The sequence below is a fragment of the Neorhodopirellula pilleata genome (assembly GCF_007859915.1).
In the GTDB taxonomy this organism is placed as follows: domain Bacteria; phylum Planctomycetota; class Planctomycetia; order Pirellulales; family Pirellulaceae; genus Rhodopirellula; species Rhodopirellula pilleata.
Genome location: NZ_SJPM01000012.1, coordinates 35,778 through 93,448, shown reverse-complemented (window position 1 = coordinate 93,448; position 57,671 = coordinate 35,778). Strand labels below are relative to the sequence as shown.

The window sequence follows — 57,671 nt, the reverse complement described above, 5'->3', positions numbered from 1 at the left end:
GTCGCTCCGGGACACATGCCCGGCTTGGCGGACAACAACAGCGGCCCCACGCCGAAACCGAGTGCCGAGCCGACTGGTAGGACAATGGTTTCCTCGCTCGCCAACAGGGCCGCATGAAAACTCGCTTTGAGAACATCGAACCGACCGCCGAACAAACCTTGATTGAGTTCATCAATGTCGAGCAGATCGATTACGAATTGCAGCCCCCGTGTGTCGACCCGATTTTCCAACAAACCGGCGAAGGCGAACGTGTCATTCGGACAGGTTGAAATGCCCAAGTGGATACGTCGGCCCGAACCCACGACGACTTGATGCGATGCCGACATTACTCATCACTCATGCCAAGAACATCGAACATGTTGTAAAGTCCGGCGGGCTTGGCAGTGCCATCGCTCGGCCCACATAACCAACGTGCCGCTGCGAGCGCTCCTGAGGCGTAACAGTCTCGGTTACTGGCGGCGACATTCAACTCGATCCGTTCACCGAGCATCCCGAACACGATCGTGTGCTCCCCAGGATTGTCGCCGACACGAATGGCGTGGTAACCGATTTCGTTTCGTGTGCGTTGACCGGTATGGCCTTCGCGGCCGTGAATATGATCGACTTCTCCGCCCATCGCCGAGGCGATCAATTCTCCAAACTTCAACGCCGTACCACTGGGCGCGTCAGCCTTGAAGCGGTGATGACGTTCTAAAATTTCGATGTCGACTCCGCCGGCGACGTCCTTCAAAGCCGTAGTAATTTGGGCGGCGATGCGCATCGACAAGTTCACCGCCAACGACATGCTCGGCGCCCAAACGATGGGGAGACTCTTGCCGGCCTCCGCCAGTTTCTCCTTTTGAGCGTCGCTGAGTCCGGTCGTCGCAACGACGAGCGGGATACCGTGTTTCAAGCAAGCATCCACGCAACCATCGAGTGCTTCGGGCAACGAGAAATCAATGACCACGTCGGCTTCGCTCGGCCAAGTCGCTGACAAGGTCGTGTTCAATTCACCAATGCCGGCGACCAATCCGGCGTCCTGTCCCATTTTCGGATGATCGGGATGGTCGATCGCCGCAACGATTTGGAATCGAGATTGACGGGGGGCATGGTCCTCGGCCGCTGCCAGTGCGACGACACGTTGTCCCATTCGTCCGGCGGCCCCGTGGACCGCGAGTTTGATTGTTGAATTCATGCCGAAAGTTTAGCCGTTCGCGGCCGATCCGCCAGTATCGATCGATTCGCCGGTGATGTGAGTTGATGTGACTCGTTGGTGTATAATACCGGGCCTGCCGGGTCTTCGCCGAAGCGGCTTCGACCCAGCCTACGTTTCGACCCTGTCTACTTTGTCTCTGAAGCACTGATTCTCCAATCTGCTTGATGTTCTATGTTTGCACTCCGCATGTTTGTGACCGCCGCGTTCTTGGCGACGGTTCTCCCATCCAATTTGAGCGCGGAGCCGATCTCTCCATCGCGTCCGAATGTCGTCCTGATCCTCGTCGATGATCTCGGTTTGCACGACATCGGGATTGAAGGCAGTTCATATTACCGAACACCGAATATCGATCGCCTGGCCAAGAGTGGCATGAGGTTCACCGCGGGTTATGCGAATTGCCGAGTGTGCAGCCCCTCGCGGGCGAGCATCCAGTTGGGCACCTTCCCGGCCCGGCACGGCATCACCCAGTGGATCGGTGGCAAGTCGGGAATGGATTTCGATCGCGGGGAAGCCCTTTTGTCGGCCGAATACGAGCGTCAGCTTCCCGCCGAGGCGGTGACGTTGCCCGAAGCGCTCGGACAATCCGGTTACCGGACGTTCTTCGCCGGGAAATGGCACCTTGGCGGTGAGGGTTCGTTGCCGACCGACCACGGTTTTGACATCAACGTCGGCGGACATCATGCCGGCTCGCCTCCAGGTGGCTTCTTTGCACCGTATAAAAATCCCAAACTAGAGAACGGGCCCGACGGCGAATCGCTGACGATGCGATTGGCCCGCGAAACGGCAAACTTCATCGGTTCGGTCGACGATCAACCGTACTTCGCGATGTTGTCGTTTTATGCCGTCCACGCACCCTTGCAAACATCGCGAGAGCGTTGGCAAAAGTACCGCGACGCGGCTCCGCCGGCACCGGCCGATGGCAATCGTTTCAAAGTCGACCGAACGTTGCCGGTTCGGCAGATTCAAGACAATCCGGTCTACGCGGGCATGATGGAAACGCTCGACGACGCCGTGGGCCTGGTCTTGGACGCGTTGGAAACTCGAGGGGATCGCGACAATACGATCGTGATCTTTACCGGCGACAACGGGGGCGTCTCGTCGGGTGACGGGTTCGCGACGAGCAACCTACCACTGCGTGGCGGCAAAGGAAGGCAATGGGAAGGCGGCATCCGCGAACCTTATTACATTTGCTATCCCAAACAAGTTTCCGCCGGGGCCACTTCGGATGTTCCCGTTACCGGTTCGGACCTTTATCCAACCATCCTGGACTTGGCCGGATTGCCGTTGCGCCCCGAACAACACCTCGATGGCGTTTCGCTCGCCAAGGTCCTCCAAGGCGAGGTCGACGAATCAGTTCAAGATCGGGCTTTGATCTGGCACTACCCCCATTACGATAACCAAGGTGGTGAACCGTCCTCGCTGATCCGGCGCGGTGATTACAAGTTGATTCATTACCATCTCGATGGACATGACGAACTCTACCATCTGCCCAGCGACGTGTCGGAATCAACCGATCTCGCCGCCAAGCATCCCGAAGTGGTGGCGTCATTGAAAGCCGAATTGATGGCATATCTGAAATCGGTTGACGCAAAGTTTCCCGAACCGGACCCACGTTACGATCCCGATCAAGCAGCCAAACGGATGGCTCAAATACAAGGGCCCGGCAAAGAACGTCTGGAATCGAGTCATGCCCGCATTCTGCAACCCGATTGGCAACCCAATGCCGACTGGTGGGGCAGCACCGTTGATTGAGCAATCTTGAATAGTAAGAAAATTGCCGACTCGATGATTCAATACGGACGATCTTTTTCGTTCGTCGGGCTCGTCGTCGGCATGTTCTTCTTTGCCGCGTCGGTGACGCCGTCGTTGTTACCCCGGCACTTCGTCACCCAAGGCTTGCTGTCCGGATTCGCGATCGCGGCGGGATATGCCGTTGGGTTTGCGGCGGTCGGTGTCTATCTTTTGGCCGGATTTCGACAGCCGCCGCCGAAAATTCAAACCATATCGCGGTGGACCAGCGGCGTGATCGTGGCGATCACCTTCATGGCATTCTTGTGGCGAATGACGTTTTGGCAAAACTCCATCCGCGAATTGATGGAAATGCCCGACCTGGAAACCGCTTACCCATTTCGTGTTGCGTTGATCGCGATCCTATGGGCGGGACTGTTGATCGCCGCGGCGAGATGGTTTCTGGTCGCGTGCCAATGGGTTTCGGCAAAGCTCGAGCGATTCTTCCCGCGACGTTTTTCCATTGCCCTCGGCTTTTCGTTAGTTGCCTTCACGGCCATGGTTTTTGCGAACGATGTCGTGGTCCGCTCACTATTGGATGCCGCCGATTCGTTCTTCGCCCAAGCCGATGAATTGGTTGACGACGGCATGGATCCACCCGCCGACTCGAGCATGTGCGGTAGTGACGCGTCGCTGGTCTCCTGGGAAACGATTGGTTACCAGGGCAAGTCGTTCTTGACGACGGGACCAACGTCGGAAGCGGTCAGTCAGTTCTGGGGCAAGCCGACTCCGCCGGCGGTTCGTGTTTATGTCGGCATGCGTTCAAGGCCCACGATGCGAGAACGTGCCGAACTTGCTCTCGAGGAACTCAAACGAGCTGGCGGATTTGACAAATCCGTGTTGGTCGTCGCGACCCCGACGGGCACCGGTTGGTTGGACCCATCGGCGGTCGACCCGCTGGAATACCTTCATGGCGGCGACTGTGCGATCGTCAGCATGCAGTACTCCTATTTGCCTTCGTGGATCACCATCGTCGTCGATCCCCGTCGCAGCATCGAGTCCGGTTTGGCATTGTTCGACGCGGTCTATGACTACTGGAAGACCTTGCCTGCGTCGGATCGGCCGAGGTTGTACTTGCACGGCTTAAGTTTGGGTTCGTTGGGGTCGGAACGGTCGGCCGATCTGTTCAAGATATTTGAGGACCCGATCCACGGGTCGGTTTGGTCGGGGCCGCCGTTTCCCAGTCAAAAATGGCGATCGGCGATCGCCAGTCGCAATCCGGACAGTCCGAGTTGGTTACCCACTTTTCGTGACGGACGCCTGCTGCGATTCACCGGCGAATCGAACTCGCTCGAACCGGACCGGCCATGGGGACCGATGCGCAATGTGTATATTCAACATGCGAGCGATCCGATGGTTTGGTTCTCGCCGGATCTAGCCTGGACGCGTCCGGATTGGTTGAACGACCCGCGAGGCCCCGATGTTTCGCCCCACTTGCGTTGGTATCCGATTGTGACGTTCCTGCAAGCGGCCTTTGACATCCCGATGGCGACGACGGTACCAATCGGCTTCGGGCACAACTACGCACCGGCAAGCTACATCCACGCTTGGATCGCCGTGACACAACCGAAAGATTGGACGAACGAGATGACGACCCGGCTTCAGAGCGACTTCCAAGCCAGAGCGACACCCAAGCCATAGCCAATTGGGGCTGTGTGGCGTGCTTGTTGACGACCTTAGGTTGATTCTTTCGGATTCAAATTGCTAACCGTGGTTCCTAAGGTGGCCGTTATGAAAGAACGTTCGGTTATCGCTTCTCCAAGAGCAGAATTTCATGCTCCTGCTGGTCAATCCAAGCGTACCACCGAAGTCGCCCTGTTTCTCGCCAACCCGGTCGAGGACCGATCGACATGGCAACCTTTGCAAAGCTCGTCCACCATGCCTTGGTCCCCCCCGGACGCATTTGAGTATCAACGTCCTCGAGGCTACGAAACCAAGCGTTCATGTCTCGCCCTCCATCAATGTCGTGCGGGATGTAGCCTTCATCGAGCCACGCTTCGTATTGCTGCCACCTCCGAGCATTGAAGGTCAAAAAATCTCTCACTAGAACGACAGAGAAAGACAACTCGAGTATTAGCAAAAAACAAGTTGCCGCGATGGCAAATGGAGGTCGATGCGGTGCAGTAGCCAATAACGCTGGCGGTGATCTTGAAACCTCACTCGCACTTGGTCGCAGTAGCGATTCTGCAAGGCTTACCAAAACAAGTGGAAGCAGCGGCATCCAGTATCGATCGAGTACTCCAGTACGTACCGTGAGAATGACAAACAAGAACGGGATGCTAGAAATCCATATGCCGCATTGGATTGCGATTCGCTTCGCTGCTTCAGTCGGTTCGCGGGCTTTCCGAACGTTTTCAAAGCCATCAACAATTTGGTAAGCGATCAATCCAAAACTGAATATCGAAATCGCAGAAATGCATTGCCATACCGATGCAGGCCAATCGACTCCTCCCATATCCGCCCACCTTTCTGGCATTTCAAAATCGCTCAGGAAAATGGGGCCTAAGTGTGTGTTTTGAATAAATGACCCTGTTGCGCTGGTGATTACCGCGCGTCCCTTCGTGGCCACTAGACCTCAATCAAGCGAAGCTTGATTTGCGATTTATTTAGAAAACTCGAAAACCCTCGGCGTTTTACGCGTGTATTGCAGGTTACTAAGACTTCAATCCACGCACGCAAACGAGGGTTTCGAGTGAATCGCTTTGAGCGTGGCGGTTGCGGCAGAACGCGACCAATTGCATCAAAGCAGCCACAGACACTGTAATTTCAAGCGGCGAGTCGATACAAGCTCGTTCTTGATACGCATTCCGCTTGGGTGATCTCGATCTGCCAACGAACGCTGTACAACTCCAACACCTCGCTCACACTCAGCCAAACCGCGTTGGTCATCAGGATCTTCACGTCGCCAGGGGTCGCCTTCGCTAGGTCTGGTTTCATTGTCGAAAAAACGATCTGTACGTCGCCAACGCTTCGCACTTGCCGTCTTTCCTGATGAGCGTAGTAAACGCGTGGTTTCATTTTCGGCCCAACACGCCACTTAGAAAGTCGCCGGTAATCAGCGTACTTGCCCGTGGACGCTCGAAGCCTGATGGTCTTCAGCGACAGACTCGTCCAATCCTTCAGTCGAGATCGCAACTTGGCACGCTGCCCAGTCGGTCCTTCGTAAACCCGCTCGGGGTTGGCTGGGAAAACCCAGGTGTATCCTTTATCCTCGCACGCTTTTTCAACGACTTCCGATTCGTAGGCGGTGTCGCCTAGCACGACGACTTCAGCGTCATCATCCAGCGGCAGCGTGCGAACCATTTCCGCAGCCGCCTCGGCTGTGGTCATATGCTCGATGCCATGTTCTTGGCAGTATTCTTTGGTTCGGTGAGGGATCTGCATCGGGATTCGGATTCCCGAGGGAGTGATCAGCAATCCGAACGTGAAGCTGTGGACGTTCTTGCGAACGACCTTCTTCTTGTTGTAGCGAAAGCCTTTCTTGATTTTGCGTCGAGTTCGATTGCCAGTGCTAAACGTATTTTGCGTTTTCTTACCGGCTTGGCTGACCAACGTGGCATCAATGAGGAACAGGAACTTGCCGCGTTTCTTTTCTTTGGCCAGCAACATTCGCATCAATGGCTCGTTGAAGTCGTGCTTCTGCCAACGCGGCCGAGCCAAAAATCGCGTCAGTTCGCCCCGGTGAATGGGTTCGGCGGCGATCGCACCAGCAGCGGCACTGCAACTCATCCGTCCACGATGCATGATGAAGGCCAGGACGATTCGCAGCATCATCGCCTGGGCCAGCGGTTTGAGCCCGGTGTGGCTGAGGAAGGTCTTGAGTTTAGGGGCGACTTCGGCGACGATGATCATCGGTGGGGCCTTCAACGTGAAGGGTGAAAACAACAAACAACTCGTCATGGGCTGGCCCCGCCATTTTTGCAATACCAATCTGGCTGCTCACTCACAAAAAGCGCAACTTCAAAATGCGTGAGCGAGGGATACCTACAAAGGACTTAATGGTGATGAATCCCTCGCTCACGCTTCGGGTTACGATTAAATCAACAGGCCCTCGCGCGTCGGGCTTGTATCAATGGCCCTTACTTCAAACCAAACGCATCTTTGAGCTCATTGATGACCTTATCCGGCATCGCCGACAGAGGACCGATCGCCCGTGATTGGACCAGCGCCTCGGCCGTGGATTCAAAAACTTCTAAACGGTCGAACGTTTCTAAAATCGTACCACCGGTAATCAACACGCCATCATTGTCGAGGACCGCCGTGGGAGTTGAGTCCGCGATGTGATCGGCAATGGTTCCGTCGTTTTGATACTGAACGCCATACGGGATCCGCAACACATCTCGCAAGAACACATAGCTTTCAGGGATCATCTTTGAATCAAACACGGCGTCGGTGACGCTGAACGCTGTCGCCGCGACTGGATGCGCAAACGCGATTGCTTTGACGTTGGGATGCTTGCGATAGATCGCCTGATGAGCGAACACCGCTCGGCTGGCTTTCTTTCCGGCTTCCCGTTTCCCGCCGCTGACAAAAACCAAATCTCCGATTTGCAACGTTTCACGGTCGCGTTGTGTCGGCGTGATCAAGAAAGAATCGTCACTCACCCGCGCCGAAAAGCTTCCTTCGGTACTGATCAACAATCCTTGCCGACAACCACGTCTGACGAACTCGCAAAGTTGCCGCCGCAACTCATTTTCGGCGGGTGTGGGTGTGTTGTGATCCATCGACTCCAAGTCGACGCTTCGATCGCGGGCCATCTGCAGTTGAGACTCATCGAGATACTTGATGTCTCCGATTTGACGACCGCGAATGATCGTCTTGGCGGCGAACTCGAATGCTTCGAAACGTTCGAACGCTTGCGATAAGGAATCTCCGCCCACGACGACGCCGTGATTCTCCAAGATCACGCTATCGCATTTCGCCGCAAATTGCTCCGCGATACTCTCTCCGAGACGCTCGCTACCGGGCAACGCGTAAGGCGCGAATCCTGTTTGACCACACACCGCGTGAGCTTGATGAAAAATGCGGGTGTCGGGTGTTTGGCCACAAATACTGAACGCCACCAAAGCCACCGGGTGCGCATGAACAACCGACTTGATGTCCGGACGGACCTCGTAGATCGCTTTGTGAAACGGATACTCGGAAGACGGCTTGTGTTTACCGTCGACCGTGCCGTCGGCGTGAACGCAAACGATGTCGTCTCGTTTCAAACTCCCTTTGTCGATCCGCGCCGGCGTGATCCAAACATCTCCGTTGTCGTCTCGAATGGACAGATTGCCGCCTGACGTGGTGGTCATGCGGGAGCGATAAATTCGCGCCATCGTCTGCATGATCTCATCGCGTGGGTGCAACCAAGGGTAACGACTGGAAGTCTTCTCAGGCGCTGCGGACACGTTCATGATTTTGGATTGTAGAGCGAGGACGGGTGGGGAAATTTCAAACGGTCGCGGTCAAGCAATCTTGGTAACTACAAGTCTTCGCGGACCCAACACGCCGCCGCATGGGACTTGGCGGGCAGCGGCGGTCGATCGTGGTCACATCGTTCAACTCTCACCGGGCACCGATCCGCGAACGCACATCCTGGGTAAAACCGATCCGGCGAGGGTACTTCGCCCTGCAACACGATCCGCGATTTGGACGACGCGATCTCCGGGTCCGGAACCGGAACGGCTGACAACAATGCCTCCGTATACGGATGCTTGGGCGCGACGTAGAGCTCTTCCGATTTTGCCAACTCGACCAATCGGCCGAGATACATCACACCGACTCGGTTGGCGATGTGCCGAACGACGGCGAGGTCGTGAGCTATGAACAGGTAGGCGAGACCCAGCTTTTGTTGCAGGTCCATCAGCAAGTTAATGATCTGGGCCTGGATCGAAACATCCAACGCCGAGACCGGCTCGTCACAAAGGATCAACTCGGGTTCGACGGCGAGCGCCCGAGCGATCCCGATTCGTTGTCGTTGCCCGCCGCTGAACTCGTGTGGGTAACGATTCAGGTATCGCGGATTCAATCCGACCAATTCCATTAACCGCATGACTTCCAACTTGCGATCGCGTCCTCTGGCGAGCGAATGAACGACCAACGGCTCGCCGATGATCCCGCCGACCGTCATCCGCGGGTTCAACGAAGCAAACGGATCCTGAAACACCATCTGCACCCGCCGCCGGTACGGCAACATCGACGCATCGGACATTCCGGCGATCGATTTTCCGTCCAAAAGCACATCGCCCGAGGTCGGGCGCACGAGGTTGATAATCGCCCTCGCAGTAGTCGACTTGCCACATCCGGACTCACCGACCAAACCAAGTGTTTCGCCTTTGGCGATGTCGAACGAAATCCCGTCGACGGCGCGAATCACACCCTTTTCAGGAGAAAACAACGAACCTCGATGGAACGGAAAATGGACTTTCAAATCACGCACCGATAGAAGCGGCGATCCTCCGTTCGTGTTCGATTCGGTAGCGTCGTTCGTTTGCGTCGCGACGTTAGAATTCACTGGGGCATCTCCGCATGGCAGGCCGCAAGATGTTCTTCATTGCCGTGTCGTGGCGTCAGAATCGGATCATCACTGATACAGCGTTCAAAGGCGTGCGGGCAACGATCCCGGAACGAACAGCCTTGTAATTCAAGCGACATGTCCGGCGGTTGGCCGGGAATCGCGTGCAGCGGTTCGTCGCGATTCGATTCGACGTTGGGGAGCGAACCGAGCAAACCGATCGTGTAGGGATGTTGTGGCGATGCGAACAACGGACGCACGTGAGATTCCTCGACGATCCGTCCGGCGTACATCACCATCACGCGGTCAGCGACACCGGCGACCACTCCCAAATCGTGGGTGATTAAGACGATCGCGGTGCCTTTGCGTTCCTGTAAGTCGGCCAGCAAGTCCATGATCTGGGCTTGGATGGTCACATCAAGAGCCGTGGTGGGTTCGTCGGCGATCAACAATTCAGGCTCGCATGAAAGTGCCATCGCGATCATCACTCGTTGACGCATTCCGCCGCTGAATTGATGCGGATAGTCTCGCAATCGCTGCTCCGGCGCGGTGATGCCGACCAATCCCAACATCTCGATCGCGCGGCGACGGGCGTCGTGTTTGGTGAGTCCGAGGTGCAGCCGAGTCATCTCGGTAAGCTGTTGCTCGATCGTCATCAACGGGTTGAGCGCCGTCATCGGGTCTTGAAAAATCATCGCGATGTGGCGCCCGCGAATCGTCTGCATCTCACGCTCGTTCAGCTGAAGCAAATCGCGACCATCGAACATCGCCGTGCCAGCCTCGATGATGCCCGGCGGTTTGGGGACCAGCCCCATCATCGCCAAATTCGTCACGCTCTTTCCGCTGCCGCTTTCCCCGACGATCGCGACGGTTTCTCCCGCAGCGACGTCGAACGAAACGCCACGGACCGCACGGACGAAACCGTCGTCGGTCTTGAAGCTGACGTGCAAATCGTCAACGGCGAGAATGCGGGCGTCCATGGGGTTCAACTGCGGTGCCGGGTGATGAATTGCCTCATTGCGAATCAGCGTCCTGTTATACTCCAACCGTTCCAGTGAATTAACCCGGCCATCAAACCGACTAATCGGTCAGTCCGACTGACGCAAATTCGCGTCGACTGGCTTCGGTCGCCTTGGGGAAGTCGTTTGGTATTTCATTGATCGTAACATCGCCGGTGGCAGCCCATTCGGTGCCGCGAACCAGCGCCGTGATAAAACCGACGCATTCCATGGATCTGTCGTCGTGCCCCATCGGAGTATGGAATACTCGCCCTTTGCCATAATCGATCGTCATCAGCATCGGTTCGTGTCGATCGGTGCCTTTGTACTTCGGATCAGAGTAAGCGGTCGCCAAGATCGTCATATTTGTCGCCGGACCACGCAATTTTTGATAAAGCTCGTCGGTTCCGTGCATCCACATCCGCGGCAAACCCCGCGTAATCGGGTGATCGGGCGTGCGAATGATGATCGGGTATTCGTGTTGCGGCCCGTGGTCGCCACCTCCGCCTGGTGATTCATCGCGGACGGTTTCGCCATCGTTGTTGAGGTACACGTAGGGACCGGATTTCTCGTTGCGTCCGTCCCAACCTCCCAAGCCGATCATCTGATTGAACTCACGCCAATCGCCGAACGAATTATCGGCCGCATGGACGATCACCAATCCGCCGCCTCCAGCAACATAATCGATGAAATCACGCTTCGTCGACTCCGGCCAAGCGGCCGTCTGCCAGCCGAAGTTGCTGATGACGACGTCATAGTTCGCGAACGCCGGATGAAAGTCCGGATCACTCTTTGGTTTGGGAAGGTCCTCGTAGACTATTGCGTCATTGAGTGGATACTGCTTGACCAGGTCACCGCCCTTCCAGGTAAACCGCGTTCGCTCGATGTCGACAACAAAGCGGCCGGTTCGTTCCAGATACCGCTTGATCATCATCGTCGTCTTGGGCCATGCGTTGTGGTTATTCTGCCCGTCGATGATCAAGGCTTTCAACTTTGATTTCGACGGCGCGTCATCACCCAGGAGTGGTTGGTTAGGATTCGCGGCGAACCAAGTTGCCGCAACGACAACGACACAGAGGCAAACAAGATTTCGGGTCATGGTGATTATGGTGGGGGCTTGAAGTGGGGAACTGAGGAGCTATTGCTTCAATCATAACCCGACGCTTGACGAAGCGTTGATTTTGTCTGCATCGTAACCCGCTGCGTAAGCGAGGGATGAGTCAATATCAATTATCCCTCGCTCACGCTTCGGGTTACGATGTAAACTAAATCAACAGCCCGCTAGCCCTTGACTTCAAAGATCGCTTCGATTTCGACGGCAATCCCGCCGGGCAAGGCATTTGTGCCGATGGCGCTGCGAGCGGCCACCCCGGCGTCTTCACCAAAAACGTCTCGGAACAGTTCGCTGCAACCGTTGATGACGGCCGGTTGAGCGTCGAACGATTCCGTGCATCGGACGAGGCCGAGCAGTTTAATCAAACGTTCGACACGATCGAGCGAACCGAGATGCTCGCGAAGCGTGGCAAGCATCGCCAATCCGGTCTGGCGTGCGGCGGCGTAGCCCGCTTCGACGTCCATGTCCTCGCCCAAGCGTCCGGTGATCAACGTCTTGTCCGACTTCAACGGCCCGTGACCGGACAGATAAACCAGGTTACCGACTTGGACAATCGGCTTGTAAACCCCGACCGGTTTGGGGGCCGGCGGCAATTCGAGATTGAGCGTGGTGATTTTTTGGTCGTGCATAGCGAGTAGCGAGTAGCGAGTAAAACTTGACTAAGTTTGGTCGGTGGGGGGTGGGGCGGGGCATTGGGCTTTGGCCCAGGCGGCTGCGCCCATGGCTCCGGCGTCGTCTCCGAGTTTGGCGGCGACGACCTTGAAACGATCTTTGTAGACCGGCATGCAATGATCCTGGGCGGTCTTGGAGACCCGTTTGATGATCATGTCTTCCATCGCTTCGACCAACCCGCCTCCCAGGATGATCGTATCGGGACAAAGCATATGGACGACATTGACGACGCCGTATCCGATCACGGTGGAGGCTTCGTCGATTAACTTTTCGATTTCCTTGTCGCCCGCTTTGATCGCGTCCGCCAACGCACCACTGCGTATTTCGGACAGATCCGTTCCGACACTTTTCAGGAGGGCGGGAGCTTCTCCGCGGTACGCCAACTTGGCGGCGTCGGCCGCGATCGTCAATCGGCTCGCTTCGGACTCGAGCGTGCCCGGCAGCGTTCCGCCGGAACTTTTCACCCCGCTGCTGACGCGGGTATGGCCGATCTCCATGCAGGAGATTCCTGCCCCCTGCAATATCTTTCCTTCGTAAACACAACCGCCACCGATTCCGGTTCCGGGAAAAATGCCGACGGCACAGCGACTGCCTTGGGCGGCACCGAACAAATATTCGCCGTAGACTCCCGCATCGACATCGTTAAGAACAACGACGGGGCAGTCGAATTGTTTCTCAAGGGCTTTCTTGACGTCAACATCGTCCCAGCCGAGATTGGGGGTCATCAACAAACGACCCTTCTCCAAGTCGATCGGGCCGGGGCATCCGATGCCAATGCCTGCGATCCGATCGAGCGTCAGTTCGTTCTCTTCGAGCAACCGTGTGATCGTCGAACCGATCCGCTCGATGCCGTTGTCAGACCCTTCACGCCCCCGCGTTTTCCGACGTCGGCGGGCAATCACCTGCATCGAGTCGTCAAAGGCGATGGCGTACATCTTGGTGCCGCCGAGATCAAAACCTATCCAAATATCTTTCAAAACAAACCTCGATGGGAAGGACTCGTTGCCGAACAGGCGTCGACGATAAACCAAGATCAGAATCGTAAGGGCATGATACTTCAACCCCGCTTGCGTTAGTGAATTGCCGGGTCCTGTCCGGGTGAACGCCCGGTGAGAAAGTCAAAATCGCAGCCTTGATCGGCCTGCGTGACGTGATTGGCAAACAATTTCAAGTACCCCCGCTCCGCCAACGCCGGCGGCTTAGGGCTGATCGCCCGTCGACGCTCAATTTCCGCGTCGTCGACGTGCCAATGAATCGTTCGTTCGGGAAGATTGATCTCGATATCATCGCCGGTCTGGACCAGCGACAACGGGCCTCCGGCGGCGCTTTCCGGGGAAATGTGCAAGACGCAGGTTCCGTAACTCGTTCCGCTCATCCTCGCGTCGCTCAGCCGAACCATGTCCGTGACCCCAGCCCGCAAAAGTTTCTTGGGAATCGGCAACATACCCCATTCGGGAAACCCTGGGGCTCCCAAAGGCCCGGCGCTACGCAGCAACAACACGCTGTTTTCGTCCACCTCCAACGCGTCGTCGTTGATTCGCGCTTTCATATCGGGATAGTCCTCGAAAACGACCGCCTTGCCACGGTGATGCATCAATTTCTTGCTCGCCGCGATCGATTTAATGACGCAACCGTTTGGCGCCAAATTACCTCGCAACAAGCATACCCCGCCGGCCGGCGCGACCGGATTGTCCCGAGGCCGAATGACCTCGTCGTTGATCACTTCGGCACCCGCAATCTGTTCGCCCAACGTTCGGCCTGAAACCGTTTTCGCGTTCAGATGCAACAGTTCTTCGATCCGCACCAGCAGTGCCGACAGACCGCCGGCTTCGAAAAAGTCCTGCATCAGAAAACGCCCGCTCGGACGCAAATCACCGATCACCGGCGTGGTCCGCGACAGCTCATCGAATCGTTGCAATGTCAACTCATGTTCCATCCGGCCGGCAATCGCGATCAGGTGGACGATCGCGTTGGTGCTACCGCCGATCGCGAGCGAGGTGGTCAATCCGTTGTCGATCGATTGCGTGGTCATGAAGTTCGACGGTCGAAAATTCTCCCAAGCCATCTCGACGGCCCGCCGGCCTGTGGCGACGGCCAAGCGTGAATGCTCGGCGACAACGGCTGGAATCGTCGCCGCGCCCGGCAACGTCCAGCCCATCGCTTCGGCGACGCACGCCATCGTGCTGGCCGTGCCCATCGTCATGCAGGTCCCCGCCGACGAGGCAATGCAGTTTTCGATTTGATTCCAATCCCGGTCGCACAGATTTCCGGCTAAACGTTGATCCCAATACTTCCATGCGTCACTACCACTGCCGAGCGTTTGATCTTTCCATCGTGCTCGCAACATCGGACCGGCCGGCATGAAGATACTGGGGATGTCCGCGCTGATCGCCCCCATGATCATGGCGGGAACAGTCTTGTCGCATCCGCCCATCAAGACGGCCGCATCGATCGGATGGCACCGTAATACTTCTTCGACTTCCATCGCCAAGAGGTTGCGATACAACATCGTGGTGGGTTTCATCATCATTTCACCAAGCGACATCACCGGCACCTCAACCGGGAAACCGCCGGACTGCAAAATGCCACGTCGGACTTCGTCAGCTCGATTGCGAAAATGCGAGTGACACGTATTCAGTTCGCTCCACGTGTTCAAGATCGCGACGATCGGGCGACCTTGATAGTCGATGTCGTCAAACCCCATCCCCTTGAGCCGCGAACGATGCCCGAATGATCGCAAATCATCCTTGCCAAACCATTGATGAGATCGCAAAAGGGTCGGGTCACGTTCAGGCAGCGGTGACATGGTGTGTCCGGCAAAGATGGCAGTTTCGAAGATGAATCGGGATGAATATCTACTATCACCGTTGCCAACTCAAGGACATTGGTGGCTGGGGTGTTGTGGGAGGGGGCTTGAATGCCGGGTCTTCGCTATCGCTGCGACCCAGCCTACGGGATCATCGCGGCGTACAGGATTTCGGCGGGGTGTTGGGCTCGGCGGGAGGTTCCGTCGTGAATTTGGTGCCGGCACGACGTGCCCGCTGCCGCGATCAAGTCTGTTTCGCCGGCGGTACGGACGGCCGGGAACAGCACCAACTCCCCGATCTGCATCGACAAGTCGTAGTGCTCCGTTTCGTAACCAAACGAACCGGCCATCCCACAACATCCGCTGCGGATCGTGGTGGCTTCGTAGTTCCTCGGCAACGACAGGCATCGCTGAGTGAAACCGACATCGCTGAGTGCTTTCTGGTGACAGTGGCCGTGAATCCACACTCGAGCCGGATCATCCTTGAAGTCGTCTTGGACAATCCGTCCGGCATCGATCTCGCCGGCAAACCATTCTTCGAACGTCAAGCAATTCTTGCTCAACTCGCGGGCTTCTTCGGCCAAGTCGTCGCCGACCAAATCCGGATACTCGTCTCGGAAACTCAAGATCGCCGACGGTTCGATCCCGACCAAGGGGGTGGTCTCGCATACCAAATCTTTTAACTTGATCACGTTGCGACGTGCGATCTCGCGGGCTTCGCGCAACAAACCCTTGGACAATCGACTGCGACCGCTTTCTTCGTGGGGTGGAATGGTAACGTCATAACCAAGACCGTTGAGCAATCGCACCACCGATCGCCCGATCTCCGGTTCGTTGTACTGGGTAAACTCGTCGGCGAATAAATAGACGCCACGACCTTGAATGCGTTCCAAATTGGCCCGTGGCTTTTCACGTTCAAACCAAGCGGTTAGGGTTTGCGTCGCGACCGGCGGAATGGATCGATCGGGGTGAAATCCGATCATTCGGTTCAGGATTCGGCGAAGCGTGGAATTTCCGGTCATCCAGTTTGAAAGCCACGCGGCGCGGCCCGCGAACCGCTGGCTACGGACATAATCAGCGATCAAACGCGTGCGCCGGGGAACTCCGTTGGCATCGTAATAGTGCTGCAAGAATTCGGCTTTCAATTTACCCATGTCGACCGTCGAGGGGCACTCGGATTTGCAACCCTTGCACGACAGACACAAGTCCATTACCTCGAGGATCTCTTCGTTGTCGAACGGGTTCGCGTCGGTCGAGTGTGTCAGGATCTGACGCAGTGTATTGGCTCGCGCCCGCGTGGTGTCTTTCTCGTTGCGAGTCGCCATGTAACTGGGACACATCACCCCGCCGGACAGATGAGTCTTACGACAATCCCCGCTGCCGTTGCACATCTCGGCGGCGCGAAGGATGCCTTGAGTGTCGGAAAAGTTGAACACGGTTTCGATATCACGTTCGGTAACGGAATCGGGATACCGCAGTTGATGATTCATTTGTGGGGTATCGACGATTTTGTTCGGGTTGAAAACACCGTTAGGGTCCCAAGTTCGCTTGAACTCGCGGACCAATTCGTAGTTCGCTGTACCGATCATCTGTTCCAAAAACTCGCCCCGCAAACGACCGTCGCCGTGTTCGCCCGATAGCGATCCTCGGTATTTCTTGACGAGCGTGGCGATCGTCTGAGCGACTTCGCGGAACAAACGCTTGCCGTCGTCGGTTTTCAGATTGATCACCGGACGCAAATGGATTTCACCTGAACCGGCATGGGCGTAGTGGATGCATTGCAGTCCAAATCGCTCACCGAGGATTTGATTGAACTCGGCGATGTAGGCGGGCAGATCTTGCACATCGACGGCGGTGTCTTCGATGACCGGAACGGTCTTCTCGTCGCCGGGGATGTTCCCCAACAGCCCCAAGCCGGCTTTGCGAAGATCCCAGACGCGGTCACCCTGGTCGCCGAACAATACCGGGTACGCGTATCCCAATCCGGCTTCCCGCATCCGGGCTTCAGTGATCGCATGAACGCGACGAACTTCCTCTTCGGTTTCACCGCGGACTTCGGTCACAAGAATCGCTTTCGGGACGCCTTGGATGAAAAACCGGTTTTTGCGATGTTCGATGCTGCGTTCGGTGCATTCCAAAATCACGTCGTCGATCAGTTCGCACGCATAAACATCCTGTTGCACCGCGAGCAGGGTCGCGTTGAGTGCGTCGGGAATACTATCGAAGTGGGCGCATTGCAGACCCAGTACCGGTGGCGGCAGAGGCAGCACGTTCAACTTGATTTCGGTTACGAACATCAACGTCCCTTCGCTGCCGGCGATCAAACGCCCGAAGTTAAACGGAAGCTCGCTGTCGGCCGTCAAGCCTGCCGCGTCCATCAACAGGTCCAGAGCATAGCCCGTATTGCGTCGGTGGATCGACGGCTTGGGAAACTCGCGGGTGATCTCGTCGCGGACCGCTGGGTCGCTCAATCGCTCGCGGGCGTGACGGTATAACCTGGTTTCCAAACAATCGCCTTGCTCGCACTTGGCGTGGAACTGTTCGGCGGTCACCGGGCCGAAGACAACCATCGATCCATCGGAAAGGAAGCCGCGGACTTCGACAAGATGGTCGCGTGTGCTGCCATATCGGATCGAGTTGGAACCGCACGAGTTGTTGCCAACCATGCCGCCGATCATCGCGCGATTTTGGGTCGACGTTTCGGGGCCGAACAACAACCCGTGAGGCTTGAGCGCTTGGTTGAGTTCGTTGCGAATGACGCCCGGTTGAACACGAACGGTGCGATGCGATTCGTCGATCTCCAAGATTTGATTGAAATACTTCGAGACGTCGACGACGATGCCCGAACCGACGACCTGTCCGGCGAGCGATGTGCCGGCGGTTCGCGGGATCAAGCCGACGTGGTGTTCGTTGGCGAAGCGAATCAATAAGGACAGATCGTCTTCGCAACGCGGGATGGCAACGGCCAACGGCATCTCTTGATACGCCGACGCGTCGGTTGCGTAAATCCGCCGCATCAAGTCGCCCGTGTGAAGTTCACCACGCATCTGACCGACCAGGTTGGCCAGATCGATCGGCGTGGGAGGTGCGGGGATTGTGCCATTTGCGGCGAAGGAGGTCATGGACAAGAAGTGGTTTTGGGAACGATAGTGGCAAAAGGAAGTCGGATTATAGCGAACTGCTTTGTGCTAAAATGCTGGTGTCTTGTTCCAACGTTAAGTTCGGGTTGGCATATCGTGGCACGGCGGTCCCCGCCGTGTTTCACGGTGGGGACCACCGTGCCACGATGACATTAACCGACCGACGGGAGGGTAATTCAACCGAGTCGGGACCTGCGGTTTCTGGCAATAGCTTGGCGTTGACGCGTTCGTCCGATAAGTTGTGCGGTTTGATTGCTGTTATTGGTCGAAACCGCTTCGGACCCCGCATGGAAACCCCCTCGATTTATAACGTTCCCAACGCGTTGACGACGGTCCGGTTCGGACTCGCGATCGCGGTCGTCGTCTTGATCCCACTGGGGGAGTTCGGAGCAGCCTTGGCGACGTTCCTGATCGCCGTTTCGACCGATTGGATGGACGGCTATTGGGCTCGCAAATACGGACAAGTTACGAAATTAGGCCGTATTTTTGATCCCTTTGTCGACAAGATCATCATTTGTGGCACGTTCATCGCGTTGGTCGAAGTGGACGCGAGTCCGATCGCGTCTTGGATGGCGACGATCGTCGTCGCCCGCGAACTGCTGGTTACGAGTTTGCGTGGAATCATCGAAGGCGGCGGGGGGGATTTTTCCGCCAGTTGGTTGGGAAAGTGGAAAATGGTCGTCCAGTGCGCCGCGATCGTGGCTGTTTTGCTGATGTACGTCTTGACGCCGGTTCCCGGTTGGTTGCCCGGCACGACGACGGTCTTGGTTTGGGCGGCAATCGGAATCACGGTTTATTCTGGCGTCGACTACACCCTCATCGCTGCCCGCGTGATGCAAGCCTCGCCGGTCTCGCCGACCTCGAGCCCCGCCGATTCGCCCGTACCCTCTCCCGCTCCGAAAGACTGACTTGATGCCACCGCTGACGACGACTGGTGAAGATTCGCTAACGATTGAAGCGGTCGGCCCGGTTGCGATCGATCCCGAGCCCGGTCTCGCCCAGGGAATTTTGGCTACGCTCTCGTTGCTGATTCTGGTCGCGTTTATCAGTTCACTGTTTAAATGGATTTCTTTGATCCGTCAGGGAAAACGGCCTTTCGGGTCACAACCGCTTCTCGAAGTCGTGTCGCGTCCGCGGCCGTATTGGAACGCGGTTCATTTCATCATGTTCTACGGTTTCGTGATCCTGTTCAGCGTCGCGATGACGGGGATCGCCGGAATGATGGGCTACGTCGATCTGAGCGAACTAACCGGTGGCGAAACCGCAGCGGCTGATCCAAGCTCCGAGGGCGAGTCCAACATGGTTGTTGTCGAACTAGCCGCCGATGATGGCGTCGTCGAACCCAAAGCCCCCACGTCTCCGCCGGATCCGGCAGCCGATGAAATCGCGGACGCCGTCGAACTGATTCCCGAAGACGTGATCCCTTCCGCAGGCGACGGTTCACAGATCACCGTTCCCCAATTGTTGATCAGTTCGTTCGCGATGTTGTCGGCGACCTTGGCAACGATCTTCGTCTTGCGTTTGCGTCGTCCCGAAATCTTGCGATTGCCGGGTCAAGAAGTCGTCGGCCATGAGCAACCCCGGTTCGGTTTTGTGCCCGATCGCAATATGATTCGCTTAGGCTTGATCGGCGCCTGGTTGATCCTGCCGCCGACGATGTTGCTGATGGGTGCGGTTTCGGTACTGCAGGAATACTCGCACCCGGTGCTAGACGCGTTGCAACCGACCGAAGCCGACGGGCCGCCCAATTATGCTGTCTTTGCCGCGTTGTTTTTCACAACCGCGATCGTCACGCCGATGGTTGAGGAGTTTTGGTTTCGCGGGTTATTGCAGGGCGGATTGCAACGCCTCGCCGACGCTCGAACGGACGCGATCAACTGGGGTTTGGTGCGAATCAATCCACCAGTCGCCCCCATGCAACCGACCGCAACCCAACATGGTACGGATGACCGCAATCCCTACCAGTCACCGCCCGCTTCGACGGACGATTTCATCGCCGCAAGTCCGTCGGAGATGCAAGCGATCGCTGATCCGGCGACCCGTGCGGACTGGACACCAACGGCGGTGTGGCCGTTGATCGTGGCGAGTCTGCTGTTCGCGTTGATGCACTGGGGGCAGGGGCTCGCACCGATTCCGCTGTTTTTCCTGTCACTGGGCCTTGGTTATCTCTATCGCCAAACCGGTTCACTCGTGCCGCCGATCGTCGTTCACTTTGTACTCAACGGATTCACGATGAGCGCCACGTTTCTGGAGATGATGCAGTGATCGATCGATGGAATCCGAGCCGATTACCAAGTTGAGTACGCCGATTCAAATTCGCGGTGCCCGCGTTCACAATCTGAAGAATCTGAGCGTGGACATTCCTCGCAACGCGATCACCGTCATCACCGGTGTTTCGGGCAGCGGCAAAAGCTCGTTGGCATTCGATACGTTGTTTGCCGAAGGCCAGCGTCAATATATTGACACCATGTCGACCTACGCGCGGCAATACCTCGATTCGATTCCGCGTCCCGATGTTGACTGGATCGACGGCTTGGCACCTACGTTATCGATCGATCAGAAGAGCGGCACGCAATCCGCTCGCAGTACCGTAGCGACCGTTACGGAAATCTACGACTACTTAAGATTGCTCTACGCCCGTGTGGGAACGCCGCACTGCACCCAATGCGGCAGTCCGATCAGCACACAAACGGTCGACGCAATCGTCGCCGCATTGTCCGCCTACCCCGAGCGAACCAAGCTGACGTTGATGAGCCCGATGGTTCGGGGACGCAAAGGAACGCACGTCGAGGTTTTCGAAAAGATTGCGGCGCAGGGATTGGTGCGCGTTCGCGTGGACGGCGAAGTGTATTTGCTCGAAGACGTCCCGCCGTTGGCCGTTCGCAAGAACCACACGATTGAAGCGGTGGTCGATCGATTGGTGTTGAAAGACGGCATCGAGTCTCGGCTGGACGAATCGACACGGTTGGCGATCCGGTTGTCGGGCGGAATGTGCGCAGCGGTGATCGCGCCGCCCGACGCGGACGAACACAGCAAACTGTTCAGCACGGCGATGGCGTGTGCCGAATGCGGCGAAAGTTTCGAAGAGTTGGAACCGCGAACATTCAGTTTCAACAGTCCCTACGGTGCCTGTCCGACCTGCGAAGGACTTGGCACGGTCGCCGCACCGACCGCCGATCACGAATCGGCTCGGCAAACCTGTCCGGACTGTGAAGGCGGTCGTTTACGGCTTCAGGCCCTCGCGGTCACGATCGCCGAACGTTCCATTGCCGACGTCGTCGCATTGCCGCTCGCCGAAGCCCAGGACTGGATGTCCCAGATCGCCGGACCTCTGTCGGAACTTCATCGCCGGGTTGCCACGCCGATCGTTGACGAAATGATCCGGCGCATCGACTTCCTACGACGCGTCGGTGTGGATTACCTGACGCTTTCCCGGACCGCCGATACGCTCAGCGGTGGCGAGTTGCAACGGATTCGACTGGCAACCTGCATCGGTAGCGGCTTGGTCAGCGTGTGCTACGTGCTCGACGAACCTTCGATCGGTTTGCATCCGGCCGACCACGATCGACTATTGGCCGCGATCGCGGAACTGAAATCGCAAGGCAATACGATCGTGATCGTCGAACACGACGAAGACACCATGCGGGCGGCCGATTACTTGATCGACATCGGCCCCGGTGCGGGTATTCACGGCGGCGAACTGGTCAGCCAGGGAACGCCCGACGAAGTCGCCGCTGATCCGAACAGCCCGACGGGACGGTTCTTGTCGTCACATCATCGGATCGGATTGGACCGCCCCCGACGCGAACCTGTTCGCGGTCAAAAGCTACGACTGACGGGCGCGTCGTTGCACAACCTTCAAAACGTGAACCTGGAGTTGCCGCTGGGTCTGTTGATCGGTATCAGCGGTGTGTCGGGCAGCGGTAAGAGTTCGTTGATCGTCGACACGCTCTACCCGGCCTTGGCACACGAACTGGGTCTAGTCGCCGACACGCCTGGCCCGTTCAAAAAACTCACCGGCGCTGACAAGCTCGATAAATTGATCCCCATCGATCAATCGCCGATCGGCCGCACGACTCGATCTTGTCCGGCGACTTACGCAGGCGTATTGGACCCGATCCGCAATGTCTTCGCCGCCACGCGAGCGGCCAAGACACTCGGATTCAAATCGGCGCGTTTCAGTTTCAACTCGCCCTCGGGCCGTTGCGACGTTTGCAAGGGCAACGGGTTTGAACGGATCGAAATGAATTTTCTCAGCGATCTGTTGATCGAATGCTCCCGATGCGGTGGCAAACGCTTCAATCGCCAAACCCTGCAGGTTCGTTTCAAAGGAGCCACGATCGCCGACGTGCTGGCGATGACGATCGAGGAAGCTCAAACGTTTTTCGAGAACGTCCCCAAGGTTCATCACCTGCTCACTTCGCTCGTCGACGTTGGATTGGGCTACGTGACGCTGGGTCAATCGAGCACCACGTTAAGCGGTGGCGAAGCCCAACGGATCAAACTGGCGACCGAGTTGGCTCGGCCTGGAACGGGCAAGACGCTGTACTTACTCGATGAACCCACCACCGGATTGCATTTCGCCGACGTGCAACGGTTGCTCGTGGTGTTGGACCGATTGGTCGACGCGGGCAACACGGTTGTTGTGATCGAACATCATACTGACCTTCTCGCGTCGTGCGATTGGTTGATCGATCTCGGCCCCCGAGGCGGCAGCGGCGGCGGGCGAATCGTCGCTCAGGGATCTCCGGAAGATATCAGCGGATGCCAGGAATCATTAACCGGAGAATTCTTTCGCCGCCGCGGGATCAAACCGTGAGGAATCCCAACGGTCCGTTGCAGCCTCATACGAGTGCTTCGTCCACATTTGACTATAGTGTCAGCAACGTGGCTCGACGGTCCTCCGTCGAGAATCACGGTGGGGACCACCGTGCCACGTTTTAAGCCAACCTTCATTTTTTATTTTGACGAAGCACTAGGTGGCGAAACTCGCCAAGAGTTTCGCAAACATACCTATGCCGCTTGTTGCGATTGCTGAGTCGTCAACATTCGCTCGACGACGCGTTTGAGTGGTTCGTCGAGTTCCCAGATGGTGGCGTCGTCGGCGATCGGGACGTCTTCGTCGATCGGAATCGTTGGAACAACTTCATCTTCGGCTGGAATACCGTCTTCGGTAGGAACAGCGTCCACATCGGGGACCGGGTTGGTGGTTTGTTGCAACGCCTCACGATCGATTCCCTTGAGCGATGGAAACGACGCTTCCTGACGTAGGATCATCAAGCGTCGTAGTTGGGGGAGGTCCAGCTCGACGGCCAAGCCCTCATCAGGTGTCACGCCCCAAACGTCGTCTTCGCCGTCGTCTTTGCCGCGGTGGATATTTTGGTCGCTCGGTCGATAGTATTTTGCCACCGTCAAGCGCAGCGCACTGCGACCGTATTCCAACGGTAAAATGTTCTGGACGGTGCCTTTGCCGAAACTGCGGGTGCCGCCGATGATCGCCCGACCGGCGTCTTGCAATGCCGCCGCCACGATTTCACTGGCGCTGGCCGAATCCTGATCAATCAAGATCGCCATCGGCTTATCGGAATCGACCAACACGCCTTCGGTTGCGACGGCTTGCTCTTCCAAGACGCCACCGCGAGTTTTTGTCGAAACGATCTTGCCGCTATTTAAGAACATGTCGGCGACATCCACTGCTGCGGTCAACAAGCCGCCTCCGTTGCCGCGCAGATCCAGTACGAGTGCATCGAATTGGTTATCCAAATCGATCAGGACGCTGCGAAGTTCGTTGACGGTTTTGTCACCGAAGCTCGTCATCTTGATGTAAGCGACGTTAGGATTCGATTCCAAACGGTAGACCCAACTGCTGTTCTCATCACGGTGGTCGCCGATTACTGATTCGATCTCGATACGATCGCGTTGCACGGCGGTGTCGATGCTCTCATCGCCGCGTTTCAGATCCAGCTTCACCGTAGTGCCGATCGGACCTCGCAATCGAGAGCTGACGTCGCGAATGTCCATCGTCGAGACGTCTTCTCCGTCGACGTTGAGAATCGCATCCCCGGGCAGGATTCCTGCACGCAGCGCCGGTGATCCGACCAACGGTGTGATGACTCGAACCGGTTCATCCGGGTTGGGCTGATCGACGTAAATGCCGATGCCGGCAAACTCTTGCTGGATCGAGTCCTGGAAGGTTTGGTAATCTTGCGGCGGAATGTATTCGCTGTGCTGGTCGAGGTTCGAAGTCATCCCGTTCATCGCCGCAATCATCAAGTCGCGACTTTCGACCGGTTCGACATAAAACCGATCGATCATCTCCATCGCTTCCCCCACCATCATGGCGGTCTTGGTGCGGCGGTGTAGCAAATGACAGGCGGTCGAGACGACCAACGCGATACAAACGATGGTCAGGTTTCGCGGTAGCATGAGAATCAAGACGGTAGAAAAGTGGAATCAGCGATTCAGATCGAAAAGTGGTGAGATTGGATTGTCGGTCGTCGACAGCCATGACGCAAGCGAATGAGCCTGCAAAGCGTCCGAGGATCGGTTAAAATGGCCAAGATCGGTTGGGACGCACGTTCGCCCGTCGAACCGATTTGCCTTTGGGCGTTCCCCGTTTCTCGAACACGATCCCCACTCGTCAGTATGCTATACCGAAATCACCTTCTTGGGTTTTCCGCTTCGATGTTGACTCAACCGATGTTTGCTCGTTCCATGTTTTTTCGATTAATCGTGGTTGCCGTGTTCGCATCAATCGGATGGGCTTCGGTCGCATCGACGGCATTGGCCCAACCTCCGGGAGTTCGCAAACCGGCCGAGGATCCGGCGTTGACGCCACGCCGTGAAGTGTTGACCACCAAAGACAAAGTCAAAATCAACGCGTTTTATTTTCCTTCCAAAGAGGGCAAGAAAGCGGTCCCGGTGATCGTGGTTCATGAATGGAAGGGCCAAGCCGGACCCTACATGAAGTTATTCTTGGCGTTGCGTGAATCCGGATTCGCCGTCGTTGCGTTGGAATACCGTGGGCATGGGACCAGCAAAACCTACACGGACGAGCGAGGTACCGAACAGGACTTCAATATCGCCACGATGGGGCGGCGCGACGTCGAAGCGATCATTCGGTACGACATCGAGGAAGTGAAGCAGTTCCTGAAAGCCGAAAACAACGCCGGCCGATTGAATCTCAATGCTTTGTCACTCGTTGGCATCGGCGAGGGCGCGATCATGGCTGGCTATTGGGCGTCGGTTGATTGGAAGATCCCCAGCGTCGGACGCATGAAACAGGGGCAAGATGTCAAGGCACTCGTTTACGTCTCGCCGGAAAAAAACCTCAACGGGATGGCGATGGTCACGCCGATGCAGGATCCCAACTTGGTTCGGTTGCCGACCTTGATCCTTGCCGGAAAGGCAAGCCCCCAAGGCCGGGAGGCTGAAAAAATCGGCAGCCGCCTCGAAACCGTCAAGAAAAAGCTCAACCGGGGTGTGGCGACAGGATACGAGCTATTCTTGCCATCGACGAACCTCAGCGGAGCCGCGTTGATCAACGACGAACCCACCGCGATTCCGAAGATCGTTACGTTTCTGAAAGAAAACGTCGACGTTAGCGATTCCGCCAACGAGTGGATCGACCGCCCGTAACTCCGGTCTTCCGCCGTAGGCTGGGTCGCAGCCGCTTCGGCGGAGACCCGGCATTCCTCGTTTTCAAGCCAGCTTTTCCACACTTGGTTGCTGGGTGTTTGTCGTCAAAGCCCTCCTCGACCCAGCCTACCAGTCAAGCCACTGATGGGCGTTCCCCCTTTCGGTTTTTTGCTGAGCATTTAGAATCCGGCCTCAGAATGCTTTTTTCGAAAAACACTTGGAATGAATACGATGAGCGGTGATTGCGACTTTGGGCTGATTGGTTTGGCCGTCATGGGCGAGAATTTGGCGTTGAACGTGGAAAGCCGCGGCTACAAAGTCGCCGTTTACAACCGCACGACGTCCAAGGTCGACGATTTGATGGAAGGCCGTGCCAAGGGCAAAAACTTCGTCGGAACGCATACGATCGAGGAGTTTGTCAAGAGCGTCAAACGGCCTCGCAAGTTGATGATGCTCGTCAAGGCTGGTCCCGCTGTAGACGCATTGATTGAACAATTGCTGCCACATTGCGAACCCGGCGACATCATCATCGATGGCGGAAACGAGTATTACTTGCACACCGAACGACGCGTCAAGGAGGTCGAAGCGGCCGGATTGCTGTACGTCGGTTGCGGCGTTTCGGGGGGTGAAGAGGGGGCGTTGAAAGGCCCCAGTCTCATGCCCGGCGGAAGTGCCGAGGCGTGGCCGCACATCAAAGAAATGTTCCAATCGATCGCCGCCAAGGTCGGCCCCAACGACGACATCCCCTGCTGCGAATGGCTCGGAGCCGGCGGCGCGGGCAACTACGTCAAGATGGTTCACAACGGCATCGAATATGGTGACATGCAGTTGATCTGCGAAGCCTATCAATTGCTGCATGAACTCGGCGGGTTGACCAACGATGAACTCTACGACGTTTTTGAAGCTTGGAACGCCGGCGAACTGCAAAGCTATCTGATCGAGATCACACGAGACATCTTCAGCGTTAAAGATGAACAAGGCGACGGCCATTTGGTCGACAAGATTCTCGACGTCGCCGGTGCCAAGGGAACCGGAAAATGGATGAGCCAACTCGCTCTCGATTTGGGCGTGCCCAGCACGTTGGTGACGACGGCCGTGTTCGCACGCGGTTTGTCCGCCCAGAAGGAAGCTCGAGTCCGCGCCTCCGAAACGCTCAACGGTCCGTCCGCGGCGTCGAATCCCGAAATGCAAGCGATCGCCAAGTCGCTCGTCGGTGATCGGGCGGAATTCGTCGAAGCGGTGCGTCAGGCTTTGTACGCATCGAAGATCGTCTCCTACGCTCAGGGCTTTGTTCAACTGCAAGCCGCCTCGGCCGAACACGGTTGGGGACTCGACTACGGTGCCGCAGCGTTATTATGGCGAGGTGGTTGTATCATCCGGGCTCAGTTCCTCGACCGGATCAAAGAAGCGTTCGACAAGGACGCCAATCTCGAGAACCTGTTGCTCGACGAGTACTTCGAAAAAGCCGTCGAGAACGCTCAGGAAAAATGGCGCAAGGTCGTTGCGGTGGCATCGATTATGGGCATCCCAGTTCCGGCGTTCAGTACCGCGTTGTGCTACTACGACGGATATCGAATGGCGCGCCTACCCGCAAACTTGTTGCAAGCACAGCGAGATTATTTCGGTGCCCATACCTACCAAAGAACGGACCAGGATGGCACCTTCCACACCGAGTGGATTCAACTTCGCAAAGAACCCAAGGCTTAGGGGCCGACCGGCAGATCGATCGACAGCCCGTTCGCAAATCAGTACCGCTGCAAAGCGGTATGACAAGAACCGCGCTAGTGGGCTGAAAATTTAGTGATCCGACGGCGCAAGCGAGCTGTTGATTGAATCGTAACCCGAAGCGTGAGCGAGGGATTCAACGCTATTCATTCTCTTTTAAGTATCCCTCGCTCACGCATTTTGAAGTTGCGCTTTTTTCGCAACCCGCAGCGTAAGCTCACTGTACCACACATCTCTCGTGTCTTGTGAGGACGACAAAACTGTGGGCAGGACTTTCAGTTCGGCAGGCGAATGATGGTTCACCCAGTGCTCTGGTTCTCTAGGTGATTGACGAGTACCACGATTCCCATGACCCCCTCCCTCTGGAAGGGGTCCTTCTGCCTTGCTCCGCTGGGCAACTTGAATTGGACCACAAAACTGTCCATCTCGAAAACCAATCAAGGTTTCAAACGCAACGGCATCAATCTACGCACTTGTGTGGTACGACGAGCTCACGCAGCGGGTTACAAAAAAATCGCAAATTCAAAACTCACGTGTCGGGTTGCGATGCAAACAAAACCAACACGCCGCTAGCGGCGTGTTGATTTAATCCTAACCCGAAGCGTCAGCGAGGGATTGAGCGCCATTAAGTACTTTGTATGTATCCCTCGCTCACGCTTCGGGTTTCGATGAGGACTAAATCAACAGCCCGCTAGCCGCAGGCTTTACTGTGAAGAAGCCACACTTCGAGGCCCGTGGCTAACGCCATCGGCTCACAAGAATGGGCGAATCCTCACAATCGACGACGCGGTAGTGCGGCGGATCCATCTATGGAATGTCGGGGTCGATCCCGGCGGCGATCACAGAGTTCCGCGGACGACGGGCAACCTTTTCGCGGTGATGGTTCCGCCGCTGAGTGTGAGCGAACTACCGTCGGAGCCCGCCAACGTGCCGGTTCCAAGTTTGCCCGAAACCATGTTGGCATCTTCCGAGTGAGCCGAAAGGGTTAACTCGATACTTTCACCAAGTTGAGTCGCCCAGATGGGACCTTCCGGCGTTTTTTGAATGAAAACCGAACAACTCAATGGCTTATCGAACCATGGGCTCGGGTCGGTGAAGACCGAATCGCTCGGCTCACTCAAGGCTCGCAACATCACCGCCGGGTAATCCGCAATCGGCTTGTCGGTCGGATACGAAAAGACTTGCAGAACAATCGGACGCTCGGCATCGACGCGGACAATCTGCAACTCGGCTCGCGATAGCGTCAAAGGCTGATCGAGTTGCAGGACCATCTCACCGCTTCCGGGAAGGACCGTTTCAACTTGATCGATCACGCGACTAGCCTGCTCGGAAACTCCCGCGGCGACACCGCTGACTTGCTCCTTCATCGTTGCCGTCGCATCGGTAATTTGATTGGTCTTTTCTTTTGCCGAGGCAACCAGTTCGTCCATCTTCTCTTTCGAGCAGCCCAAAATGGCAATCGGACCCAGTCCAATGCATCCAAATAAAAATAACGTTCGAACAAGATCATGGGGAATCATCGCAACAATCTCCAACGTTTAAGAAACACGGCCAATTAGAAACAAAGACGCAGACGATCGTCAGCGTCAACATCTATCTTAGCCGTTCCTGACCTGTCTTGGTGAACTAGCGTTCCGATGGCCGATATTTTTAATTGGTTCAACGCGATTTCCCACGAGGAACCGAGCCATCGTGCGCTAAGGCATCGAGATCGTGCAGACAACGGTCGTGCTATACCTGCCTTGAGCGAGCGAGTGGAACTCATCCATCATGCTGACCTGCAGCGCCACCGCAGCACGCCCCGGAGCGTCGGAACGAACTTGGACGTTCGCTCGCTGATCTCCGGCTTCTCGGTCGGTGGCGTCTTCCTGTTGGGTCGCCGTCCATTGCCCGAGTCCGGTGGCGTTCCCGATCCGCACGCGCAACCGGGCATCGTGCTGGATCGAGGGGTAGTCCTGATGCGTGAACGCCGTGGCGACGCTGAAGTCGGCGACCAAGCCCGAGGGCGAATTGCTCTCAAGCGACCAAACGTGCTCGGGAAACTCTCCAGAGCCTTCAACGAGATGTTCGACATCCCTCTCGACGTTCGGTACCGCCACATTGGAAGTCACCGGAACGGTCAATCGAAAGGTTTGCCGGGCCGAGGTACGTTCCGACGCAGTCAACACAGCGGAAAATCCGAGTAGGCACGCGAAGCTACCTAGAACGCGACACTTAGGGAGGCATGTCGCGGCGGCACGGAAACTTCGAACCAGTTGCATGTAGGCGTTCATAACGGCCCATTATGCTCAAACCGGCACCGAACCCTGACGTCCTTTTTCGGCCCCTGTCAGGAAAACCACTCCGCCGAGTCAGGTCAGCATGGATTTGACGATCGGAGGGGATGCCGTACGGTTTGGAGCGAGCGTTCGTGCGGATTACTCCGAAAGCGACAGTCGGTTTCCCCGACAACACGTCCCCGACTTCTTGGACAACATGTCCCCGACAACGACGGCTTTGATTATGATCGTCGTTGTCCTGCTACTTTGGGATATCTAATAGTTCGCCCGATCGGAGCCAACGTCTTGTTTCGTTACCTTCACCGCTGTTTCATTCTGATCGTTATGACGCTCGCTTTGACCTCGGTCGTCGGGCAACGCGTCATGGGACAGCCTCTGCCGAACCTCAAGCACACCGACTCCAAGGACCTGTTCTTTCCTATCACGAATTGGTTGCCCACTCCCGGCGTCTACCGTACCGCTTCGGGGGCACCTGGACCGCTCTATTGGCAACAGCGAGCCGACTACGACATCGACGTACGGCTCGACGACGAGAAGCGATCGATTCAAGGTGACTGCCGAATCACCTACCACAACGAGTCGCCTCATTCGTTGCCGTACGTTTGGATTCAATTAGACCAAAACCGATTTCGCAACGAGTCGGTATCCGTGCTATCACGGACCGCCCCCGGCTTGAACGGTCAGATGTCGTTTCAATCGCTGCATTCGCTTTTGGCGCAGACGACTTTCAAGGGCGGATACGAGATTGAGTCGGTGACGCAACCCGGCACCGACCAAGAGAGCGAATTAACGCACCTGATCGTCGACACGATGATGCGAGTCGATCTGCCCGAACCGTTGTCACCCGGCGAATCAACGGAGATTCGTATTGTCTATCACTACAACATCGTCGACGCGTCGGTGATTCGGGCTCGTGGCGGATATGAAATATTCACCGGCGACGACGATTCGGAACACGGCGAGGCGATTTACGAAATTGCACAATGGTTTCCGCGAATGGCCGCCTATACCGATTACACCGGGTGGCAACACGCGCAGTTCATCGGCAGTGGTGAGTTCACCCTCGAACTGGGCGATTACCATGTCGACATCACCGTCCCCGATGATATGGTCGTGACCGCGACCGGCATATTGGGCAACCCTCAAGAAGTGCTCCAGCCCGAGTGGATCGAACGACTCGCTGAAATCGAAGGCCAAACCAAACCGACCTTCATCATTACTCCCAAGGAAGCCAAGGCGAACGAAGACGCCGCGAAAGAACGTTCGAATCAAAAGAACTCAAAGGTCGCCGAAAAAACCTGGAGTTTCGAAGCCAAAAACGTCCGCGACTTTGCCTGGGCGGCCAGTCGGAAGTTCATTTGGGATGCCATGCCGGTCCGCGTCGGCGAACGAACCGTAACGGCGATGTCATTCTATCCCAATGAAGCCGAACCGCTGTGGAGTCAATACTCGACCGAGGCGATCGCCCACACGATCGAAGTCTACAGTCGCTACACGTTCGACTACCCTTATGACGTCGCCATCAGCGTCAACGGACCGGTTTACGGAATGGAATATCCGATGATCTGTTTCAACGGACCTCGCCCCGAAGATGACGGAACGTACACCAAAGCCACCAAGTACGGCTTGATCAGCGTGATCATCCACGAGGTCGGACATAACTTTTTCCCCATGATCGTCAACAGTGACGAACGCCAATGGACGTGGATGGACGAAGGGCTCAACACGTTCCTGCAATTCCTCGCCGAACAAGAATGGGAGGACGACTATCCGTCCTCCCGTGGTCCGGCGGAAAAGATCGTGCCGTTCATGCGTGGTGGCAACCAGCGGCCGATCATGACGGGAAGCGAAGAGATCTTGCAGTTCGGTAATAACGCCTATGCCAAACCCGCCGCGGCGCTGAACATCCTGCGGGAGACCGTTCTGGGCCGCGAACGATTTGACTTTGCATTCCGCGAATACTGTCGCCGATGGAAATTCAAACGTCCCACGCCTGCCGATTTCTTTCGAACGATCGAGGATGCGTCGGGCACCGATTTGGATTGGTTTTGGCGGGGATGGTTCTTTAGCACCGATCACGTCGATGTCGCGATCAAGTCAGTCGAATTGTTTGTCATTGACACGGGCGATCCTGACGAAGCGTCCGAACGACGTCGTCGTGAGAAAGACACCAAAGAGAAGACGCCCACCGAAGACCGAAATCAAAACCTGCCCAAGCGCATCGAATGGCAACCGGGATTGAAAGATTTTTATAACTCGCCGGACTACGATGAAGATCGAGTCGAGGAATCCGACCGCAAAGCCTATCAAAAGTTCCTAGATCGTCTCGATAAAGACGAGCGGCGTTTGTTACGCCGGACGACTCAATTTTATGTCGTGACGTTATCCAACATCGGCGGTTTGGTGATGCCCGTACCGATGCGGATTCATTACGCCGACAATACGGCTGAGAACATCGTCCTGCCCGCCGAGATTTGGCGTCATCAATCTTCCGAAGTGCAGAAGCTGCTGCTTTCCGAAAAGAAGATCGCTCGATTAGAGATCGACCCCAAACGCGAGATCGCCGATACCGAGGTCTCCAATAATCACTGGCCGCCTCGGCTCGAGCCGTCACGTTTCAAACTGTTCAAGGACGAAAAGAAAAAGAACCCGATGCAAAAACTGCATGCGGCAAAGTCGGCGGCCAACAAGGCAAAAACATCCGACAACGAAACCGAACGCCAAGCCGACGGCGAGTCGGATGATAAAGAGGATTCTGGCAAGGGCTCCGGTGAGGCCGCAGGCGATGAATCGAGCGGGGAATCCGACGAATGATCGTGCCGCTTGGCTGGTTGCTTGCGACGCTGATGCTGCATCCTGTTCAGGAGACTTTCGCTGAAGTGCAACTCAACGATCGTACAGGACGGATTGAAGTTTCGTTGCGTTTGTCCCAACTCGACGAGCAAACATGGGTTCGAGCGATTCGAGGAGCGTCGGATCGCGAGACGAAAGTACTCGTTGAAAATTTTCGGTTCGGAAACGAGCAAGAACTGACCACTTGGCCCAACGACTCGGAGACGCAAACCTCATTGCGAAAGCGGTATCACTGGGTCGGACGCCAAGACGAAGGTGCCCACGTGTGGTGGTATTTCGAATATGAACCCGCCCCAGGCGATGTTCCGTCCCATGTACGTTGCCGATTTTTTGATCGAAACGATCCGACCACGCCTGCCCCTGCCCACACGCACCCCCACGCAGCCCCGGTGCATCGGTTCAACGTCATCAACGGCAAAACCGTCAAGGCAATCACCACCAACTCGAGCAACCCCGTCGCCAAAATCGAGTGGAATCCCACCTAGGCTGGAACCTCACGCAGGCTGGATCTCACGTAGGCTGGGTCGAAGCCGCTTCGGCGCAGACCCGGCACCTTGCCACCCAACTCGCCATTGAATCTACCGCGACCAATAACGCCCGAAGTGTTTCCAATAGCCGCTGTGATGGGCGATCGGTTTGATCGGATTGGGAAGTTCATGGCATACGTTGTGATTGATCACGCGTTCGCCTGACCACAACTGATGCGAGGGCACGATTCCGTTGCCCACCAATCGTTCCAAGACCGGCGCGATCGAAAGCACCGCATCGCGAGGCGAGTACAAATTGACCAGACGCCCGGCGATCCGTTCGGCCAAGTTCTCCCAGCCGCTGCGTCCGGCCACGCCGCCCATCAACATCACGTCTTCGATGCGAAAGGCGTTCTCGTCGATCTTTTCCAAGGCGGATCGAATGACGACGGTCCCGAGAGAATGCCCAAGCAAATGAAGCGGCCGTTTCCCGATTCCAGGGATCGTTTGCAGGACCTCCGGTAGCCGAGCACCATCCCGCCGGGCACACCAGTAGCGATGTCGAAACTGTCCGGCACCGACCATCAGCACCCCGCCCGCGCCGCCGGCGAGCGAACCGACTCCGGCCATGACGTGGCCGGCTCTCAATGCGGGCACACCGACGCGAACGGACCGAGCCAACAAACCGACCGACGCTCCCGCCTCGGCCCATTTTCCGGCCGCCCAGTGAACGGCGTAAACCGAACCCGGCAACCCGGCCGCCCGGATCAAGTCCGCCGCAGGACTGGCCCGGTACCCGGCGATCACCAAATGGATCGGGCCGCGAGAAGTCTCGGTAACGGTTTGAATGCGAATGCTCATTTTACGCACGGTTGTACCATAAGAACAAAACCCCTCCCAATCGTTATAGGTCGGAAATTCCCACCAAATTTGTTTTATTTGCATTACAATAGGCCATTCGTGCTTTTCTGCGGGAGCCTTTTCACTTTTTAGTGCTCCGATCGGTCGTTTTTTTGAGTTGAGAATCGATGCCATTCTGGAACCCGTTGTCCGGCCGAAGTGCCGCATCCCCCTCCTCTGCTTCCTCCACCTCGACAACTTCAGCAAGGCGAAAACGGCGGCGCCGCGTGAGTCGCCACACCTCACGTCGATCACTCATCGAGTCGCTTGAAAATCGCCAGCTGCTGGCAGCGGAAATAGAGCCGAACAACACGTTTGCTCAAGCGACTCCGGTCCCGGCCGCTGGTACGTTTGTTGGCAATTTATCCAGTGCCACCGACATCGATTACTTTCGATTCTTTTTAGGAAATGGTGACCGGTTTCGTCTGGACCCGTTCAACTTCAATGCGCCATTGTTTTCGCCCACGCTTCCACCAGGTTTGGAGGTATTCGACGAAAACGGCAATTTATTAGCTACTTCCTTTGACGGCAGCCCTCTGGAATTCGTCAACGTCAATACCGGCTTTGTAACCCTGGCGGTTTCCAGCGAAAACGCGTTTGGCACGTTTGTTGGCGAGTACGCCATGCGTTCCGAGGAGTTCAATTTCAATGGAGCACGCATTCCATTTCAGAGTGCGACGGCTCCGGTGCCCCTGATCACCGGCACCCCGCTCGAGGATACCTTTTTCCAACTCAATGAAACTCGCAGTTTCTCGTTCACATTGGCACCATCAGAGACACTCGTCGTCAGTTATGCGGGGACGTCGGCGCGCGGCCCTGCGGCTCAAATCTTTGATCTTGCAAACAATGTCGTTGCTTCGGATCTTGATGGCGTCGGGTTGGCATATCGCAGCGAGAACGGAGGGACATTTGTTTTGCAATTGCAATCCATCGCTGGAGTCCCAGGTGATTCGGCGATTGTCCTGGTCACTGACATTCTGGCCGACACGGACGTGGCGGCCGAAGCCGGCGACACGCTTTCGGATGCGTTTAATTGGGAATTGGATCCGCCCAATGGATCCAATAATTACCAGCAATCGATCGCCTCTACATTGGAAACGACTAGCGACATTGACGTGTTTCGTTTCGAGATCGACGCATTCCACTACATAAATTTTAATCTTGAACTCAACGGCAACGACGACATCACGCGGGGTGGCAAGACACTCACGCTGTACAACCAGTACGGTCAATTCTTGGCTCGGTCCAACACTGGATCGCTGAGTACCGAAAGGCCTGATGCGTTCGCGCCGGGCACTTACTTCATCGCGGTGTCGGCAAATTCACCGATCGGTACAGGTGCCTATGGCCTTGCAGCCAACTTCGTTCAAGACATTTCGCCACAACGCGACGGCACGACGCATTTCTTGGACTTTGACGGAACGGAACCCTATCTCGGGTTTAATCGCCAAAATCCATACGCGGTTGCCGAGGCGATTCCCTATTACGTCGGTTCGTTCGATGCAAAGTACAGTCCGTACGACGTCCAGGTGACACGACAATCGCCGCCCGACGGTGTTGAACGAGTTGCCCAGGGTGTCGGCGATTTCGGCGACATCGGGGCGGGCGGTTTCGGTAGTGGTAGCCGCGGCCAGCGTAGTTCTCAAGGCAACGCGGTCACGTCAGCGCTCGAGACCGCTACCGATCGACTGGGATATTACAGCACGCCAACTGTCTATCATGAATTCGGCCACGCGGCAGGTTTGCCGCACGCCCGTGACGTTCAGGCGTTCATGTCTTACGACGGCCAATCGCAATTGCTGCCCAATGGTAGTATTTTCTCTTTCGACGGCACCGATTCCCGAACACCCGGTACGGCGGTTAACAATCACCGCAACTACTTGGACTTCAGTCTGCAAGCGGGCGCTCAAGTCGTCCTCAATGAAATCGGCGATGCCCGAGACAACTCGCTCGCAACCTCGCTGGACGCACCGCTGCGCGAAATGTCAATTGACCATACGGTGTCTCAAACCGTCGATACGGTCAATCGACCGCTGCAAATCCAGTCCGGCGACTTCAACGGCGACGGCCGCGATGACATCGTCGCTATCACCGAACAAACCGGCGATATGTTGGTGTTCCTTAGTGATGCGTCAGGGGTATTGAACGCACCGCTGACGATCGATGTGACGACCCGGTTCGACTTCAACACCGAGCCGTTAACCGTTGCCGACATCAATGGCGATGGACGAGATGACGTGATCGTTGGTTTATCGCAAGCCAATCAAACAAGGGTTTATTTGGCCGGCATCGGAGGAGTGCTTAGCGCCGGGGCGACGTTAGCAACGTCCGGCCGCGTTTTGGCCACCGCCTCCGCCGACGTCGACGGTGACGGAGATCGGGACATTCTCGTCACGACGGCCAACGGCGAACTACTTGTCTTTAGTAATTCGGGAACCGGCTTGTTCGCCGATGGCGTCAGTTTTACCACCGTAAGTCAGCCTCGCTCGATCACAACGGGCGATTACGACGCCGATGGAGACTTAGATGTATTCATCGGCTCCAATGATAATGCGACGGTCGCCATCCACCGCAACCTGGGTACTGGCATCTTCACGCGAGCCGGCTCGATCGAAGTCGGCGGCAACGTTAACTCCGTCGTCGCGGGCAACTTCGCCGGAAACGGCATTGCCGATCTTGCCGTCGTCAGTGCCGATGGTGGCGTCGCAGAGGTTTACCGCTCGCAAGGAAACGGTGAGTTCGACCTAATCTTCGAGACTCCGTTGAGTGTTCAGGCCCAACAAGTTCAATCGGCCGATGTGGACGGCGACGGAAACGCCGACCTCTTGATCGGCGGTCGGCGGTTCTCGTCGAGCGTGATTTTGGGTGACGGCCAAGGCGGGTTCACCCGCGCGATTTGGGTCAGTGGCACGACGCGAGACGAAGTTTCATTAACGGCCGCCGACCTCGACGGTGACGGTGACCAAGAACTCGTCTCCGCCGATTTGTTTGCCAACCAATTGACCGTCTCACGAGAAGTTCAAGACAATCCAAGTAATGACAAAGTCGTCGTCTTCGGATCCCTCGACAGCGAACTTGATGTCGATCGCTTCACCTTCAATCCTGCCGGTGAAGTTCGTTGGGACATTGATATCGATTCGGCGGAATTTCAAATGCCCGTCGATGCGATCGTCGTGGTTCGCAACGCGGCCGGTGACATCATCGGTCGCAGCGATAATGCAACGGATCGCCAATCGGGTATCACTTCGGTCGATCCATACGTCCGTTTGGACTTTGGCAATTCGTTCTTCATCCCGCCAGGGTTGTTGACGATCGAAGTCACCGGCAAGAACGGATCGTTGGGTAACTATCGTTTGAAAGTTACCCCTAATCGTGCCATCGAATCGACCGCTCCCCGCGTGATCGGCTTGTCGCCGGACAACGGCGCGACGTTAGACACGACCAATCAAATTCAGGTTTTGCTTGATGACATCGTGGATGCGAGTTCCATCAACTCCAACACGTTCCGGGTAACCAACGCCGCTGGAACTCGCGTCAACGGCACTGCCCGCGTCAATCCCTTGACCGCATCGATCGTTTGGACGGCCGCTGCTCCGCTTCCCGTTGGGACTTACACGCTGACAATCGACGGGGTTACGGACCTAAACGGCAATCGGATCGATGGCGAAATCGCACCCGACTTTGCGTTCCCCGACGTCAGTGGCAATGGCAGCCCGGGTGGTACGTTCATTTCCCGATTCACCATTACGTCAACCGATTCCAATCCGGCTGCCGTTCAAGCGGTCAACTATCGCCGCGATGCGTATCAACGTGGACAGTTCGCCATCAGTTTGACCGATTCGCTTTCGCTTGAATCCGTTCGGAACGCTTCGTTCACACTGCGTGGTGCGGGCGAAGATGGTGTTCTGTCGACCGGAGACGATACCTTTGCCTCGCTCGACGCCGTCTACGATCCGATTCGTGCGACGAGCAACGGCCCCCTGTTTCTCTACACACGAGGAGTTCCCGACTCGGGTAGTTACTTGATCGAAGGTCGTGTGTTGGATTCCGCAGGCTTGATCTTGGATCTGGCCGAACAAGTGTTGGTCACCGGGGTCGTCACTGAATCGATGCTGTTCCAAGACGCCTCGCTGACACAGCCTGGGCTAGTTGGCAGTTACGTGAATCAATCGCTGCGTGGGGTGACGGCGTTTGAGGATTGGCGGACAACCCAAACAGTTGCCGGGAGCCGAGTTGATGATCGAATCGAATTCATCAGCTTCGGATCGTTCGGTCAGCGGGCTGATGTGAACTTAACCGGCGGTTCGGATGCCAACTGGGAGAACTTCTCGGTTCAATGGGACGGATTCTTGCGGGTGCGCGAAACCGGAACCCAACTGTTGACCCGCAGCAAGGACGGCAGTCGGATGTTCATCGACCTGGATCGCAATGGCGTCTTCGGCAACCTGCCCGAAGAACTCGTTGATAACAATTGGGGTTCGCAACAGAATCCGACCCGAGGAAATCTGTCATCTCAATTGATCGCGGGCGTTTATCCGGTCCGCATCCAGTTCGAATCGACCACGGGTGCCGAAGGGATCGTCTTGGAACAAATCATTCCCGGCACGGCCGTGGATGTCGACGGTTTTCATCATGGGCCATCCGTTGTGGCGACGTCGATCGCCCCAGGCGAACATGTCATCGGGGTCAATCCGGACGGATCACCTCAACGCATCAATTCGTTCTCGGTCACCTTCAGCGGCCAGATCGATACCAGCACCCTTACGACGGACAACCTGTTCTTGCGTCGCAGCGATGACGCCCAGTTCTTCGACGGCGATGACGAGATCATCATTGATTCGGACGGGTTGATCGAATGGGATCCGACAACGTTGACGGCCACCCTAAGCCTGTCGACGCCGTTGGCAAGTGGGTTTTACATCATTGAGGTCAACGGAGAAGACGGAGGCGTTCGCAACACTGCCGGACAACTGCTCGATGGCGAGTTCTTGACCAATAACATTCCCGGCAACGTTGACCCCGCAATCTGGGTGCAAACACCTTCGGGAGATGGGATCCCCGGGGGAACCTACCGCAGCACGTTCTCGTTCTCGCCGCCACGATTCCGGCTCGACGTCGCCGACCCGGTGATCAGCGAATTCGGGGGATCGACCCAGGTGACGTTAACTCGACTTTTTGCAGACACTTCCGTTTCGCTGAATGTCGCGTTAAGCAGTTCCGATCGAACCGAGTTGCAAACCCAACCGTTGGTGATCATTCCCGCCGGTGCCGAATCGGTCACCTTCACGGTCAATGCGATCGATGACACGATTCTCGACGGAACTCAAACTGCTACGTTGTTCGCAACCGCGCCCAACATCGAAACGGGATCAGTCGATATACTGGTAACGGATTTCGAACAGCTCAACCTGTCATTGGTCGCTTCGTCGATCAGTGAACAGGGCGGTGCGACCGAATTAGTGCTCACCCGTAGCGACGCCACCCGTGTCCAATCTGTGTCGATCTCTTCGAACGACGCCACCGAAGCACTGCTTCCGCCGGGCGTCTCCTTTGCCGTCGGTGAACGAACCGTGCGCGTCCCCGTGACTGCGGTCGACGACAATATCCTCGATGGTTCCCAATTCGTTAACATTACGGTCGCGGGCATGGGGCTGATCGATCAATCGATCGTATTGGAGGTCACTGATTTTGAAGCGTTGGCATTGCAACTAGACTCCAGTACCGTCTCCGAAAATGGAGGCACACTTCAAGGCCGCCTGCGACGAACAGATCCGAATGGCCCGCTCCTTGCGCGGGTGGCATCGGATCCAGCGGATGCCTTCAGCAATCCGATCACGGTCCAGTTTCAGCCAGGACAAACCGTTTCGGTCCCCTTCATATTGAGAGCGGCCGACAATGACCTGCTTGATGGAACCCGGTCCGTCACGATCGTCGGATCAGCCCTGGGTTATCAACCTGCCACCGCTCCGGTGACGATCACTGATTTCGAACAGCTTCAGTTCGAGTTCATCACTCCATCGCTAGCGCCTCCAGTGTTTGATCCCGAAACCGGGACCCTGGTCGTACCACCTCCTGAAATCAGTGAACTTGATGGCGAGGCGGTCGTTCGAATTCGCCGTACCGACACCGCCGGTGCGTTGTCGGGAACCATCACGGTCGATCCGGTTGGTGGCCTCTCGTTTACGGCCGGATTCACGTTTGACGATAGTGAGTCGCTCTCCGACCCGATTACGATTTCGGCAAACGATGACAATCTACTCAACGGTGATCGAACCTTTATGCTGACCGCGTCGGCTGGAATTTACGAAGACGCCGTCACTGAGCTTATTGTCAACGACTATGAAAAGCTTTCGACGGTGCTAGTGCGTGAAGACGGATCGATCATTGCCGACGGCTCCATTCCCGAAAATTCTGAACCTGTCTTTATCCGGGTAACCTTGCCGGCTCCGATTCCCACTCCCGTCGATCCCGCGCTGGGGACGGCAGTAACCATTCAAATCACCTCCAACGCGCCCCAATTCATCATATTCCCGTCTTCGGCGACCATGCTGCCGGGCGATTCGTTTGTCGACATTCCGGTGCAACCGTTTGATAACGATATTGTCGGCGGATTGCGGAATTCTAGCATCACTGTCGATTCGGTTGGCTACATTTCATCAACGATCGATCTGCAGATTACAGAAGACGACGTTCCTGAACTGACTGCCGAATTGGTTTTGCCCACGAACCAAGTGGGGTCGAGCACTAACCGAGTTCCCGAGCGCAACGGTTCAGCGACGTTGGTTCTGACTCGAAATACCATCGCGGAAACCACCGTCCGCTTGAGCACGAACCTGAGCAATCAATTCGATTGGCCGGAATTGATCAGTTTCCCACGCGGTTTCCGTCGGATCGAAGTGCCATTAACTACGATCGACAACCAAAGCGTCGATGGTCTCCGCGACGTCGCCCTGACTGCCACCGCGACGGGTCATCCTCCCGTCGTGGTAAGTGTTGGCGTGATCGATGATGAAGTTGCTGGTTTGAACTTGCAGAATGCTGTCGGACAATCGATCGCCTCGGGCTTCACCCTTAGTGAAGATCGTGATACGAACCGCCCCGATGCCCCCGCTACTAGAAGCTTGTCGATCTCGCTTCCCGCAGCGCCTTTGTCACCGGTTCGATTCCGCGTGCTTCCCTCGTCGCGTTTGACAACCAATGTAGCCGAACTCACTTTCACACCGTTGAATTGGTCGCAACCCCAAACGATCACCGTCGGCACCGTTGATGACCAACGCACCAGCGGTGATGAGACCGTCCAACTGAGGATCGATCTCGATGGGGGCAATAGCGATCCCGCGTTTCGAACGATACAGCCCATCATCATCCCGGTGCGAATAGTCGAGGATGATCAAGCCAGTCTCACGATCATGGAATCGGAAACAACGACGTTCGCAACGGAGTTTGGCCTCGCCGATCAATTCGAACTCCGATTGGACACTCAGCCGACCGCACCGGTAACATTGACATTCGACAAATCGGAACTCGACAGCGTCAACGTTTCACCAACCTCATTGACGTTCACGCCTGAAAACTGGAACGTGACTCAAACAGTCACCGTCACGACCGACGACGATTACGTGGCCGACGGCCACGAGATCGGTTTGATTTTTATCGACGTGTCGCCTGAATCCCAAGCGGTGGGCTATGACTCGATCGGACGCCGGCGTTTGTCGGTGATCCACGTCGACACGAATCTAAGTGAACTCGAGGTCAAGGTGATCAATGACGAGGTCACGCTGGTCGCACAACAGATTCGCGACGACGAAGTCGTTGAGCTAGTGCTGCAGCGGCAACCTCTCGTCGGTGGCGTGTTCACCACGGGGTCGCGAGATGAGACATTTGCGATCGGCTCCGGTATGGGTTACGAGACTCTACGTCTGGACGCGTCGGGCGGAAACGATCGTATCATCGTTGACGAGACCGCTCGCATACAGATCGATGGGTCAACGGGTTATGATGTCCTGCAACTCGATCGAGACGGATTGTTCTTTAATCCTTCGCTGAGTATCTCGCCGAATAATCCGATGGCAATCTTCGCCCGCAATGTCGAAGAGATCGACACGGTGACTCAGCGGACATCGTTGGCCGATCCCAATGCCGGCGGCGATGAAGCACCGCCGCCAACAACGCAAAACATTTTTCTTGATCCCCTCGGTGTCATCGCGATCACCGATGAACGCAACGAACTCTTTGTTCGCGTCGGCTCCAATGACGTGTTGACACTTAGTAGCGATTGGCAACTCCAAGCTCCCGTCGAGATCGATAACATCCCTTCGCACCTACTGACGGCGAACGGGGCGACGCTGCGGCTAGTGGCCGGTGCCACTTGGCAGAATCCGATCAACGCCAACGACGTCGATCGTAGTGGCCAAGCCACAGCACTGGATGCATTGCTCGTGATCAATCGGTTGAACTCGCAAAACGATTCGGCATTGCCTGAGTTCATCAATGGCGAACCACTCGCCAATGATCCACTTTATTACTATGACGTTAACGGCGATGGGGCGGTCACTGCGCTCGACGCCCTCACCACGATCAACTACCTCAACTCCATCGACCAGACATCCACGATTTCTTCAAGCGTCGGGGGCGAACCACTTGGTCACTCCATCGTCGTCAGTGCACTCCCGACGACGGACCTGTCGGCTTGGCAATACGATCGATCCGAAAGCCTTCCCGCATTCGACTGGATCGACGTGCCGACGGATCCGGAAACGATGGAATCCCTCGCGAATGAACGAACCGAGCGGGCGGCGATTGCCGTGATCCCGGTCGATGAGGTGTTCGGATCGGAAGGATGGGATGACGAGGACGAAGGTCAAGAATCCGGTCTTGCCGACATGCTGTTTTGACTGCCCTCCGCAACCTTCGTCATGTGCAGCGTAGCGAAACTCACCTGAAGCACTAGTGGTCTGTTACAGCAAAAGTTAGGGTAGTGGATCTTGTTAAAGATCCTGTAGCAAAAGTTAGGGTAGTGGATCTTGTTAAAGATCCTGTAGCGGTCGGATCTTTAACAAGATCCACTACAGCGAACCCTAATGTTTAGCTGTGACAGACCACTAGCTCTCCGGTTGCAACCCGATTCTCTGGCGAAGATTGTCCAGCGATTCCGTTTGACGATGGAGCGATAACGATTCCACTGTCGATCGCCGGGAATCGAATCGACGCTGCAGATGGTCCGCGATTTTTGTCGAGTGATCGTGGCAGTTTTCCAAGAAGACCTGATACTTACTCGACTGAGTCCCACCAACGGCCGTCCCAGCCACATAAATTCCTGGGCGTGGCGTCTGCATCGTTTCGGGATCGAAGATCGGTTTGGGCTCCAGCTCATCTGAAAGAATCCCCAGTTCTTGAAAGAGCGTTTGATTTTGTCGATACCCGATCAACGTTAGCACGTCGTCCGCTTCGACGCGAACTTCTTCTTCCCCTGCGGGCGTTTGGACCTGCAAATGGACTGCGTCGGAGTCAATTCGAATGACTCGAGAATGGAACCAGGCCGGTACCGAACCGCTGCGGATCAATCCATCGATTTCCGGTCGTAGCCAATACTTAATCCCGTCGGTCGGCAAGCTTTCGCCATGGTAGCTCAACATGACTCTCGCTCCGCTGCGGTGCAAGCGGATCGCCGCCTCGACCGCACTATTGCGTCCCCCGACGATCAACACTCGTCGACCGTGATAGCGATGAACTTCGCGGAGATAGCCGTCCACATGAGGCAACGATTCACCCGGTACGTTCAATCGATTCGGAAAATCCGTTCCTCCGATCGCCAGAATGACAGCCTTAGTTTCCAACGAATTGGTTTGGCCGGCAAACGCCAATCGCCATTTCGGCTCGTCTGATTGATCCACCGGAACGAGCGATTGTACTTTGGTAAAAGTTTTTACCGGTACATGGAATTGATCCACGACACTTCGCAAATAGTTCAAATACTCTTCACGACTTGCTTTGGATTGATCGACCGTATGCAGTGGAACCCCCGCAATCGCGATTCGATCATTGCTACTGAACCACCGCGTCTGGGGTGCCCACCAAGCAATCGTGTGCCCTAACGCGCCCGCCTCACAGACGAGCGACTCGATTCCACGGCGACGCAGTTCGATCGAGGTCTCGATCCCTATCGGACCACCTCCAATGACCACGGCATCGACCAATCCATTATCCAAATGACTATCCGATGATATCGACTAGTATCCGATGTAACCGACTGGCGCAACTCCATACCCGATGTTGACGCTAATCCCTCGGTAGCCGCTCGTGTACGGCGAGTAACCACTGTATCCCGAGTGGTACGGCGAATAGCCTCGGTAGCCCGAATAGTAAGGTGCCGCTACGACCGGAGCGACTGGACGGTAGACCGGTCTGGCCACCACCACGGGTGCGACAGCAGGATAGTAAGGCACAACGGGACGATAGGCATAACGATAGGCGCGGACCGGAGCACGGTAGGCGTAGCCCCATCCTGCTTCAGATTGCTGGGGTGTCACCGCCAACGATCCCAAAGCGATGGCACCGATCATCAAAAACCAACGAAGTTTCTTTCCAGACATCTTTTACTTCCCCACGAGGGCTGCGTGATTACGAAACCTTGGCCCCCGAAAGCGGGAAGACCGTTGACATTGTAGCAGCTGGGGAATGCAATCAAGGTGCCAAATGAAATTCGCAAGACCGAATCATTTGGGGGCGATCATGCAGATCATCCGACGCCCGTGCTGCTGGGGTTTGGTTTCCACCTTCCCATGCTCACTCAGGATCTCGATGACCTGCTCCATCACCTTGCGGCCTTCTTCGATGTGAGCCATTTCGCGACCCCGGAAAAGAACGCTGACTTGGACTTTGTCCTTGTGCTCCAAGAATTTTTCCGCTTGACGGACTTTCGTACGGATGTCTTCATCACCCGTTTTCGGTCGCAGTCGAATTTCTTTTGTCTTCGTGTGCGAAGAACCGCTGTTCTTCTTTTTGTTTTTGTCGTACTTGAACTTGCCGTAATCCATAATGCGGCAGACCGGAGGTCGTTCGTTCGGGGCGACCTCGACGAGATCCAACCCCGCATCGCGTGCCCGCTCGAGAGCCTGTTCGGTGGGAATGATCCCGAGTTGTTCGCCGGACTCACTGACCACGCGAATCGGAGTAATGCGAATTTGTTGATTGATTCGCGTCGCATCGCGAGTTTCAGGTTGAACGGTTCGTCGTGCCAATGCCACGAAAGCAATCTTCTCCGGCCGGAGGGCGATCCGGCGCAATTAGGTTTGAAAGGACAAAGAATTCAACTACCAGCAGGCAATCGATTCCTCCATAGATTTTAGGTCGCAACCGCTGCACAGGTGAACTCAATCCACCGCACCCGAGCTACGAACCCACTTTGCCTAAAGTATCCGGCCAAAGGGCGGGGGCCGTCAACAGCGATTCTGACGAAATTAACGGTTTTCACGGGGCCCTAGCCGTCTTGACGAAACGACAGCCCCAACGCAAACTACGCAAACCAAATTCAGGAAAGCAAAGTGTTCGACGGCGTCCCAAATGCCGAAACACCTAAAACTCGGCGATGCCCCAGGACATGCTTCCTGCCACGCCAGCCCCAAAACATTCGGGCGATTAGCTCAGTTGGTTAGAGCGCCACGTTGACATCGTGGAGGTCACAGATTCGAGTTCTGTATCGCCCATCATTGAAAAGCCCGTAGAAACCAGTGTTTTGCGGGCTTTTTTCGTGGTCTGGCCCTTCGTTTTGGGCTTCGTCGGTTTGGTCAGGAATGGACGAAAAGGGACTATTTTGACCCGTTTGGACTACGGCAGGTGCAACCAGTGGTGCAACGGTTCGCGGGCCTGTTTCGGCGTCCGTTTGCTGTGTTTCGCGGCGTGAATCATCGCCGCTTTCGTTTGCCGATTTCGGTTCGCGGTGCAACGGTTCGGCGGTGGTCGCTTCCGTCGTGTTAGCTTCGGCAGGCTGGGCGATCGGCAGCGATGGCAACGCCTCGACCGCTTGGGCGGTGTCCAGTAGCCGAGCGTCGGTATAGGTGCCCATCGTCAGGCTGATATTGCTGTGTCGCATCGCGGCTTGGGCAACGCGGGGTGCGACGCCCGCCAACGACAAATGCGTCCCGAAACTGTGACGCAACGCATGGACGTGAACGACTCGATCGTCCACCGTCTTTTCGATGCCGGCGGCGGCAAGGTCGCGGTTGAGAATCCGCAGGATGCCCGACGGAACCGTGAACACTCGGTCGGTTCGGTCGCGTCCCTCGACCCACTTCCGCAGATCGGCGGCCAAATCCAGCCGCAACGCGATTTCGGACCCGGCCCGGTTCTTTTCGTTTCCGTGCTTCAATTTGATGCTGGGTACTTCTTTAAACAACAAATCGCCAACTTCCAGCGTTCGCAATTCATTGGCCCGCAGTCCGGTCAGAACCAACGTCTTATAGATCAACGCCCGTTCGCGGCCGAGCCGTTCTAGTTCCCGCCGGCGATCATCGGGAACTTTCGCCAGCAGCTTGCCTTTGTTCTTGCCCCGATAGACCGTTCGAGCGTGAATGAGCGGTCGCGTTTGGGCGGCTTCGATCAACTTGACCAATTCCGCTTCGGTCAACGCCCGAGCTTCGCGGCGGCGTTCGGCTTGTTCATTCAACCGCGTCATGCCATCGAACGGGTTGGCGATCAAACGCTTTTCGCCGTTGAAGTGCGTTTGCTTTCGGCTTTGGCGTTTGCCGATGCACCAATTCCCGAACACCAACCACGTTTCGCGGTATCCGTTGTAGAGCGATGCCGACAAATTGCGGTCGCCTTTGCGTTGTTCGGACAACCATCGTTCGAGCCGATCGACCGACAAGTCCGACAGCGTGCGAAACTTGCAAGCGTCGGCCGTTTCGTAGAGCTTCGTTTCGTAGTGCTTCACCCGGTCGGCGTGCGTTCCCTTTTGCCGTTGGTAATTCAAGAACGCTTCGATGTGATCGCCGATCGGTGTACCGGCGTGATCGGCGATCCGGTCTTGATCCGGTGACAGAATCTTTGACTTGACGTGTTCGGCCCGCGTCATCAATTCATTCAGCACCGCCATCGCGGCTTGCTTGTCGCTGCATCCCGTCGCGACTTCTTGGACGAACCCTTCCCCGTCGCGGTACTTGGCAATCCACTTGCCCGCTTCGGTCTTGATCCGTTGCGAACCATCTTTGCCGGCGGTCACTTCGGCCGTTCGTTTCTTGCCGCGTCGGTCGGTCCACTGGGCAATCGTTTTGCCTTGGCGGGTGACAATCTTTGCGTCAGTCGGCATCGGCCGGGTGACGACTTTTTTGATTAGCGTTCCCATTGTGTGTTTCACCTTTTCACGTTCACCATTGAAATAGAATCGCGACGGCAGATCGGTGGTGATGCCGACTTTTCGGGGCGGGTAATTAAGCCTCCCCTAGCCGTCGCGATGTGCATCATACCGTTTTGAGCGTATCGACCGCGACCGAATTAGCGGCCGGCGTTTTGGCGGTATCCAACGAAACGACCGCAAACGCGGCACGTCGTCCGAATCCAGCCCGGCCGGCCCGGTGCCGGCGTGTCGATGTAGTTGGCGGGGTTGTTATGGGGTCGGCAGTTTGGTCGCAGGTGAGCCAACAACGCGGGCTTGTGATCGCGGGCAATCGCGACCGCTTCGGCAGGCACTTCGCCGGCGTCCACGGTCAAACGAATCTTGCCCGGTGTCGAACATACCACCGCAACGCCCATCGCCGACAATTCAGCGACGACGGCGGCGGTCACAATTCCACCGCCGATCCGGTGCCCGGTTCAGTGCCCGATCGGTTCGCTTCATTTTGCGACCACAACGCCCCCGAGTCCGACCGAGCCGAATCGGACCCACCAAACCCACCTAACCCACTTTCACCACCACGGCCCGATCCCGTTTCGGGTGGGTTTGGTGGGTTCGAGGGGTTAGTTTCCGGTCGGTCGCGGCCGGTTTGCTTGTTGTCGCAAGCGTTGCCCGCTTCGTTGTCGGCGTCAACACCGCCGGCGGCATCCGGCGACGACTTCGGTTCAACGTCCGACCGAGCCGAATCAGACCGACCAAACCCACCGAACCCACTGTCCGCCGACCGTACCCGCCAACGCTTCACGCCACCGCCGGCCGAATCGTCGTCGATGAACTTGCCACCGTGAACGCGACCCTTCATCCCGCGAATCCGGCGACCGAGTTTGTGAGCGTTGAAGTGTTCGCCGCAAATCTCGAACACCGCTTCGGCCAACACTTCGTGTTCGTCAAAGTCCGCTTGGCTTCCAAACGTCTTGACCTGAATTTCCTTCACCGTCAAACCAATGCCCGACGGATCAGCCTGTTCGATGCCAGCGATCAGCTTGCCGAGCAACGCGGCCGTATCATCGCCGGCAAGAGCGGTCGCCCGCGTCGGCAACGGATCGGCACCGCCGGCCCAAACGATCGCCCCGCGAATCTTCGCCGACCAGGATTCAAACGAACCCCAATCACCCTTCGGTTGAACCGGACAACCGGCAACGAAGTAGGCCCGCAGAATCGTCAACGCAGCGACCGCAAGCGACGGCCGTTGTAATTCGATCCACGCCAACAAATCAGGATGAACGAACCCTGACCGATCTTCCGGCGTTTCGAGCGGTGACTGCAACCGGATCGGCAGAACCCGCCGGCCAACGTCACTTCCGAAAGCCATGTTGTTGCCGGTCGCCGACCAGATCGTCCGCATCGGCAAATCACCCGTCATGCGAGACTGCCCCAACACTCGATCCGACCACGTTGCCGATGTGATGGCGGCATCGAGCGCAGCCCCGCCCAACTGAATGTCCAGGTTATCGAACAACACCGACGGCACCGCACCAATGGCAACCGCCGTGATCGTCTTTCGCATTTCGTCATCGTCGCGGGTGAACGCCTTGCGTGCCGCCCGGCGGCCGTAGGCGATCAGCGTTGCCGCATCGACCAGCAACGACTTGCCCGCCCCGCGAATGTTGGCCGTCACCGCGAACAACGGAACGTAACCATCGACGCAGGAACGCCCGATCATGGACAACACCATCGACGCCCATGCCGATCGGTCGGCATCCTCGAACATCGGGAAGTCCGCCAACACGTCCAACAACACCGACAACGCTTTCGCCGCGTCATCCTTCGTTGGTTCATCAGGCACCGCCGGGAAGTCCACCGACGGCCGGAAAATCAAACCCGTTTGGCGATCATAGCCCGGCGTTTGAACAATCGAACCATCGACGCGAATCGTTGGCGATTCGATTATGCCCGACAACGGACGCACCGCACCGCCATAACTACCCCGCCGATAAACCGCGTCGATCAACCAACCAGGCGGCCGGGTCGGTTTCACTTCGACTTCATCTTCGCTTTCGGTTTCAGTAATCAGCGAAACCGATTGTGTGATCCGTTCGCGAACCAAACACGGCGGCATATCGCGAACGGCCAAACGGCCTTCCGCGTCCACGTCGTCGCTCTCGATCGCATGAACCAACACGCCACCGCGAACAAACAACCGAGCCGCTTCGGCGTACTCCGGTTTGATCCACGGCGTTACCCAACCGAGCCGCCCCAGGTGCCGAACGACTTGATCGGTGACGGCGGCTTCGTTCATCGTGACAACGACTTCCGGCCGACCGTCGCCGGCTTCGTCGCTCTCGCTGGGCTTCCACGGCGTTGCCGCTTCGATCGCTTCGCGGACCAGCCGTTCGCCGTCCGGCTTTCGTAAACAATCGCGAACATCGTCCCCGTGTTTGTCCTTCACGATACCCGGCAACCGAGCGACCGCGACGGACGCAGCGATGCCCGACAGATTGCCGGCGGTGTGATCGGCCCCGACGTTGCCGGCGGTGTCCAGATCAGGAACGACAACCACGTCCACGCCCTCGAACAACCGAGCGTATTTCGTCGCCATCTTGTTGCCGACATAACCGAAAGCCAGATAGCCGAGTCCGATCAACGCGGCGGCATCCTTCACGCCCTCGACTGCCAACCATTGTTCGCCGGGTTTGGGCAAGCGACCAGGAAAGAACAATCCGCTTGGGCGTTCGTCCTTCGTTGTCGCTTTCTTGACCCGGCCTTTGTCACCCGGCCATAGGTCGAAGTACGAATGAACTTGACCGGCATCGTTGTAAAGGTCGATCCGGCAAACCGCGAAACGATCGCGGCCCCGCTGGGCTTCCTTCACGCCGAACAACTTGAACGCATCAACCGGCATTCGTTTGTCGCGACACGTCGCCGTGATAATGTCCACGGCGGCGGCCGGCTTGCCGTCGTCATTGCCGACCATCCCGAGCCGTTCGGCGATCCACTTTGCCGCTTCGCCGTTGGTGGTGTCCATCAACCAAGCCACCGTCGCGATACCGTCACCGGGTTTGATCTTGGACGACTTGTTGAAGCAATGACGACAGAACACCGCCCCGGTTTCGGCAACGTCTTTCGCCGCGTTTGACCGATCGTCACCGCCACAATGAACGCAAGGTCGCGGTTTGCCATCGAGATAGTCAGCGGGCAAACCGGCGTCCATCAACAGCCCCGGCCACTGTCCACGGGCAGCGGCTTTGACTTCTGCGATGGACGGCCGGCGTTTAGAATGTTGGTGACGGGTCGCACTGTCACTCTTTGGGGGTTGTCGATTCATTCGGCAGCCTCTTTTTGTTGGCGGGAGTCCTTTACCGTTGTTGCTTGTTGCAGTCCGACGTATCGCCGTGCGGCGGCCGGATCGACCAACCGCCAAACGTGACGCAAGCCACAATGACGCGACGGGCGCAGGCTTTGCCCCGCGTCCACCGCTTCGATGAAACCGTCCTTGCGAAGCGATCGCGTTACCGATCCACGCCAACACCCGCCATCGTCAAACGCGGCGTGCATCGCGTCGTCGTCGGTCGCGTCGTCAATCGTTCCGGTGTGGTTCGGCAAGCGAAGTAGCGCCGACAGCAACGCCAGCCGTCCGGCGGCAACGCGGTCGCTCTTGGCATCGGCGGCTAACTGCATCCCACGGTCGCGGCGTTGCTGGCCTTTGTTCTTGCCATCGCTTTTGTTCTTGTTGGAACGCTTCATCGTTTGCCCCCTTTCGCGTTGTTGCGAATGTTGGGGCAACCATCGGCCAACCATTGCTCAATATCCGATCGCAAGAATCGGACCAGAGAACCGAGCCGGATCGGCTTTGGCATCCGGCCGGCATCGACTAGCCGGCGAACATGCCGACCCGAGCAATTCAAATAGAGTTCGGCAACGTCATCAACGGATAACATCGCCCGCCCGCGTCCGTCTTGGATCGCATCGGCGTGAGGGGCAGTCTTGGACATTCCTATGCCTGTGGTCATGTGCCAGGCAAACACCGTCGCGGCTTGCGACTGTCAGCGTTTGCCATACGCAGACCACGAATCGGACCACCGGACCGCAACGTCGGAACCGGCAAACCCCGTGATTCGCGGGACGGGAAAAACCGCAAAAACTTTCGGCGTTGTCCGATTCTGTCCGGTCTTACAAATCGGACCGCCGGACCACTGAACCGCCGGCAGATTTAGACTCGCCCTTCTTCAAACGTATGCCACCATCGTTCAGGTATCGCACAAAGGTTTCAGGATTGGCCGGCACCATCGCGGCGGCTTCCCCGTCTTCCAAGATCGCGGCGTGAAGTTCCGGCCCGGTCATAGCGTGTGCATTCTCGATTCTTTCGATCGCGTAGTCGTATGCCGACCGAGCCTTCACCCGTGACGGACTACTAGCCCGCTTTGACTTTGGCAAACTGTCGTCGGTTTGAGCTTCGGTCGCCGGCTTTGATTTCGGCCCGGCTATCATTTCCTCTTTGTCGGGTCTTGGATTGCCAAGTTCGTCCGCAAACTCGATTTCTGCACAAACGGCGAATCCTGATGGACTTAATCGAATCCATCGACGAAGTGATTCCGGTTCCCTCGCTATCCAGTCCGGCAGGCACTCTTTCAAAGGTTTCTTAGGTGATCCGTTGTTGTACTGCTCCCAATCAATTTCTCGAATTTCGCTTGCGATATGTTGCTTTCCGTCACCACTCCAATAGCTATTAAGTGTCGCAAACTGAATAAGTTGGTGCTTGTCGAGTATCAACAACAAGTTTGCGTTGTAGAGACTCTGTTCAATGTGATCGAGTCGCTTGCCAGCATTGCCAAACGCACTGAGTTCAGATAACAAACGACGGACGGTTTGGTTCTTTACGATGTTGGAAAGACTCAGTACCCCATCGGTCGGTGACGATTCTTTTTGTTGGTCGTCGCCGTGCGTTATACTACCTGTCTCGCGCGCGACTGAGATAACTTGTTGTGAACCCCGATTCGGCGTCGGCAACAACGATTCGGCTTCGCTTCTGAGCGTCCCCTTAAATTGCTGTTCCTCGATTCCTCGATGTTCTTGGGCGTAGCCGATCCAATCTTCCCATAGCTGCCAATCGGTTCGGTCGCGGCCGTAACATTCACGCAACCGCCTTCGCCATCGCGACCATTCGGGGAAGTGTGCATCGAATCCATCGCCGTAAACCCGGTTGTCATATCGGTACTCGCATTCGATCGCGACCCCGAGCCAACGCAACGTCTTTCGTTGGCGTGCGATGCAATTGCAACAACGGCCTGGGCCGACCTGTGACGGCGTAAGTTGTTCGCCGCATTCAAAACACTCCCGCAGCCCTCCGGCTTCGATGAGATCACGAACGAATCCAACGCTTTCAGTGGCGACCCGAGCGGTGATGGCATCGAGTTCCGCAATCAACGTGTCTCGGTCTTTCCGATCAAACCGCAACGCGGCCCAAACGCCAATCACCAACCGACAAACGGCCGCGTCGATCTGATCCCGTTGGTTGTCGAATTTCGGGAACGAACCACCCGCGTTCAGTGCGGCCAATGATTCATCGAATCCGACCGATTCAATCACGCCATCGAGCACCGCCAACGACTCGACCATCGACCGCGACGACTCGCCAGCAAGATACGCAACCAAACACGGCCCGAACGTCTCCCAAGCGTTCTCCCATGCTTGGCGATGCCCGTCGATGACGTTCACCGCGAATGCGACTTGCCGAGCCTGCTTTCGCGTTTCCTCGCCCGCTTCGATCGCCTCTTGCATGGCGACCGCATAGGCCGGCGGGCTTGCCGCTTCGGCCTGTTCGATGCCCCTGTCCATCTCTTGGACGGTTTGAATTTCGGCGATTAGATCGGTCAATTCCGATTCAAACGCTTTGATCCGATCCACGTTGCCCGCAAGATACCGAACAACGGTTTCGGTGCGTCCGGCCCTTTGAGCCAACTCGGCTTCGGATCGGTCGAGGTTCGATCGTCCGGTGATCGCCAGCCGTACTTTCGACAGTAGCTTCATTGCAGGCTTGGCGTATTCGACGCCTGACCACGCCAACCGATGCGACAACCATTCGCACCGTTCACAGACATCGGTGAAGTGATCGAAAACCCGTTGCAGGTTGCTTTCGTCGAAGTGGTCGCCGTTATCGTCGTACACGGTTTCGAGCGATTGCAGATGAATCCATTGATCCGCGCTTTCGTGTTGCGTTATCCAATGCAAATCCCCGAGCAATTCGAGCGACTTTTCGGCTAGTTCGCCGGGTGTCAACCGATCGCGTTTGGCTTCCGCTATTGCGTTTTGTTTTTGGTCCCAATCTTCGGCGGCAATCTTTGACCAAAAATCGTTATCCGGGTTGGCATCATTCAACGACATCACTTTTCCTATTCATTGCAGCCGGGCGGACTCCGCCGTCGTCGTCGAATAGGAAACGACGACGGCAGAGACCATCGGCGGAGCAACCCGCCAACCCGTCGATAGTCGCGGTAATCAGCCGCAACTGTTCAATGCCGAGTGATTAGCCCGACGTGTACCGATTATCTACTTTTTCGCATCACTTGGACACGGTAGGTCGTCCAGCGGCAAAATGTGGTATTCCAACGCGAACGCGGCCAATCGGGCTTCTTCGGCTTTGCAATGCTTGCGGCCCGCGTCAGTCATGCGAACCTGCATTCCGGCCGATGCCCGGCGGGTTTCGACCAGCCCGCGCCGTTCTAGGTTGCCGATCAGTTTGGGTACCAAACGGCGGTCATTGTCCAGGTTGAACAACAATTCCCACTCGCCAAATTGCCGGAAGTAAACCCAACCGGGATCGCCATCGCTCCCCAAGTGTTCGAGCATCAAATCGGCGGTGCGGTCAAAGTGTGATGGAGTCAAAACGAATCCTTTCGGGATGAATGATGTAGCAAACAACGTGTGATCGGTATTGCGGCCGGTTCGGTGGCACCAACAAAGGAAACCGACCGGCGGAAGGACCCGCAGACGGACGGACTCTCTGTCTCGTTAATGCCATCGCGGTAAAGACGGCAGAGGTAGAGAGGCAAAAAGGACCCGCGACGACGGCGGCGGCCCCGCGACTTGCTTACTGTGTTTAGGTCTCCCCTGGGTGGGAAGCTCTTCGCTTTTCATGCAAAGCCCTAGGGGGACCCAGAGCGGGGGCCTCTCATTGGTCCCTTTCGATCGCCAGCGACGCCCCCGCCTCTGGGTCCTTCCTAGGTCGGCTTTGTCTCGTCTGCGATGCCCAAGCCCGGCCGCCTGAGAGAGAGTCCGTCCAACGCTGGACGGTTATCGGTCGGCTACGGATCGTTGATTCAACGCCTCGACCAACCGCCCCACCGCGTCGGTGCCGAGTGTTTCGGCGACCAGATCAACCAACATGGTGGCGACCGAGCGTTCACCCGATTCGGCGATCAGGTGCAACCAGTGGTGCAACCGTTCGGCATCGGTGCGTTTGACCCCGGTTTTTACGCTGTTTTCGCCGGGTGCCAAGACGTTGACATCGTGGAGGTCACAGATTCGAGTTCTGTATCGCCCATCCCCAAAAACCCCGTAAAACTTAGCGTTTTGCGGGGTTTTTTCGTTTCGGTCGCGTCCGCGTCGTCGGTGACCGAATGGTCTGAAATGGACTGGGTTTTGACCCCTTTGGTGCAAACTACATCAGTTATCGCCGCATTCGTTGTTTTTGTTAGGGTAATTGATACAAGTCCGATGCGCGACGGCGTGTTGATTTAATTAGCCGTACCGCGTTAGCGGCGTGTTGATTTAATCGTAACCCGAAGCGTGAGCGAGGGATTCATCACCATTAAGTCCTTTGTATGTATCCCTCGCTCACGCTTCGGGTTTCGATGAGGACTAAATCAACAGCCCGCAAGCGGCGGTTAACTGAACGCCAACCGGGGCTAACGCCCATCGGCTAATTGTTGCAATTCGGTACACGACTAAATCAACACGCCGGCGAGCGAGGGAATCCACTTCAAACTTCGCAATACCAGCGACTCCACTCGCTTGCGCGTCGGGCTTGTATGTTAGCGGCGTAGCCGCCTTGCGATTTTCTCGTTCGATCACGTCCGGGGTTCTGTCGTCGCTGGCACTTCAGCGGCATCAATCTGGGGGCGATTGGACTGGACGTTTCTGGCGATGCCCTTCAGCATCACCGGAAAGACGAGTCCATGCAGTGGCAAGACTGCGTACCAATAGGCGAGCCCAAGGAGCCCAAGGGGTCGAAACCGAGCCGTCATGCAAATCTTCGTTTGGTTACGATCTTGTTCCTCCAATTGAAAATCAAGCTCCGCTACGCCCGGTAGCTTCATTTCCGCACGCAGCGTGAGCCTCTCGTTCTCAACCAATTTCGTCACTCGCCAGAAATCCACCGCTTCGCCGTAGTGAAGGTCACGTGGATGCCTGCGTCCACGACGCAAACCTGGTCCGCCGACAGCTTGATCCATCCAGCCACGAATCCGCCACAAATAACCGGCACCCCAATAGCCCTTGCTTCCGCCAATGGATCGGATTTCAGCAAACGTCTGCTCGGCTGATCCGTGTACGATGATTTCCCGTCGATCGACAAACGTTGTCCCCCCGGCCCAATCCGGATCGCCGGGAATCTTTCCTGCCGTCGACCAGCGTGTTTCGATGTCACCGCTGTGAGTTCGGTCAAGTGCGGCCTCGATCGCGTCTTCGATTCCAAGGCATTCGCCAGGCATCAGGCGAAGCGCGTCGTCATTGCGGCAAACGGTTCGATTCTTCAAACCTTCTGCCAGCGGCCTCGCAATGCTACTGCTGACCGGAGTCACCAGGCCGATCCAAAGACTGCTCAAACGCGGAGTCAGAACCGGAACCGGAAAAATGATCCGCCGGCGCAGCTTCAACTTTTCCGCCATCACCTGCATAACGTTCTGATAGGTCATGATGTCGGCCCCACCGATGTCGATGGTCCGGCCTGCCGTTTCATCAACGTCGATACACTCGACGAGATAGCGAAGTACATCGCGAATCGCGATCGGCTGAGTCTCAGTGTTGACCCACTTGGGCGTCACCATGATCGGCAACCTTTCCACCAAGTACCGCAGCGTTTCAAACGACGCTGAACCCGATCCGATAATCATCGCCGCGCGGAACACCGTTGCCCGTACGGGGCCGGCTTGAAGAATCTCTGCTACTTCATGACGACTGTCGAGATGTTTAGAAAGGTCAGGCCCCAATTCGCCAAGACCGCCCAAGTAAACGATTCGCTGGCAAGATGATTGTTCCACAGCTTCTCGAAAGCTCGTCGCTAGCTCTCGATCCCGCTTCGCATATTCACCCTTAGCTGACTTCATCGAGTGGACAAGATAGAACGCGATCTCAACATCATGCAGCGCTCGACCGATCGCTGTTGCGTCCTCAAGTTCGCCCGGCACTACCGTCACACGCGCGTCGCGGGCCCATGCAAACTTGGTCAGTTTTTCTGGGCTACGCACCAGACAATTCACCGAGTAGCCTCGCTCGAGCAGGCGCCGGACAAGCCGACCTCCCACGTATCCGGTCGCACCACAAACAAAAACACGGCGAGAAGCGGGGGGTAATTTCGTCATCTAGTCCAAGGTTCCGTTGGGAAGCGACTCTGGCGGCAGCAACTCGAGTAATCCTCCCGCAAAGGCAACTCGGCACATCTTATAGCGGAAATTGGGAGCAAATGACGATGCCGAAGAATTTCAACGGCAAAGTCGGCGTTCGTCAGCGATTACGGTTGATGATGTCATGAACCAGGTAAAGGTCCGTTCGCTGACGTCTAGGGTGAGATCCTGTTCATCGACGCCCACAATCTTGGCCACTTAATCAATCGCCGGACCCGCGAGCTATCGAGCGACGACATCGACCGCATTCAAGACAAGGATTACCGCGACTGAATCGTTTCGATCAAAAGCCGAGTTCAGACACAATGACATAGACGTCAAACGGCTTGCTTTTGTCCGAAAAAGAGGTTTTTTTTTCGTGCAGGAGCGGCCCTTTGAAAATGACGCAAACCATTACAGACAAAGCACTTGCTATGATTTATGGAAAGGGGAGCGGTTGGGCATTCTCTCAGGTCGATTTAAACGACCTCGGGTCGCGTTCTACCATTGGGAAAACCGGGGGATAGAGCATTTCTCTAGTAGTCTATCGCAGCTCAATTTTCGGGTAGAGGCGTCTTAATTTGATCCGAGCGTCTGCGGTCGTGAACTGCCAATCGATTCCCGTTTGACGCTCGTTTCGCGCGGCATACCACTTGGTAATTCGCTCG

General features: G+C 56.5%; 39 protein-coding genes, 1 tRNA gene and 1 pseudogene (1 of these 41 only partly in view). 13 read left to right on the top strand and 28 right to left on the bottom strand.

Annotation, left to right across the window (positions count from 1 at the left end):
* Both Pla100_RS22810 and dapB read right to left on the bottom strand, forming a co-directional pair.
* On the bottom strand, window positions 1–326 hold the beginning of the coding sequence (locus tag Pla100_RS22810; protein ID WP_146580514.1) for a 1,4-dihydroxy-6-naphthoate synthase. The gene continues 571 nt to the left of window position 1, outside the view; 326 of the gene's 897 nt are visible here — the first part of the coding sequence; the start codon lies at window positions 324–326; its stop codon lies off the left edge, out of view.
* Window positions 326–1,174: a 4-hydroxy-tetrahydrodipicolinate reductase gene (dapB, locus tag Pla100_RS22805; protein ID WP_146580512.1), complete on the bottom strand. Its 849-nt coding sequence runs from the start codon at window positions 1,172–1,174 to the stop codon at window positions 326–328. Before dapB ends, Pla100_RS22810 begins: the two co-directional genes overlap by 1 nt.
* Window positions 1,175–1,366: 192 nt before the next feature.
* Here dapB and Pla100_RS22800 point away from each other — a divergent pair, with 192 nt between their 5' ends.
* Both Pla100_RS22800 and Pla100_RS22795 read left to right on the top strand, forming a co-directional pair.
* On the top strand, window positions 1,367–2,947 hold the full coding sequence (locus tag Pla100_RS22800; protein ID WP_146580510.1) for a sulfatase: 1,581 nt from the start codon (window positions 1,367–1,369) through the stop codon (window positions 2,945–2,947).
* 6 nt (window positions 2,948–2,953) lie between these two features.
* On the top strand, window positions 2,954–4,624 hold the full coding sequence (locus tag Pla100_RS22795) for an alpha/beta hydrolase (RefSeq protein WP_231603401.1): 1,671 nt from the start codon (window positions 2,954–2,956) through the stop codon (window positions 4,622–4,624).
* A gap of 106 nt (window positions 4,625–4,730) precedes the next feature.
* Here Pla100_RS22795 and Pla100_RS22790 read toward each other — a convergent pair whose 3' ends face one another.
* From Pla100_RS22790 to Pla100_RS22745, 10 genes are all read right to left on the bottom strand, one after another.
* The gene (locus Pla100_RS22790; RefSeq protein ID WP_146580508.1) at window positions 4,731–4,928 is read right to left on the bottom strand and encodes a hypothetical protein; all 198 of its coding nucleotides are present in this window, start codon (window positions 4,926–4,928) and stop codon (window positions 4,731–4,733) included.
* Window positions 4,929–5,749: 821 nt separating this feature from the next.
* Window positions 5,750–6,883 carry a transposase gene (locus Pla100_RS22785; RefSeq protein ID WP_146580506.1) on the bottom strand — a complete coding sequence of 378 codons (1,134 nt, stop codon included), beginning with the start codon at window positions 6,881–6,883 and terminating at the stop codon, window positions 5,750–5,752.
* A gap of 179 nt (window positions 6,884–7,062) precedes the next feature.
* Window positions 7,063–8,382: a class II aldolase/adducin family protein gene (locus Pla100_RS22780; RefSeq protein WP_231603400.1), complete on the bottom strand. Its 1,320-nt coding sequence runs from the start codon at window positions 8,380–8,382 to the stop codon at window positions 7,063–7,065.
* 68 nt (window positions 8,383–8,450) lie between these two features.
* Window positions 8,451–9,482 carry an ABC transporter ATP-binding protein gene (locus Pla100_RS22775; protein WP_146580504.1) on the bottom strand — a complete coding sequence of 344 codons (1,032 nt, stop codon included), beginning with the start codon at window positions 9,480–9,482 and terminating at the stop codon, window positions 8,451–8,453.
* Window positions 9,479–10,462 carry an ABC transporter ATP-binding protein gene (locus tag Pla100_RS22770; protein WP_146580502.1) on the bottom strand — a complete coding sequence of 328 codons (984 nt, stop codon included), beginning with the start codon at window positions 10,460–10,462 and terminating at the stop codon, window positions 9,479–9,481. The genes Pla100_RS22775 and Pla100_RS22770 overlap by 4 nt, the downstream gene beginning before the upstream one ends.
* A 100-nt stretch (window positions 10,463–10,562) precedes the next feature.
* Window positions 10,563–11,579, bottom strand: coding sequence for a ThuA domain-containing protein (locus Pla100_RS22765; RefSeq protein WP_146580500.1), 1,017 nt, complete (start codon window positions 11,577–11,579; stop codon window positions 10,563–10,565).
* A 182-nt stretch (window positions 11,580–11,761) separates the two neighbouring features.
* Window positions 11,762–12,223 carry a RidA family protein gene (locus Pla100_RS22760; protein WP_146580498.1) on the bottom strand — a complete coding sequence of 154 codons (462 nt, stop codon included), beginning with the start codon at window positions 12,221–12,223 and terminating at the stop codon, window positions 11,762–11,764.
* A gap of 30 nt (window positions 12,224–12,253) precedes the next feature.
* Window positions 12,254–13,243, bottom strand: coding sequence for an ROK family protein (locus tag Pla100_RS22755; RefSeq protein WP_146580496.1), 990 nt, complete (start codon window positions 13,241–13,243; stop codon window positions 12,254–12,256).
* Between the two features lie 95 nt (window positions 13,244–13,338).
* Window positions 13,339–15,072, bottom strand: coding sequence for an L-arabinonate dehydratase (araD, locus tag Pla100_RS22750; RefSeq protein WP_146580494.1), 1,734 nt, complete (start codon window positions 15,070–15,072; stop codon window positions 13,339–13,341).
* A 143-nt stretch (window positions 15,073–15,215) separates the two neighbouring features.
* Entirely contained in the window at window positions 15,216–18,194 is a 2,979-nt protein-coding gene (locus Pla100_RS22745; RefSeq protein WP_146580686.1) for an FAD-binding and (Fe-S)-binding domain-containing protein, read from the bottom strand.
* A gap of 77 nt (window positions 18,195–18,271) precedes the next feature.
* Between Pla100_RS22745 and pgsA the strand changes: the two genes are divergently transcribed.
* The 3 genes from pgsA to uvrA are packed head-to-tail and all read left to right on the top strand — an operon-like array spanning window position 18,272 to window position 23,031.
* Complete coding sequence (gene pgsA, locus Pla100_RS22740) at window positions 18,272–19,120, top strand: CDP-diacylglycerol--glycerol-3-phosphate 3-phosphatidyltransferase (protein WP_231603398.1); 849 nt, start codon at window positions 18,272–18,274, stop codon at window positions 19,118–19,120.
* Between the two features lies 1 nt (window position 19,121).
* Window positions 19,122–20,477: a CPBP family intramembrane glutamic endopeptidase gene (locus tag Pla100_RS22735; protein WP_146580492.1), complete on the top strand. Its 1,356-nt coding sequence runs from the start codon at window positions 19,122–19,124 to the stop codon at window positions 20,475–20,477.
* Window positions 20,478–20,484: 7 nt separating this feature from the next.
* Complete coding sequence (gene uvrA / locus Pla100_RS22730) at window positions 20,485–23,031, top strand: excinuclease ABC subunit UvrA (protein WP_146580490.1); 2,547 nt, start codon at window positions 20,485–20,487, stop codon at window positions 23,029–23,031.
* A gap of 194 nt (window positions 23,032–23,225) precedes the next feature.
* Here the strand turns inward: uvrA and Pla100_RS22725 are convergent, their stop codons facing one another.
* On the bottom strand, window positions 23,226–24,638 hold the full coding sequence (locus Pla100_RS22725; protein WP_146580488.1) for a S41 family peptidase: 1,413 nt from the start codon (window positions 24,636–24,638) through the stop codon (window positions 23,226–23,228).
* Window positions 24,639–24,926: 288 nt separating this feature from the next.
* On the opposite strand from Pla100_RS22725, the gene Pla100_RS22720 reads away from it, so the two are divergent.
* Window positions 24,927–25,850 (top strand): alpha/beta hydrolase, encoded by a 924-nt coding sequence (locus Pla100_RS22720; protein ID WP_231603396.1) that lies wholly within the window; start codon window positions 24,927–24,929, stop codon window positions 25,848–25,850.
* Between the two features lie 231 nt (window positions 25,851–26,081).
* A complete protein-coding gene (gene gnd / locus Pla100_RS22715) occupies window positions 26,082–27,557 on the top strand; it encodes a decarboxylating NADP(+)-dependent phosphogluconate dehydrogenase (protein ID WP_146580682.1) in 1,476 nt (491 codons plus the stop codon).
* An 857-nt stretch (window positions 27,558–28,414) separates the two neighbouring features.
* Here gnd and Pla100_RS22710 read toward each other — a convergent pair.
* Both Pla100_RS22710 and Pla100_RS22705 read right to left on the bottom strand, forming a co-directional pair.
* Window positions 28,415–29,005, bottom strand: a complete 591-nt coding sequence (locus Pla100_RS22710) for a hypothetical protein (RefSeq protein WP_146580484.1) — start codon at window positions 29,003–29,005, stop codon at window positions 28,415–28,417.
* Window positions 29,006–29,272: 267 nt separating this feature from the next.
* Window positions 29,273–29,836, bottom strand: a complete 564-nt coding sequence (locus tag Pla100_RS22705) for a hypothetical protein (protein WP_146580482.1) — start codon at window positions 29,834–29,836, stop codon at window positions 29,273–29,275.
* A gap of 342 nt (window positions 29,837–30,178) precedes the next feature.
* Here Pla100_RS22705 and Pla100_RS22700 point away from each other — a divergent pair, with 342 nt between their 5' ends.
* Both Pla100_RS22700 and Pla100_RS22695 read left to right on the top strand, forming a co-directional pair.
* On the top strand, window positions 30,179–32,668 hold the full coding sequence (locus Pla100_RS22700) for a M1 family metallopeptidase (RefSeq protein WP_146580680.1): 2,490 nt from the start codon (window positions 30,179–30,181) through the stop codon (window positions 32,666–32,668).
* Window positions 32,665–33,192, top strand: coding sequence for a DUF6702 family protein (locus tag Pla100_RS22695; protein ID WP_146580480.1), 528 nt, complete (start codon window positions 32,665–32,667; stop codon window positions 33,190–33,192). Before Pla100_RS22700 ends, Pla100_RS22695 begins: the two co-directional genes overlap by 4 nt.
* Before the next feature lie 93 nt (window positions 33,193–33,285).
* Here the strand turns inward: Pla100_RS22695 and Pla100_RS22690 are convergent, their stop codons facing one another.
* Complete coding sequence (locus tag Pla100_RS22690) at window positions 33,286–34,035, bottom strand: DUF726 domain-containing protein (RefSeq protein WP_146580479.1); 750 nt, start codon at window positions 34,033–34,035, stop codon at window positions 33,286–33,288.
* 266 nt (window positions 34,036–34,301) lie between these two features.
* Between Pla100_RS22690 and Pla100_RS22685 the strand changes: the two genes are divergently transcribed.
* Window positions 34,302–42,968 (top strand): FG-GAP-like repeat-containing protein, encoded by an 8,667-nt coding sequence (locus Pla100_RS22685; protein WP_197168162.1) that lies wholly within the window; start codon window positions 34,302–34,304, stop codon window positions 42,966–42,968.
* A gap of 207 nt (window positions 42,969–43,175) precedes the next feature.
* Here Pla100_RS22685 and Pla100_RS22680 read toward each other — a convergent pair whose 3' ends face one another.
* The 3 genes from Pla100_RS22680 to infC all read right to left on the bottom strand — a co-directional run bounded on the left by Pla100_RS22680 (window position 43,176) and on the right by infC (window position 45,320).
* Window positions 43,176–44,282, bottom strand: coding sequence for an NAD(P)-binding domain-containing protein (locus Pla100_RS22680; protein WP_231603392.1), 1,107 nt, complete (start codon window positions 44,280–44,282; stop codon window positions 43,176–43,178).
* A gap of 21 nt (window positions 44,283–44,303) precedes the next feature.
* Complete coding sequence (locus Pla100_RS22675; protein ID WP_146580473.1) at window positions 44,304–44,666, bottom strand: hypothetical protein; 363 nt, start codon at window positions 44,664–44,666, stop codon at window positions 44,304–44,306.
* Between the two features lie 123 nt (window positions 44,667–44,789).
* Window positions 44,790–45,320 (bottom strand): translation initiation factor IF-3, encoded by a 531-nt coding sequence (gene infC / locus Pla100_RS22670; RefSeq protein ID WP_146580471.1) that lies wholly within the window; start codon window positions 45,318–45,320, stop codon window positions 44,790–44,792.
* Between the two features lie 385 nt (window positions 45,321–45,705).
* On the opposite strand from infC, the gene Pla100_RS22665 reads away from it, so the two are divergent.
* A tRNA-Val gene (locus Pla100_RS22665) sits at window positions 45,706–45,779 on the top strand.
* Window positions 45,780–46,177: 398 nt separating this feature from the next.
* Here the strand turns inward: Pla100_RS22665 and Pla100_RS31835 are convergent.
* Window positions 46,178–46,747 (bottom strand): annotated as a pseudogene (locus tag Pla100_RS31835) (tyrosine-type recombinase/integrase); the annotation flags it as partial.
* On the opposite strand from Pla100_RS31835, the gene Pla100_RS31830 reads away from it, so the two are divergent.
* Together Pla100_RS31830 and Pla100_RS31825 are read left to right on the top strand one after the other, a co-directional pair.
* A complete protein-coding gene (locus tag Pla100_RS31830; RefSeq protein ID WP_231603391.1) occupies window positions 46,640–47,110 on the top strand; it encodes a hypothetical protein in 471 nt (156 codons plus the stop codon). The pseudogene Pla100_RS31835 and the gene Pla100_RS31830 sit on opposite strands and share 108 nt — an antisense overlap.
* 18 nt (window positions 47,111–47,128) lie before the next feature.
* Entirely contained in the window at window positions 47,129–47,407 is a 279-nt protein-coding gene (locus Pla100_RS31825) for a hypothetical protein (protein WP_231603388.1), read from the top strand.
* 158 nt (window positions 47,408–47,565) lie between these two features.
* Here Pla100_RS31825 and Pla100_RS22655 read toward each other — a convergent pair whose 3' ends face one another.
* From Pla100_RS22655 to Pla100_RS22615, 8 genes are all read right to left on the bottom strand, one after another.
* Window positions 47,566–47,856 (bottom strand): hypothetical protein, encoded by a 291-nt coding sequence (locus Pla100_RS22655; protein ID WP_146580469.1) that lies wholly within the window; start codon window positions 47,854–47,856, stop codon window positions 47,566–47,568.
* Window positions 47,853–50,729, bottom strand: a complete 2,877-nt coding sequence (locus Pla100_RS22650; protein WP_146580467.1) for a hypothetical protein — start codon at window positions 50,727–50,729, stop codon at window positions 47,853–47,855. The genes Pla100_RS22655 and Pla100_RS22650 overlap by 4 nt, the downstream gene beginning before the upstream one ends.
* Complete coding sequence (locus Pla100_RS22645) at window positions 50,726–51,148, bottom strand: hypothetical protein (RefSeq protein ID WP_146580465.1); 423 nt, start codon at window positions 51,146–51,148, stop codon at window positions 50,726–50,728. The genes Pla100_RS22650 and Pla100_RS22645 overlap by 4 nt, the downstream gene beginning before the upstream one ends.
* Entirely contained in the window at window positions 51,145–51,396 is a 252-nt protein-coding gene (locus Pla100_RS22640; RefSeq protein WP_197168161.1) for a helix-turn-helix transcriptional regulator, read from the bottom strand. The genes Pla100_RS22645 and Pla100_RS22640 overlap by 4 nt, the downstream gene beginning before the upstream one ends.
* A 178-nt stretch (window positions 51,397–51,574) precedes the next feature.
* Window positions 51,575–53,785 (bottom strand): hypothetical protein, encoded by a 2,211-nt coding sequence (locus Pla100_RS22635; RefSeq protein WP_146580461.1) that lies wholly within the window; start codon window positions 53,783–53,785, stop codon window positions 51,575–51,577.
* A gap of 165 nt (window positions 53,786–53,950) precedes the next feature.
* Window positions 53,951–54,286, bottom strand: coding sequence for a hypothetical protein (locus Pla100_RS22630; protein WP_146580459.1), 336 nt, complete (start codon window positions 54,284–54,286; stop codon window positions 53,951–53,953).
* A gap of 408 nt (window positions 54,287–54,694) precedes the next feature.
* Window positions 54,695–54,898 carry a hypothetical protein gene (locus tag Pla100_RS22625; RefSeq protein WP_146580457.1) on the bottom strand — a complete coding sequence of 68 codons (204 nt, stop codon included), beginning with the start codon at window positions 54,896–54,898 and terminating at the stop codon, window positions 54,695–54,697.
* 572 nt (window positions 54,899–55,470) lie between these two features.
* Window positions 55,471–56,982: an SDR family oxidoreductase gene (locus Pla100_RS22615; RefSeq protein ID WP_146580455.1), complete on the bottom strand. Its 1,512-nt coding sequence runs from the start codon at window positions 56,980–56,982 to the stop codon at window positions 55,471–55,473.
* Window positions 56,983–57,671: the final 689 nt, after the last annotated feature.

Excerpts from the sequence above, each read along its gene's own strand:
- Pla100_RS22615 (WP_146580455.1), bottom strand. The coding sequence starts at position 56,982 with ATGACGAAATTACCCCCCGCTTCTCGCCGTGTTTTTGTTTGTGGTGCG.
- Pla100_RS22770 (WP_146580502.1), bottom strand. The coding sequence starts at position 10,462 with ATGGACGCCCGCATTCTCGCCGTTGACGATTTGCACGTCAGCTTCAAG.
- Pla100_RS22765 (WP_146580500.1), bottom strand. The coding sequence starts at position 11,579 with ATGACCCGAAATCTTGTTTGCCTCTGTGTCGTTGTCGTTGCGGCAACT.
- Pla100_RS22790 (WP_146580508.1), bottom strand. The coding sequence starts at position 4,928 with ATGAACGCTTGGTTTCGTAGCCTCGAGGACGTTGATACTCAAATGCGT.
- Pla100_RS22640 (WP_197168161.1), bottom strand. The coding sequence starts at position 51,396 with ATGTCCAAGACTGCCCCTCACGCCGATGCGATCCAAGACGGACGCGGG.
- Pla100_RS22720 (WP_231603396.1), top strand. The coding sequence starts at position 24,927 with ATGTTTTTTCGATTAATCGTGGTTGCCGTGTTCGCATCAATCGGATGG.
- Pla100_RS22705 (WP_146580482.1), bottom strand. The coding sequence starts at position 29,836 with ATGCAACTGGTTCGAAGTTTCCGTGCCGCCGCGACATGCCTCCCTAAG.
- Pla100_RS22725 (WP_146580488.1), bottom strand. The coding sequence starts at position 24,638 with ATGCTACCGCGAAACCTGACCATCGTTTGTATCGCGTTGGTCGTCTCG.
- Pla100_RS22785 (WP_146580506.1), bottom strand. The coding sequence starts at position 6,883 with ATGACGAGTTGTTTGTTGTTTTCACCCTTCACGTTGAAGGCCCCACCG.
- Pla100_RS22780 (WP_231603400.1), bottom strand. The coding sequence starts at position 8,382 with ATGAACGTGTCCGCAGCGCCTGAGAAGACTTCCAGTCGTTACCCTTGG.
- araD (WP_146580494.1), bottom strand. The coding sequence starts at position 15,072 with ATGTCACCGCTGCCTGAACGTGACCCGACCCTTTTGCGATCTCATCAA.
- Pla100_RS22645 (WP_146580465.1), bottom strand. The coding sequence starts at position 51,148 with ATGAAGCGTTCCAACAAGAACAAAAGCGATGGCAAGAACAAAGGCCAG.
- gnd (WP_146580682.1), top strand. The coding sequence starts at position 26,082 with ATGAGCGGTGATTGCGACTTTGGGCTGATTGGTTTGGCCGTCATGGGC.
- Pla100_RS22710 (WP_146580484.1), bottom strand. The coding sequence starts at position 29,005 with ATGGACGAACTGGTTGCCTCGGCAAAAGAAAAGACCAATCAAATTACC.
- Pla100_RS22745 (WP_146580686.1), bottom strand. The coding sequence starts at position 18,194 with ATGACCTCCTTCGCCGCAAATGGCACAATCCCCGCACCTCCCACGCCG.
- dapB (WP_146580512.1), bottom strand. The coding sequence starts at position 1,174 with ATGAATTCAACAATCAAACTCGCGGTCCACGGGGCCGCCGGACGAATG.
- Pla100_RS22800 (WP_146580510.1), top strand. The coding sequence starts at position 1,367 with ATGTTTGCACTCCGCATGTTTGTGACCGCCGCGTTCTTGGCGACGGTT.
- Pla100_RS22695 (WP_146580480.1), top strand. The coding sequence starts at position 32,665 with ATGATCGTGCCGCTTGGCTGGTTGCTTGCGACGCTGATGCTGCATCCT.
- Pla100_RS22675 (WP_146580473.1), bottom strand. The coding sequence starts at position 44,666 with ATGTCTGGAAAGAAACTTCGTTGGTTTTTGATGATCGGTGCCATCGCT.
- Pla100_RS22700 (WP_146580680.1), top strand. The coding sequence starts at position 30,179 with ATGACGCTCGCTTTGACCTCGGTCGTCGGGCAACGCGTCATGGGACAG.
- Pla100_RS22635 (WP_146580461.1), bottom strand. The coding sequence starts at position 53,785 with ATGTCGTTGAATGATGCCAACCCGGATAACGATTTTTGGTCAAAGATT.
- Pla100_RS22650 (WP_146580467.1), bottom strand. The coding sequence starts at position 50,729 with ATGAATCGACAACCCCCAAAGAGTGACAGTGCGACCCGTCACCAACAT.
- uvrA (WP_146580490.1), top strand. The coding sequence starts at position 20,485 with ATGGAATCCGAGCCGATTACCAAGTTGAGTACGCCGATTCAAATTCGC.
- Pla100_RS22760 (WP_146580498.1), bottom strand. The coding sequence starts at position 12,223 with ATGCACGACCAAAAAATCACCACGCTCAATCTCGAATTGCCGCCGGCC.
- Pla100_RS22690 (WP_146580479.1), bottom strand. The coding sequence starts at position 34,035 with ATGAGCATTCGCATTCAAACCGTTACCGAGACTTCTCGCGGCCCGATC.